Origin of the sequence: Homoserinibacter sp. YIM 151385 (assembly GCF_027912415.1) — a bacterium.
Lineage (GTDB): Bacteria > Actinomycetota > Actinomycetes > Actinomycetales > Microbacteriaceae > Schumannella.
In genome coordinates this window covers 2,472,637-2,529,817 of sequence record NZ_CP115175.1, presented here as the reverse complement: position 1 = coordinate 2,529,817, position 57,181 = coordinate 2,472,637, and the positions used below count along the sequence as shown (strand labels likewise).

Annotated in this window: 50 protein-coding genes (2 of these 50 running past the window's edge); 14 read left to right on the top strand and 36 right to left on the bottom strand. The window is 71.6% G+C overall.

Translation table 11 applies throughout. From position 1 onward, the window contains the following. From OF852_RS12240 to OF852_RS12215, 6 genes are all read right to left on the bottom strand, one after another. A protein-coding gene (locus OF852_RS12240; protein WP_271119440.1) for a formimidoylglutamate deiminase crosses the window boundary here: on the bottom strand, positions 1 to 1,083 show its 5' portion. Its footprint begins 270 nt before the window's first position; 1,083 of the gene's 1,353 nt are visible here — the first part of the coding sequence; it begins with the start codon at positions 1,081 to 1,083; the stop codon falls past the left edge of the window. After that, positions 1,080 to 2,327, bottom strand: a complete 1,248-nt coding sequence (locus OF852_RS12235) for an allantoate amidohydrolase (RefSeq protein ID WP_271119439.1) — start codon at positions 2,325 to 2,327, stop codon at positions 1,080 to 1,082. Before OF852_RS12235 ends, OF852_RS12240 begins: the two co-directional genes overlap by 4 nt. Continuing rightward, positions 2,327 to 3,991: a urocanate hydratase gene (hutU, locus tag OF852_RS12230; RefSeq protein WP_271119438.1), complete on the bottom strand. Its 1,665-nt coding sequence runs from the start codon at positions 3,989 to 3,991 to the stop codon at positions 2,327 to 2,329. Before hutU ends, OF852_RS12235 begins: the two co-directional genes overlap by 1 nt. Before the next feature lie 42 nt (positions 3,992 to 4,033). Then, positions 4,034 to 5,608 carry a histidine ammonia-lyase gene (hutH, locus tag OF852_RS12225; RefSeq protein ID WP_271119437.1) on the bottom strand — a complete coding sequence of 525 codons (1,575 nt, stop codon included), beginning with the start codon at positions 5,606 to 5,608 and terminating at the stop codon, positions 4,034 to 4,036. A 168-nt stretch (positions 5,609 to 5,776) separates the two neighbouring features. Beyond that, complete coding sequence (locus OF852_RS12220) at positions 5,777 to 6,202, bottom strand: hypothetical protein (RefSeq protein WP_271119436.1); 426 nt, start codon at positions 6,200 to 6,202, stop codon at positions 5,777 to 5,779. Between the two features lie 39 nt (positions 6,203 to 6,241). Then, a complete protein-coding gene (locus tag OF852_RS12215; RefSeq protein ID WP_271119435.1) occupies positions 6,242 to 6,718 on the bottom strand; it encodes a hypothetical protein in 477 nt (158 codons plus the stop codon). Between the two features lie 141 nt (positions 6,719 to 6,859). Here OF852_RS12215 and OF852_RS12210 point away from each other — a divergent pair, with 141 nt between their 5' ends. Together OF852_RS12210 and argG are read left to right on the top strand one after the other, a co-directional pair. Next, entirely contained in the window at positions 6,860 to 7,627 is a 768-nt protein-coding gene (locus tag OF852_RS12210; RefSeq protein ID WP_271119434.1) for an IclR family transcriptional regulator, read from the top strand. Between the two features lie 48 nt (positions 7,628 to 7,675). Next, the gene (gene argG, locus OF852_RS12205) at positions 7,676 to 9,091 is read left to right on the top strand and encodes an argininosuccinate synthase (protein WP_271119433.1); all 1,416 of its coding nucleotides are present in this window, start codon (positions 7,676 to 7,678) and stop codon (positions 9,089 to 9,091) included. 51 nt (positions 9,092 to 9,142) lie between these two features. Here the strand turns inward: argG and OF852_RS12200 are convergent, their stop codons facing one another. From OF852_RS12200 to OF852_RS12185, 4 genes are all read right to left on the bottom strand, one after another. Next, positions 9,143 to 9,946 carry an amino acid ABC transporter ATP-binding protein gene (locus tag OF852_RS12200; RefSeq protein WP_271119432.1) on the bottom strand — a complete coding sequence of 268 codons (804 nt, stop codon included), beginning with the start codon at positions 9,944 to 9,946 and terminating at the stop codon, positions 9,143 to 9,145. After that, positions 9,943 to 10,854 carry an amino acid ABC transporter permease gene (locus OF852_RS12195; protein WP_271119431.1) on the bottom strand — a complete coding sequence of 304 codons (912 nt, stop codon included), beginning with the start codon at positions 10,852 to 10,854 and terminating at the stop codon, positions 9,943 to 9,945. The genes OF852_RS12200 and OF852_RS12195 overlap by 4 nt, the downstream gene beginning before the upstream one ends. 70 nt (positions 10,855 to 10,924) lie before the next feature. After that, on the bottom strand, positions 10,925 to 11,866 hold the full coding sequence (locus tag OF852_RS12190; protein ID WP_271119430.1) for an ABC transporter substrate-binding protein: 942 nt from the start codon (positions 11,864 to 11,866) through the stop codon (positions 10,925 to 10,927). A gap of 269 nt (positions 11,867 to 12,135) precedes the next feature. Beyond that, positions 12,136 to 12,831 carry a YoaK family protein gene (locus tag OF852_RS12185; protein ID WP_271119429.1) on the bottom strand — a complete coding sequence of 232 codons (696 nt, stop codon included), beginning with the start codon at positions 12,829 to 12,831 and terminating at the stop codon, positions 12,136 to 12,138. A 109-nt stretch (positions 12,832 to 12,940) separates the two neighbouring features. Here OF852_RS12185 and OF852_RS12180 point away from each other — a divergent pair, with 109 nt between their 5' ends. After that, positions 12,941 to 13,375 carry a hypothetical protein gene (locus OF852_RS12180; RefSeq protein WP_271119428.1) on the top strand — a complete coding sequence of 145 codons (435 nt, stop codon included), beginning with the start codon at positions 12,941 to 12,943 and terminating at the stop codon, positions 13,373 to 13,375. A 50-nt stretch (positions 13,376 to 13,425) separates the two neighbouring features. Then, on the top strand, positions 13,426 to 13,584 hold the full coding sequence (locus OF852_RS12175; RefSeq protein WP_271119427.1) for a hypothetical protein: 159 nt from the start codon (positions 13,426 to 13,428) through the stop codon (positions 13,582 to 13,584). Here the strand turns inward: OF852_RS12175 and OF852_RS12170 are convergent. From OF852_RS12170 to OF852_RS12095, 16 genes are all read right to left on the bottom strand, one after another. Next, the gene (locus tag OF852_RS12170; protein WP_271119426.1) at positions 13,578 to 14,546 is read right to left on the bottom strand and encodes a DNA topoisomerase IB; all 969 of its coding nucleotides are present in this window, start codon (positions 14,544 to 14,546) and stop codon (positions 13,578 to 13,580) included. The two genes, OF852_RS12175 and OF852_RS12170, sit on opposite strands and share 7 nt — an antisense overlap. A 269-nt stretch (positions 14,547 to 14,815) precedes the next feature. Further along, positions 14,816 to 17,953 (bottom strand): zinc-dependent metalloprotease family protein, encoded by a 3,138-nt coding sequence (locus OF852_RS12165; protein WP_271119425.1) that lies wholly within the window; start codon positions 17,951 to 17,953, stop codon positions 14,816 to 14,818. Between the two features lie 207 nt (positions 17,954 to 18,160). Then, positions 18,161 to 19,354: an elongation factor Tu gene (gene tuf / locus OF852_RS12160; protein ID WP_271119424.1), complete on the bottom strand. Its 1,194-nt coding sequence runs from the start codon at positions 19,352 to 19,354 to the stop codon at positions 18,161 to 18,163. A gap of 108 nt (positions 19,355 to 19,462) precedes the next feature. Then, on the bottom strand, positions 19,463 to 21,577 hold the full coding sequence (fusA, locus tag OF852_RS12155; RefSeq protein ID WP_271119423.1) for an elongation factor G: 2,115 nt from the start codon (positions 21,575 to 21,577) through the stop codon (positions 19,463 to 19,465). A gap of 75 nt (positions 21,578 to 21,652) precedes the next feature. After that, a complete protein-coding gene (rpsG, locus tag OF852_RS12150) occupies positions 21,653 to 22,123 on the bottom strand; it encodes a 30S ribosomal protein S7 (RefSeq protein ID WP_271119422.1) in 471 nt (156 codons plus the stop codon). Next, a complete protein-coding gene (gene rpsL / locus OF852_RS12145; protein ID WP_152582702.1) occupies positions 22,123 to 22,497 on the bottom strand; it encodes a 30S ribosomal protein S12 in 375 nt (124 codons plus the stop codon). Before rpsL ends, rpsG begins: the two co-directional genes overlap by 1 nt. Positions 22,498 to 22,773: 276 nt before the next feature. Further along, a complete protein-coding gene (locus tag OF852_RS12140) occupies positions 22,774 to 23,520 on the bottom strand; it encodes a hypothetical protein (protein ID WP_271119421.1) in 747 nt (248 codons plus the stop codon). Beyond that, on the bottom strand, positions 23,517 to 24,317 hold the full coding sequence (locus OF852_RS12135) for a hypothetical protein (RefSeq protein ID WP_271119420.1): 801 nt from the start codon (positions 24,315 to 24,317) through the stop codon (positions 23,517 to 23,519). The genes OF852_RS12140 and OF852_RS12135 overlap by 4 nt, the downstream gene beginning before the upstream one ends. Continuing rightward, the gene (gene pilM, locus OF852_RS12130; RefSeq protein WP_271119419.1) at positions 24,314 to 25,360 is read right to left on the bottom strand and encodes a type IV pilus assembly protein PilM; all 1,047 of its coding nucleotides are present in this window, start codon (positions 25,358 to 25,360) and stop codon (positions 24,314 to 24,316) included. The genes OF852_RS12135 and pilM overlap by 4 nt, the downstream gene beginning before the upstream one ends. A 25-nt stretch (positions 25,361 to 25,385) precedes the next feature. Continuing rightward, a complete protein-coding gene (locus OF852_RS12125) occupies positions 25,386 to 26,219 on the bottom strand; it encodes a prepilin peptidase (RefSeq protein WP_271119418.1) in 834 nt (277 codons plus the stop codon). Further along, positions 26,216 to 28,060 carry a hypothetical protein gene (locus OF852_RS12120; RefSeq protein WP_271119417.1) on the bottom strand — a complete coding sequence of 615 codons (1,845 nt, stop codon included), beginning with the start codon at positions 28,058 to 28,060 and terminating at the stop codon, positions 26,216 to 26,218. Before OF852_RS12120 ends, OF852_RS12125 begins: the two co-directional genes overlap by 4 nt. Next, complete coding sequence (locus tag OF852_RS12115) at positions 28,057 to 28,749, bottom strand: hypothetical protein (RefSeq protein WP_271119416.1); 693 nt, start codon at positions 28,747 to 28,749, stop codon at positions 28,057 to 28,059. The genes OF852_RS12120 and OF852_RS12115 overlap by 4 nt, the downstream gene beginning before the upstream one ends. After that, positions 28,746 to 30,113 (bottom strand): type IV pilus modification PilV family protein, encoded by a 1,368-nt coding sequence (locus OF852_RS12110; RefSeq protein ID WP_271119415.1) that lies wholly within the window; start codon positions 30,111 to 30,113, stop codon positions 28,746 to 28,748. The genes OF852_RS12115 and OF852_RS12110 overlap by 4 nt, the downstream gene beginning before the upstream one ends. Positions 30,114 to 30,231: 118 nt before the next feature. Beyond that, positions 30,232 to 30,654, bottom strand: coding sequence for a prepilin-type N-terminal cleavage/methylation domain-containing protein (locus OF852_RS12105; protein ID WP_271119414.1), 423 nt, complete (start codon positions 30,652 to 30,654; stop codon positions 30,232 to 30,234). A gap of 156 nt (positions 30,655 to 30,810) precedes the next feature. Then, positions 30,811 to 32,064, bottom strand: coding sequence for a type II secretion system F family protein (locus tag OF852_RS12100; protein ID WP_271119413.1), 1,254 nt, complete (start codon positions 32,062 to 32,064; stop codon positions 30,811 to 30,813). Continuing rightward, complete coding sequence (locus tag OF852_RS12095) at positions 32,064 to 33,278, bottom strand: type IV pilus twitching motility protein PilT (protein WP_271119412.1); 1,215 nt, start codon at positions 33,276 to 33,278, stop codon at positions 32,064 to 32,066. The genes OF852_RS12100 and OF852_RS12095 overlap by 1 nt, the downstream gene beginning before the upstream one ends. Between OF852_RS12095 and OF852_RS12090 the strand changes: the two genes are divergently transcribed. Then, entirely contained in the window at positions 33,235 to 33,720 is a 486-nt protein-coding gene (locus tag OF852_RS12090; protein ID WP_271119411.1) for a hypothetical protein, read from the top strand. The genes OF852_RS12095 and OF852_RS12090 overlap by 44 nt on opposite strands. A gap of 127 nt (positions 33,721 to 33,847) precedes the next feature. On the opposite strand, the gene OF852_RS12085 is transcribed toward OF852_RS12090, so the two are convergent. The 4 genes from OF852_RS12085 to OF852_RS12070 form a co-directional block, all read right to left on the bottom strand. Continuing rightward, a complete protein-coding gene (locus tag OF852_RS12085; protein WP_271119410.1) occupies positions 33,848 to 35,518 on the bottom strand; it encodes a GspE/PulE family protein in 1,671 nt (556 codons plus the stop codon). 142 nt (positions 35,519 to 35,660) lie between these two features. Beyond that, positions 35,661 to 36,110: a hypothetical protein gene (locus OF852_RS12080; RefSeq protein WP_271119409.1), complete on the bottom strand. Its 450-nt coding sequence runs from the start codon at positions 36,108 to 36,110 to the stop codon at positions 35,661 to 35,663. Continuing rightward, positions 36,076 to 36,942: a hypothetical protein gene (locus OF852_RS12075; RefSeq protein ID WP_271119408.1), complete on the bottom strand. Its 867-nt coding sequence runs from the start codon at positions 36,940 to 36,942 to the stop codon at positions 36,076 to 36,078. The genes OF852_RS12080 and OF852_RS12075 overlap by 35 nt, the downstream gene beginning before the upstream one ends. Positions 36,943 to 37,060: 118 nt before the next feature. Next, positions 37,061 to 38,332 carry an RDD family protein gene (locus OF852_RS12070; protein WP_271119407.1) on the bottom strand — a complete coding sequence of 424 codons (1,272 nt, stop codon included), beginning with the start codon at positions 38,330 to 38,332 and terminating at the stop codon, positions 37,061 to 37,063. Between the two features lie 650 nt (positions 38,333 to 38,982). Here OF852_RS12070 and OF852_RS12065 point away from each other — a divergent pair. Next, a complete protein-coding gene (locus tag OF852_RS12065; protein ID WP_271119406.1) occupies positions 38,983 to 39,201 on the top strand; it encodes a hypothetical protein in 219 nt (72 codons plus the stop codon). 70 nt (positions 39,202 to 39,271) lie between these two features. Here OF852_RS12065 and rpoC read toward each other — a convergent pair whose 3' ends face one another. The 3 genes from rpoC to OF852_RS12050 form a co-directional block, all read right to left on the bottom strand. Further along, positions 39,272 to 43,153, bottom strand: a complete 3,882-nt coding sequence (gene rpoC / locus OF852_RS12060; RefSeq protein ID WP_271119405.1) for a DNA-directed RNA polymerase subunit beta' — start codon at positions 43,151 to 43,153, stop codon at positions 39,272 to 39,274. A gap of 48 nt (positions 43,154 to 43,201) precedes the next feature. Beyond that, a complete protein-coding gene (gene rpoB, locus OF852_RS12055; protein WP_271119404.1) occupies positions 43,202 to 46,693 on the bottom strand; it encodes a DNA-directed RNA polymerase subunit beta in 3,492 nt (1,163 codons plus the stop codon). Positions 46,694 to 47,002: 309 nt separating this feature from the next. Continuing rightward, a complete protein-coding gene (locus tag OF852_RS12050) occupies positions 47,003 to 48,625 on the bottom strand; it encodes a glucoamylase family protein (protein WP_271119403.1) in 1,623 nt (540 codons plus the stop codon). Between the two features lie 106 nt (positions 48,626 to 48,731). On the opposite strand from OF852_RS12050, the gene OF852_RS12045 reads away from it, so the two are divergent. From OF852_RS12045 to OF852_RS12030, 4 genes are all read left to right on the top strand, one after another. Then, positions 48,732 to 49,610, top strand: a complete 879-nt coding sequence (locus OF852_RS12045; RefSeq protein WP_271119402.1) for a spermidine synthase — start codon at positions 48,732 to 48,734, stop codon at positions 49,608 to 49,610. 185 nt (positions 49,611 to 49,795) lie between these two features. Further along, positions 49,796 to 50,926: a PQQ-dependent sugar dehydrogenase gene (locus OF852_RS12040; RefSeq protein WP_271119401.1), complete on the top strand. Its 1,131-nt coding sequence runs from the start codon at positions 49,796 to 49,798 to the stop codon at positions 50,924 to 50,926. Next, the gene (locus tag OF852_RS12035; RefSeq protein ID WP_271119400.1) at positions 50,926 to 51,417 is read left to right on the top strand and encodes a SprT-like domain-containing protein; all 492 of its coding nucleotides are present in this window, start codon (positions 50,926 to 50,928) and stop codon (positions 51,415 to 51,417) included. The genes OF852_RS12040 and OF852_RS12035 overlap by 1 nt, the downstream gene beginning before the upstream one ends. 126 nt (positions 51,418 to 51,543) lie before the next feature. Then, entirely contained in the window at positions 51,544 to 52,176 is a 633-nt protein-coding gene (locus OF852_RS12030; protein ID WP_271119399.1) for a CGNR zinc finger domain-containing protein, read from the top strand. A gap of 92 nt (positions 52,177 to 52,268) precedes the next feature. On the opposite strand, the gene OF852_RS12025 is transcribed toward OF852_RS12030, so the two are convergent. Then, positions 52,269 to 52,574 carry a DUF427 domain-containing protein gene (locus OF852_RS12025; RefSeq protein WP_271119398.1) on the bottom strand — a complete coding sequence of 102 codons (306 nt, stop codon included), beginning with the start codon at positions 52,572 to 52,574 and terminating at the stop codon, positions 52,269 to 52,271. Positions 52,575 to 52,631: 57 nt separating this feature from the next. Further along, the gene (locus OF852_RS12020; protein ID WP_271119397.1) at positions 52,632 to 53,141 is read right to left on the bottom strand and encodes a hypothetical protein; all 510 of its coding nucleotides are present in this window, start codon (positions 53,139 to 53,141) and stop codon (positions 52,632 to 52,634) included. 82 nt (positions 53,142 to 53,223) lie between these two features. Here OF852_RS12020 and OF852_RS12015 point away from each other — a divergent pair, with 82 nt between their 5' ends. The 3 genes from OF852_RS12015 (at position 53,224) to OF852_RS12005 (ending at position 56,113) form a co-directional block, all read left to right on the top strand. Then, positions 53,224 to 53,703: a hypothetical protein gene (locus OF852_RS12015; RefSeq protein ID WP_271119396.1), complete on the top strand. Its 480-nt coding sequence runs from the start codon at positions 53,224 to 53,226 to the stop codon at positions 53,701 to 53,703. Then, positions 53,700 to 54,335: a DUF1684 domain-containing protein gene (locus OF852_RS12010; RefSeq protein ID WP_271119395.1), complete on the top strand. Its 636-nt coding sequence runs from the start codon at positions 53,700 to 53,702 to the stop codon at positions 54,333 to 54,335. Before OF852_RS12015 ends, OF852_RS12010 begins: the two co-directional genes overlap by 4 nt. Before the next feature lie 209 nt (positions 54,336 to 54,544). Next, a complete protein-coding gene (locus tag OF852_RS12005) occupies positions 54,545 to 56,113 on the top strand; it encodes a DEAD/DEAH box helicase (RefSeq protein ID WP_271119394.1) in 1,569 nt (522 codons plus the stop codon). Between the two features lie 83 nt (positions 56,114 to 56,196). Here OF852_RS12005 and OF852_RS12000 read toward each other — a convergent pair whose 3' ends face one another. Further along, positions 56,197 to 56,772 (bottom strand): NUDIX hydrolase family protein, encoded by a 576-nt coding sequence (locus tag OF852_RS12000; RefSeq protein ID WP_271119393.1) that lies wholly within the window; start codon positions 56,770 to 56,772, stop codon positions 56,197 to 56,199. A 34-nt stretch (positions 56,773 to 56,806) separates the two neighbouring features. Between OF852_RS12000 and OF852_RS11995 the strand changes: the two genes are divergently transcribed. Further along, positions 56,807 to 57,181, top strand: the 5' portion of a protein-coding gene (locus OF852_RS11995) for an alpha/beta hydrolase (protein ID WP_333781462.1). Its footprint extends 270 nt past the window's final position; only the first 375 of its 645 coding nucleotides appear in the window; the start codon lies at positions 56,807 to 56,809; its stop codon lies beyond the right edge, outside the window.

Below are 57,181 nucleotides of genomic sequence, written 5' to 3'. Positions count from 1 at the left end.
GCCGCCCCGGCTCGCGATCCGCCGCAGCTCCTCCGGCCGGAAGCGGCCACGGCGGCCGCTCGCGGCGCGCGCGTCGAGCTCGAGCGCCTGCAGCTCCGCGAAGGGGTCGATGACGGCGTGCTGGTCGGACCCGAGCGAGAGCGGCACCCCGGCCGCGGCGAGCTCGGCGGCCGGGCCGACGCCGTCGGCGAGGTCGCGCTCGGTCGTCGGGCAGAGGCAGACCCCGGAGCCCGACTGGGCGAGCAGGCGGATGTCGCCCTCCGTCAGGTGGGTCGCGTGCACCGCCGTGAAGTCGGGACCGAGCACGCCCGCCTCGGCGAGCGCCGCGACGGGGGTGCGCCCCGTCTCGGCGAGCACCTGGGCGTTCTCGCGCGGCTGCTCGGAGACGTGGGCGTGGATCGGCACCGCGCCCGCCTCGGCGCCGAGGGCGCGGACGGCGGCCGCGAGCTCGCCCGCGGCGGGGGCGGGGACGCCGCGCAGCGAGTGCACCGCCGCGCCCAGCCGGACGGTTCCCCCCGAGCCGGCCCGCGCCGCGAGGCGCGCATGGCGGTCCGACCACGCGGCGACCGACCGGTCGAGGAATCGGCTCTGCACGGCATCCGCGGCGACCGGCCGGCCCTCGTCGTCGAGGCCGCCCCGGAGGTACAGCGTGTCGAGGAGGGTGAGCCGGATGCCGGCCGCCTCGGCGGCGTCGAGCACGGCCTCGTCCATGCCGCCCGGCGCGTGGAGGTAGTGGAACTCGCCGACGGCCGTCCAGCCCGCGAGCACCATCTCGGCGAAGACCGCGGTCGCGAGCTCCCGCAGGGAGTCCGGGTCGAGCGCGTCCGCGACCCGGTACATGTGGTGCCGCCAGGTCCAGAAGCTGCCGTCGTCGTGGTGGGTGCGACCGCGGAGCGCCCGGTGGAAGGCATGGGAGTGGGCGTTCGCGAAGCCCGCCATCGCGACGCCGGGCAGGCGCGCGTCGGCCCTGCTGGGATCGACGCCCTCGACGATCTCGGCGATCAGCCCGCCCCGCTCGACGAGGAGCACCCCCTCGGCGACCCGGTCGTCGAGGAGGGCGCGCTCGAGCCAGTACGCCCTCACGCGGCCCGCCCCCGCACGACCTCGGCGAGCGCCAGCACCCCGAGCTCGACGTCGGCGTCCTCCGCGGACTCGCCGGGTGCGTGCGACACCCCGGTCGGGTTGCGCACGAGGAGCATGGCGGTGGGGATGCCGGCGAGCGCGAGCACCCCCGCATCGTGGCCCGCGCCCGAGGGCAGCCGCGGCACGGCGGCGCCCGAGGCGAGGCCCGCGACGGGGGCGACGAGCTCCGCGACGGCGTCGGTGAGCTCGCGGTCGAACCGGGTCTCGGCCGTCCACGACTCCTCGACGGGCGGGAGTCCCGTGGCCCGGGCGAGGTCGCGGATGACCCGGCGGATGCGCGCCTCGTCGGCCCCCCGCGCGTCGACCCAGGCGCGGGCGGCCGCGGCGATCGCGTTGACCGCGCCGGGCTCGACCTCGACGCGCCCGATGGTGGCGAGGGCGTCATGCCGCTCGGCGGCGCCGCGGAGCTCGAGGACGGCGTTGGCGAGCGGCAGGAGCGGATCGCGTCGCGCGGCGAGCGGGGTGGTGCCGGCGTGATTGGCGGCGCCGGCGAACTCGAGCCGCCAGCGCCCGTGCGGCCAGATGGCGGTCGCGACCCCGAGCGGCGACGCCGCCTCGGCGAGCCCGGCGGCCGCTCCGCCCGCGACCGGTGCGTGCGCGTGCCCGCCGCCCGCCTCGACCGGGAGGTGCCCCTGCTCGATGTGGAGCTCGATCGCCTCCCCGATGAGCGCGAGTCGTGCCGGGTCGGCGCCGTAGCGGCGCGGGTCGAGCCCGACGGCCGATGCCGCCTCCCCGAGCGAGATGCCGTCCACGTCGCGCAGCGCGAGCGCCCGCTCGGCCGGGAGCGCGCCCGTGAGCAGCCGCGACCCGGCGCAGGCGATCCCGAAGCGTCCGCCCTCCTCGTCGGCGAAGGCGACGATCGCGACGGGTCGGCGCAGCGCGATCCCCGCCCCCTGCAGCCGCTCGAGCGCCGCGAACGCGGAGGCGACGCCGAGCGGCCCGTCGAAGGCGCCGCCGCCGCGCACGCTGTCGAGGTGCGAGCCGAGGAGGAGCGTGCCCGGCCCGGGCGGGCCCGCCCAGGCCCACAGGTTGCCGTTCCCGTCGGTCTCGGCGTCGAGCCCGAGCGCGGCGGCCCGGGCGAGGAACCACTCGCGCAGCTCGAGCTCCGCCGACGACAGCACGAGCCGCTCGTAGCCGCCCGTCCGCGCGTCCCGGCCGACGCCCGCCAGCTCGTCGAGCAGCATCAGCCGGCGTCGCCCTCGCGCATCGGCACGCGCACCCCGAGCCGCTCGGCCACGGCATCCGCCTCGGCGTAGCCGGCGTCGACGTGACGGATCACGCCCATGCCCGGGTCGTTCGAGAGCACGCGCGCGAGCTTCTCGGCGGCGAGCGCGGTGCCGTCGGCGACGCTGACCTGCCCGGCGTGGATGGAGCGGCCGATGCCGACCCCGCCGCCGTGGTGGATGGAGACCCAGGAGGCGCCGGAGGAGGTGTTGACGAGCGCGTTGAGCAGCGGCCAGTCGGCGATCGCGTCGGAGCCGTCCCTCATCGACTCCGTCTCCCGGTACGGGGATGCGACGGAGCCCGCGTCGAGGTGGTCGCGGCCGATCGCGAGCGGCGCCGACAGCTCCCCCGAGGCGACCATGTCGTTGAAGCGGAGCCCGGCGCGATCCCGCTCGCCGTAGCCGAGCCAGCAGATGCGCGCCGGCAGGCCCTGGAAGTGCACGCGCTCCCCCGCCATCCGGATCCAGCGCGCGAGCGACTCGTTCTCGGGGAACAGCTCGAGGATCGCGCGGTCGGTCGCCGCGATGTCGGCGGGGTCCCCCGAGAGCGCGGCCCAGCGGAACGGCCCCTTCCCCTCCGCGAAGAGCGGGCGGATGTAGGCGGGCACGAAGCCCGGGAAGTCGAAGGCGTCGGCGTAGCCCGCCGCGAGCGCCTCCGTGCGGATGTTGTTGCCGTAGTCGAAGACCTCGGCGCCAGCGCGCTGGAAGCCGACCATGGCCTCCACCTGGCGGGCCATCGACTGCCGAGCGGCCTCCGCGAAGCCGGCGGGGTCGCGCCGCCTGGCCGCATGCCAGTCGTCGACGTCGACGCCGACGGGGAGATAGGCGAGCGGGTCGTGCGCACTCGTCTGATCGGTGACGATGTCGATCTCGGCGCCGCGCGCGAGGAGCTCGGGGAACACCTCGGCCGCGTTGCCGAGGAGGCCGATCGAGCGCGGGCGGCGCGCATCCCTGGCCGCGGTCGCGAGCTCGAGCGCCTCGTCGACGCTCCGCGCCTCGACGTCGAGGTAGCGGTGCTCGATGCGCCTCGCGATGCGCGAGGGGTCGACGTCGACGCAGATCGCGACGCCATCGTTCATGGTGACGGCGAGCGGCTGCGCGCCGCCCATGCCGCCGAGCCCCGCGGTGAGGGTGATGGTGCCGGCGAGGGTCCCGGCGAACCTGGCGGCCGCGACGGCGGAGAAGGTCTCGTAGGTGCCCTGCAGGATCCCCTGCGTGCCGATGTAGATCCACGAGCCGGCGGTCATCTGCCCGTACATGGTGAGGCCGAGCTGCTCGAGCCGGCGGAACTCGTCCCAGTTCGCCCAGTCGCCGACGAGGTTCGAGTTCGCGAGCAGCACGCGCGGCGCCCACTCGTGCGTCTGCATGACGCCGACCGGCCGCCCCGACTGCACGAGCATCGTCTCGTCGCCGCGGAGCGTCTGCAGGGTGCGCACGAGCGCGTCGTAGCTCGCCCAGTCGCGCGCCGCCTTGCCGGTGCCGCCGTAGACGACGAGCTCGTCCGGGTGCTCGGCGACCTCCGGATCGAGGTTGTTCTGCAGCATCCGCAGCGCCGCCTCCTGCGGCCAGCCGAGGGTGCTGAGTCCGGTGCCGCGGGCGGCGCGGACGGGGCGGGGTCCGGTCATGGGGCGCTCCTTGGTGTTCTGGGGATGTCGGGATGCGGCGGCTCAGGCGAGCGGGCCGGCGGCGGCCTGCGCGGCGTCGAGGAGCTCGCCGCCCTCGACGAGCGCGACGGCGGCCGCGATCTCGGGCGCGAGGTAGCGGTCGATGCCGGGCGGCGGGACGACCTCGCGCAGCCGGGCGACGACCGCGCCGGTCGCGGGGGCGGGCTCGGCATCCCGCAGGTCGATGCCGCGCGCGGCGGTGAGGATCTCGATCGCGACGACCCGCGTGAGGCCGTCGACGGCGCGGCGCAGCTTGCGGGCGGCGCTCCAACCCATCGACACGTGGTCCTCCTGCATCGCGCTGGTGGGGATGGAGTCGACGGAGGCGGGGACGGCGAGCCGCTTCAGCTCGGAGACGATGCCGGCCTGGGTGTACTGGGCGATCATGTGGCCCGAGTCGACGCCGGGGTCGTCGGCGAGGAAAGGGGTGAGGCCGCCCGAGCGGGAGGCGTCGAGGAAGCGGTCGGTCCGCCGCTCCGACATCGAGGCGAGGTCGGCGGCGGCGATCGCGAGGAAGTCGAGCACGTAGCCGACGGGCGCGCCGTGGAAGTTGCCGTTCGACTCGAGCCGCCCGTCGAGGGTGACGACGGGGTTGTCGATCGCGCTCGCGAGCTCGCGGCCGGCGACGAGCTCCGCGTGGGCGAGCGTGTCGCGGACGGCGCCGTGCACCTGCGGCGCGCAGCGCAGCGAGTAGGCGTCCTGCACGCGGGTGAAGCCGGTCTCGCGGTGGGCGCCGATGAGCGGCGAGCCGGCGAGGACGGCGCGCAGGTTCGCGGCGCTCGCCGACTGCCCGGGGTGGGGGCGGAGCGCCTGCAGATCCTCCGCGAAGACCGCGTCGGTGCCGCGCAGGCCCTCGACGCTGAGCGCCGCGGCGAGGTCGGCCGTCGTGATGAGCCGGCGCAGGTCGACGATCGCGAGCGCGAGCATCCCGAGCATCCCGTCGGTGCCGTTGATGAGGGCGAGGCCCTCCTTCTCGTGCAGGACGACGGGCTCGATGCCGGCCGCCGCGAGCGCCATGGACGCGCTCGCGAGCTCGCCGTCCGCATCCCGCACCTCGCCCTCGCCCATGACGGCGAGCGCGCAGTGGGCGAGCGGGGCGAGGTCGCCGGAGCAGCCGAGCGAGCCGTACTCGCCGACGACGGGCGTGATGCCGGCGTTCAACAGGGCGGCGTAGGTCTCGGCGACGACCGGGCGGACGCCGGTGCGGCCGGTCGCGAGGGTCGAGAGGCGCAGCGTCATGAGGGCGCGCACGACCTCCCGCTCCACCTCGGCGCCGGAGCTGGCGGCGTGGCTGCGCACGAGGGAGCGCTGGAGCTGGGCCCGCGACTCGAAGGGGATGTGCTTCGTGGCGAGCGCGCCGAAGCCGGTGCTGACCCCGTAGTGCGGCCGGGTGTCGTCGGCGAGCTGCTCGATGACGGCACGGCTGGCCGCCATGGCCTCGAGCGACGCGGGCGCCAGCTGGACGCGCGCACCGTGGCGGGCGATCGCGACGACGTCCTCGATGCTCGGCGCGCCCCGATCGATCTCGACGGCGGCGGGGGTCTCGCGGCCGAGCGGGGCGGTGGCGGATGCGGTCATGTCGCTCCTTCTGCGGGTGGGGCGCGTGGCACCAAGTGAACGCGCCGTCGGGGCCGGCCGGGAGTGGGCGCGGCGAGAAACGGTCTGGGATCTCAGACCGGGAGAGTGGAGGCGGTCCTCCCCGGGGCGACCGCAGGGCCGCGGCACCCGAGGAGGACCGCCGGTCGGTCAGGCCGCGATCGCGAGCTCGACGATCTGGCCCTGCTGGAGCCAGTTCTTCATGCCGGCGAGCGCGAGCTCGAGCTCGCCCTCGACGACCTCGCCGATGTAGCTGATCTTGAGCGGCTCGTCGGCCAGGTCGTCGCCGTAGACGACGCAGAACTGCTGGCGCGGGTTGTACCAGCACACCGAGCCGCGGGCGTAGCCCTTCTCGGCCCGGCGCATGGCCCCGACCTCCTCGGTGAGGTAGACGTTCTCCCACGGGGCGACGATCGGCATGGTCCAGAAGACCATCTCGCCGACGATCTTGCCGTGCTGGAGGACGCTCTTCTGCGGCAGGTTCTCCTTGAGGGCCTCCACGATGCCGGGCACGAGCTCCTCGAAGACCTTGATCTTGCAGGTCTCGACGCCGTCGACGGACATGATGAGGTGCATAGCTTCTTCTCTCTTCGTCTCGTTGTTCGCGGGGCGGGCCTAGGCCTCGACGCGCTTGAATCCGTTGGCGACGCCCCACGGGAAGACGGCGTCGACCCACATGTGGACCTTGTTGACGTAGCTGATGGCGGCCCGGGTGAGCTCGAGGAACTCCTCGATCGAGGTCGCCGCGTTCGATGCCTCCACGTAGCGGGCGACGAAGCCGCCCGCCTCGGGCATGCCGACGAAGTCGAAGAACGCGGCCTTGTAGCCGACGATCTGGTTGATGAGCAGCTGCACGGTGCGCAGGTCGAGGGTCTCCGTCTCGGAGACCTCGATGATCCCCCAGAGCACCTCGTCGGACAGCGTGCGCGCCTCCGACTCCGCGAACATGAGGGTCGACAGGTACTGCCCGTGGCTGCCGGTGCGGCGGGGGATGATCCCGCGCCCCATGTTCGTGATCTCCTCGGGGCATTCGAGCCAGATCCGCTCGCGCTCCGCGTCCAGCTCCGCGATGACGTCGGTGACGATGCTCAACGTCGCTCCTTTCCTCGGTGGTTCGGTCTGTCCCCATCAGACCGTCCGGGCCGGGCTCCGCGGCGGGGCTCAGCGGCTATGGTGTCTGAGATCGCAGACAGTGGCGACGGTCGTTTCGGCCGTGTTTCGGGAGGAGGACGGATGAGCGACATCCCGGCCGCGCGGAACGCGCTCCGCGTGCTCAAGTTCGTCGCCGCGCAGAGCGGACCCGTCCGCGCGACGACCCTCAGCCGCGAGCTCGACATCCCGCGCTCCTCGACCTACCAGCTCATCAAGGTCATGCAGGACGAGGGGTTCCTCGTGCACTTCCCCGAGGAGCGGGCGTACGGCCTCTCCCCCCTCGTGAGCGAGGTGGGCTCCGCCTCCATGCGCGCCGGGCGGCTCGAGCGGCTCGCCCGTCCGCTGCTCGTCAAGCTCGTCAAGCGCACGGGACTCCCCGTCGTGGGGCACGTCAGCGTGCTGCAGGGCACGGATGTCGTCTACGTCGCGAAGGAGGCCGCGCAGCGGGCGCCGACGCTCGTCACCGACATCGGGGTGCACCTTCCGGCGCACCTCACCGCGACCGGCCGCTCGATCCTCGCCCACTTCTCGCCGAAGCAGGTGCGGGCCCTCTACCCCGCGCGCGACTCGCTCTTCCACCGCGCCGAGGCGGGTCCCAGCACCCTGCGCGAGCTCGACGCCCTCCTCGAGGAGACGCGGAGCCGGGGCTGGGCCGTCGAGAGCGGCGAGATCACGAAGGACCACGCCTCGGTGGCGGTCGCCGCCCTCGACCACAACGGCTACCCGGCCGCCTCGATCGGCCTCACGTTCCGGGTGACGGCCGTCGACATCCACCTCTGGCGACAGCTCGGCGCCGCCGCCGCGATCACCGCCGGCGCCCTGAGCATGCGGCTGCGCGGCAGGATCTGATCCCCGGCCCGTCCTCGCACGGTCGCCCGCGCCGCTAGCCTGGTCACCATGTCCAACGTGCTCTCCTCCCTCCCCGTCGGCGAGCGCATCGGCATCGCCTTCTCCGGAGGTCTCGACACCTCCGTGGCGGTCGCCTGGATGCGCGACAAGGGCGGCATCCCCTGCACCTACACCGCGGACATCGGCCAGCCCGACGAGCCCGACATCGACGCCGTCCCCGGTCGCGCCCTCGAGTACGGCGCCGAGATCGCGCGCCTGGTCGACGCGCGGCGCCTCCTCGTCGAGGAGGGCCTGGTCGCCCTGCAGTGCGGCGCCTTCCACATCCGCTCCGGCGGCAAGACGTACTTCAACACCACCCCCCTCGGCCGCGCCGTCACGGGGACCATGCTCGTGCGCGCCATGAAGGAGGACGGCGTCGACATCTGGGGCGACGGCTCCACCTACAAGGGCAACGACATCGAGCGCTTCTACCGCTACGGCCTCATGGCGAATCCGCGCCTGCGCATCTACAAGCCGTGGCTCGACCGCGACTTCGTGACGCAGCTCGGCGGCCGCAAGGAGATGTCGGAGTGGCTCGTCGAGCACGGCTTCCCCTACCGCGACTCCACCGAGAAGGCGTACTCGACCGACGCGAACATCTGGGGTGCCACCCACGAGGCCAAGCAGCTCGAGTACCTGGACGCCGGCGTCACGATCGTCGAGCCGATCATGGGCGTCGCCCCGTGGGACGAGTCGATCGAGATCGCGACCGAGGATGTCGTGGTCGAGTTCGAGGCGGGTCGCCCGGTCGCGCTGAACGGCACCCGCTACGACGACCCGGTCGCGCTCGTCGAGGAGGCGAACCGCATCGGCGGCCGCCACGGGCTCGGCATCTCGGACCAGATCGAGAACCGCATCATCGAGGCGAAGAGCCGCGGCATCTACGAGGCGCCGGGCATGGCGCTCCTCCACATCGCCTACGAGCGCCTGCTCAACGCGATCCACAACGAGGACACCGTGGCGACGTACCACTCGGAGGGCCGCCGCCTCGGGCGCCTCATGTACGAGGGCCGCTGGCTCGACCCGCAGTCGCTCATGCTGCGCGAGTCGATCGTGCGCTGGGTGGCGTCCGCTGTCACCGGCTCCGTCGCCCTGCGCCTGCGCCGCGGCGACGACTACTCGATCCTCGACACCGCGGGCCCGGCGCTGAGCTACAGCCCCGAGAAGCTCTCGATGGAGCGGGTCGGCCAGGCCGCCTTCGGGCCCGACGACCGCATCGGGCAGCTCACGATGCGCAACCTCGACATCGCCGACTCGCGCTCGCGGCTCGAGCAGTACGCGGCGCAGGGCCTCGTGACGGGCGAGACGGCGGAGCTGATCGGCGAGCTGGAGGCCGGCGGCGCGGAGGCGATCACGGCCGACGCGCAGCCCGTCGAGCTCGACGAGCTCAACAACCGCGCCGCCTTCGACGCCGGGACCGACTGACCGCGCGCGGGCCGACGGCCGCGACCGCACGCGACCCGTCGGCCCGGCCGCTCAGGCCGCCAGGTGCGAGAGGAAGCGCTGGAGGCGGGGCGAGGCGGGCGCGCCGAGCACCTGCTCGGCCGAGCCCAGCTCCGCGACGACCCCGCCGTCCATGAAGGCGACGCGGTCCGCGACCTGCCGGGCGAAGCGCATCTCGTGCGTGACGACTATCATCGTCATGCCGTCCTCAGCGATCTGCCGCATGACCTGCAGCACCTCGCCGACGAGCTCGGGGTCGAGGGCCGAGGTCGGCTCGTCGAAGAGCATGAGCTTCGGGCGCATGGCGAGCGAGCGGGCGATCGCGACCCGCTGCTGCTGCCCGCCGGAGAGCTGGGAGGGGTACGAGTCGGCCTTCGCCGCGAGCCCCACCCGGTCGAGCTCGACGCGCGCGCGCTCGACCGCCTCGGCCTTCGGCATCCGGAGCACCTCGCGCAGCCCGGCCGTCACGTTCTCCCGTGCCGTGAGATGGGGGAACAGGTTGAAGTGCTGGAAGGCCATGCCGATCTGCCGGCGGTACGCGGCCGTGTCCCGCTCCCCCGCCTCGTGGAGGCGGCCCCGGCGCACCACCGCGCCGGCGTAGGCGCCCGCGACCTGGACGACCCCCGCATCCACGGGCTGGAGGGCGTTGACGGTGCGCAGGAGCGTCGACTTGCCGGAGCCGGAGGCGCCGATCAGGCAGAGCACCTCCCCCTCGGCGACGTCGAGGTCGACGCCGCGGAGGACCTGCGTCGCGCCGAAGCTCACGTGGACGCCGCGGATTCGGACGAGCGGTGCGGCGGCGGCTCCCGGGTCGGGCCGGTCCTGGATGGCGGTCATCGGGCGTCCTCCTCGACTGCGGCTGCGGCGGCCTTCGCGGGCCGACCGGCGACCCCGCGCGCCATGCGGCGCTCGAGGAGGTGCTGACCCCCGGATGCGAGGAGGACGAGCACGAGGTACCAGAACGACACGACGATGAGCAGCGGGATCACCTGGAAGTTCTGGCCGTAGATGCGCTGCGCGACGGTCAGCAGCTCGCCGCCGCCGATGACGGCGACCATCGCGCTCGCCTTGAGGAGCATGATGAACTGGTTGCCCGTCGCGGGCACGATCACGCGGATCGCCTGCGGCGCGACGATGCGGAGCACGGCGCGGCGCCGGCGCATCCCCAGGCTCTGCGCGGCCTCGAGCTGCCCGGCCGGCACGGCGAGGAAGCCGCCGCGGATGATCTCCGCCATGAAGGCGGACTCGTGGAGCGCGAGGCCGATGATGGAGGCCGTGAAGCCCGAGATCACCGAGTTGGTGTCGAGCGCGACGCCGAAGGCCGGCGGGAAGCCGATGACGATCTCCGGCGCGAAGAGCGCGAGGTTGAAGGTGACGAGCAGCAGCACGAGCAGCGGGAGCCCGCGGAAGAACCCGACGTAGACGCGGGCGACGCCGCGCAGGACCGGGTTCTCGGAGCGGCTCAGCATCGCCATGAGGAAGCCCACGACGATCGCGATCGCGATGGACAGCAGCGAGAGCTGGATGGTGACGAGGAGGCCGTCGAGGATGCGCGGCGAGAACAGGTACTGCGCCACCGTGGCCCACTGCAGCTTCTCGTTGCGCGCCAGCCCCCACGCGATCCAGGCGACGGCCGCCGCCGCGAGCAGGCCGGTGATCCAGCGCTCGTGACGGGGCCGGCGGATGACGGGCAGGGACTCGTCGACGGGCGGGGCCGCCGTGGCGGCCGGGGCGGTCGTGCTCATGGGACCTCCGGGCGGTGCGATGGTGCTGGGGGATCGGGGGCGGCCCCGTCGGAGCCGCCCCCGGGGTCGGTCAGTCGAGGCCGCAGGCGCCGCAGGCGGTCGGCTCCTCGATGGGCCGCTCGGTGGCGAGGTTGATGCCGGGCTCCAGGAGGACCTGGGACTCGAGGCCCCACTCGGCCATGATCTCCTCGTAGGTCCCGTCGGCGATGATCGCCTCGAGGGCGCCGAGCAGCGCCTGCGCGAGGTCCTCGCTCTCGTGGGCGACGATGATCCCGTTGTAGACCTTCGACATGAGCGGGCTGGGGAACACCGTCACCGCGCCGTCCGTCTGGAGGTTCTGGTAGGCGCCGGTGGCGAGGTTGGTGAAGCTCGCCTCCACGCGGCCGGACTGGAGCGCCGTCGTCACCTCCGTGGCGCTGGGGAACTCGATCGCGTCGAGCGCCTCGAGGCCCTCCTGCTCGCAGTTCTCGCTGAAGAGCGCCTCGTCGGCGACGTAGTCGGTGCCGGTCTGGATGCCGACGCTGACGCCGCAGAGGCTCAGCGGGTTCTCGCTGACGCCGGCCGGGTTGTCGGCGAGGGTGAGCACGCCCGAGGTCGCGTAGGCGTTGTCGATGAAGGTGACCTGCTCCTGACGCTCGAGCCGATCGCTGATGCACTCCATCGCGGCTGGGTACTTGCCGCCCTGGACGCCGGGGATGAGGCCGTCGAAGGCGATCGACTCCTGCGTGATGGTGATGCCGAGCTTCTCGGCCATCGCCATGAGGAGGTCGTGGTTGAAGCCGTCGATGTCGCCCTCCTCGTTCACGAAGTCGCAGGGCGGGTAGTTGGCGTCGGTCGCGACGATCATCTCGCCGGCGTCCTGGATGTCCTCGGGCAGGAGCGCGAAGAGCTCGGGGTCGCCCGAGGCGGCGGGGTCGGTCGGGGCCTCGGGGGTGCTGCAGGCGCTGAGGGCGAGCGCGGCGACGAGCGCGATGCCCGTGACGGCGGCGGCCCGCTGAGTCGTGGTTCTCATCTGGTACCTCTCAAGTGCGGCTGGGATCGGGTCCTCGCCGGGGCCCTCGGCGCGGTGGGCGGCTGCCCCGTCCGGCGCTCGGGGTGCCGGATTGCGGTCCATGCTAGGGACGCGTCGCGCGCCGCCGATCGGGTCGATCCATGCGCTTCGTCCGAGATACCAGACTTACCCGCGCTCGATTACCGGGATGTTTCCCCGCTGTTGCCGGGAATGCCGACAGGTGTCCGGGAGCTGACCTGGGCTCGCCTCGACGGGCCGACCGCGGCCGCTCAGGCGGACGGCACCGCGGCGCCCCGCCGGGCGGCGATCTCGAGCACCACGACGGCCGCCGCGAAGACGAGCGCGCCCGCGAGGAGCGCCGCCTGCCCCGACCAGAGCCGGATGGCGCCCGCGCCGACCGCGGCGCCCGCGAACATGCAGAGCACGGCGAGCAGGCGGGTGAGCCAGCGCTGGCCGGTGCCGCCGCCGAGCCGGCTGTCGCGCGCGAGGTTCGCGATCGTGTTCGTGACGACGATCGTCGTGATGTCGCTGTTGCCGATGGGCTTCACCGCCGACACCTGCGCCCCCATGACGGCCGCGAGGAGCACCGTCACGAGCAGGAGCCACCGCTCCTCGAGCGCGCCGAGCAGCGCCCAGAGGCCGGCGAGCGCGAAGAACACGAGCCCGCCGCCGATGAGGACGCCGAGGCTCCGGCGCGGCCAGCTCGATGCGGGGTGCCCGCGGCCGACGATCCGCCCGCCGATGATCGAGCCGGCCGCGAAGCCGGCGAGGGCCAGCACGTTGTTGAGGAGCGGGATGCCGCCGACCCCGACGAGCGCGAAGCCGATGAAGAGCACGTTGCCGGTCATGTTGCCGGTGAAGACGCGGTCGAGCGCCAGGTAGCTGACGGCGTCCACGACGCCCGTGGATGCGGTGAGCAGCAGGAGCCCGGCCGTCGCGAGGCGGGGGTGGACGGTCGCGGTCATCGCCTCAACGCTACTCCGCGCGCGGGCCCGTCCCGATCCGCTCCGGGGCGCCGGGACATGCGCGACAGGTGAGGTTCCCTTTCGTGTTCAACTTATATAAGTTCTCCGCATGTTCAGAACCCTGCTCGCATCCACAGTGGCCCTCGCCACCGCCATCGCCCTCACGGCCGGAGCCGCGCCGCCCCCGGCAGCCGCCCCATCCGCGATCCCGATCTCCGCCGCGAGCGGCCCCCACGCCGCGGTGCTCCCCGCCAAGAAGGTCGGGCCGCTCCGGTGCGACCGCCACTTCTGCACGGTCATGACGACGAAGACGTACACCAAGTACATCGTCGAGCTCGGCCCCGGCGCGGCCTCGGTGGCCTGCAGCGCGATCGTGCTGTCCGTCCCGCGCGGCAGCCGCCCCTACGCGGCCGTCGCCTGCGGCGCACTCGGCTTCATCATCTACGCGCAGGCCATCGTCGCGCGCAGCCGCGGCGAGTGCCTCGGGGTCCGCTTCACCACCCGCTTCGAACTCGCCCACACCGTGATCGGACGCTGCGCATGACCGGGTCGGCGCCCGGGAGCACGGGCTGGTCCTCTCGCCCGCTCCGTCGCGTGGCGTGGGGCGTCATCGTCGTCGGGCTCGTCGCCACAGTCGTCGGCTTCGCGACGGGCGACCCGGTCGCGATCGCCCTCAACCAGGTCACGGGAGTCGGCATCATCGCGGTTCTCGCGTGGATGGCCCTGAGCGACGGGCGCGACCGCGATCAGTAGAGCAGCGCCCGCAGCTCCGACTCCGCGGAGGCCAGCCGCTCGGGATCGATCGTCGTGCCCGAGCGGTAGAGGTCGAGGATGCGGGGATCGACATAGCTCGCACGCGCGATCGCCGGGGTGTTGCCGAGCACCTCGGAGGCCTCCCGGATCGCGGCGGCGACCGTCCGCGTGCGGGCGGTCGCCGTCGCCGCCGGTCCGGCCTTCGCGAGGGCGACGGCCGCCGCGACCGTGCCGTGGAGGGTGCGGAAGTCCTTCGCGGTGAAGTCGCCGCCGGTCCGCTCGCGCACGTCGGCGTTCACCTCGGCAGCCGTGAGCGGACGCCAGCCCCGCTCGTCGCGCCAGGCGAGGAGCCGGGCGTTGGCGCCGCGGCGCTTGAGCCCGCGCACGACGGAGGCGAGGTCCGCATCCCGGATGTCGGACTCCCACTCCTGCCCGCTCTTCGCCGGGAACTCGAGGTGCACCGTGTCGCCGCCGACGATGCTCGCGTGCGCGCAGCGCAGGGTCGTCAGGCCGAAGCTGCCGTGCTCGCTCGCGTACTGCTCGCTGCCGACGCGGAGGCTCCCCGTGTCGAGCATGCGGAACGCGGCGGCGAGCGCCCGCTCGCGGCTCGGCTCCTCGCCGCGGAGGTCGATCGTGACGCCGCGGCGCGCGACCGGCAGGCTCTCGGCGAGCGCGAGCGCGCGGTCGTACTTCACGCGGTCCTGCCGCTCCCGCCAGCTCGGGTGGTAGAGGTACTGCCGCCGCCCGGCCGCGTCGATGCCGGTCGCCTGGATGTGGCCGTTCGGGTGGGGTGCGATCCACACCTCGGTCCACGCGGGCGGGATCGCGAGCTCCTCGATGCGCTGCCGGAGCACGGCATCCCGCACGGTCGTGCCGTCGGCATCCCGGTAGGTGAAGCCGCGCCCGGATCGCACGCGTCGGATGCCGGGGCCGGATGCGTCGCTGCGGCGGAGTCGGGGCACGCTCCGACGCTAGCCCGGAGCACGCGCGCCCCGAATCGCTCATCAGCCGATCCGAAGCCGCGCGCGCACGGCGGCACGCGTGTCGGGGCAGGGCGACCGCATTCGCGCTCCGGACCGACGACACCCACCGCGGCGCGGACGCCCGCACGACGCAGCAGATCTCCTCGCCGGCCACGGAGTCCGGCACGTCGAAGGCTTTCCGTCGGAGGACAGGAATGAGACAGAGCCGCGAAGCGGCTGCTCCGCGGCCCTGTCTCTGGCGCTCCGGCTCAGGGAGCCGGGATGTACTCGACCGTCCACGCCCTCGTCGTGTAGGCCTTCTTCGAAAGCGTCACCTTGACCTTGACGCCCACGGGGGTCGAGGTCGTGTAGGTGCTCTTCGTGGCGCCCTTGATCGCCTTCGTGCCGCGGTACCACTGGTAGGCCGCCTTGACGGCAGTCTCCGCGCTGTACGAGGCCTGCAGGCGCGTGCCGTCGTAGATCACGGTCGGGGTCTCGGCGGGGATGCTGCCGCGGCCGACCTTCGCCGTCCCGCTCGTCGACTTGACGTAGCTCAGCCGACCGGTGGCCCGGGCCGTGACCTTGGCCGTGATCGTCTTGCCGTAGTCCGAGGCGGTCAGCGTGTAGCTGGGAGAGGTCGCACCCGAGATCGCGGTGCCGCTGCGATACCAGCGGTAGGCCGGGTAGCCCTCGGCGAGGTCGGCGTTCCAGTCTGGCTGCGTCGCGGTGAGCGTCTCGCCGACCTTCGCGATGCCCGAGATGACGATCTTCTCCGAGGGGTAGATCGAGTAGTCGATCTTCTCCGAGTACATCCGGACGGTGCTGTACGCGGTCTTCGAGACGGTGACGCGCACGGAGACCGTGTGGCCGTAGTCCGAGCCCGTCATCGTGTAGCTCGACGAGGTGGCCTTGCTGATCGCCGAGGAGTCCCGGTACCACTGGTAGCTCAGCTTGACGGAGGGCGTCGTGATGGATCCCGGCACCAGCGCGGCCGTCAGCTTCGTGCTCGACTGCGTCACGATCGGAAGCGCGCGTGAGCCCTCGAGGACGCCGGCGGCGACCTTGGCGGTGTACGGGCTGTAGACCGCCAGCGGCGCGCGGCCCGGTGCCGTGTGCAGCGCCCGGACGCGCAGCGTGAAGCCGTAGTCGGAGCTCGTGGGCATGTAGGTCGACGCCGTCGCACCCGAGATCGCCTTCGAGCCGCGGTACCACTGGTACTTCGGCGTCGAGGCAGGCGTCGTCACGACGCTCGAGGAGGCGGTCAGCGTCGAGCCGACCCGGACGTCTCCCGAGATCGCCGCGGCGCCGGTTCCGACCTTCGTCAGCGAGAAGTCGCCGTAGGCGGAGTAGGCGCTGATCGAGGTGTAGCCGGACTTCGAGGCGGTCACGCGGACGCGCAGTCGCGCACCTCCGGCGTCTTTCGTCGAAGGCGTGTAGGTCGACGAGGTGGCGCCCGAGATCGCCTCGCCGCTGCGGTACCACTGGTACATGAAGCTCTCGCCTCCCGTGCGCCAGCCTTCGAGTACGGCCTTGAGCGGTGTCTCGCTCGCGTCGATCGAGACGTACCCGCGCTCGACGACACCCGCCGAGATCGGTCCGTAGCCCGCGTACTGCGTGCCGGGGTGGGAGACGGAGGGCGCGCCGGCGACGCTGGCGACGACGCTGATGTAGCGGCCGAGGTCGGAGGTCGTGAGCTTGTAGCTCCGGCCCGTGGCGCCCGCGATCGCGACCTTGGTGCTGCTCGTCGCGCGGTACCACTGGAAGCTCGGGCTCGCGCCACGCCAGCTGTCGCCGAGGATCGCGGTCCAGGTGTCGCCGACGCGCATCTTCCCGTCATAGCTCGCGGTCGGCTGGATGTAGACCTCGTCATTGCGCGGGATCAGGCTGGGCGCCGTGACCGAGACGGTCGCCGTCGCGCCGCTCACCGCGGTCACGTTGACCGAGACGCCCTGAGTCGCGAAGGTCTCGCCCGCGACGTAGTTCGTGCGCACCTGGAGGCCCTGCGACGGCACCGGACGGCGGCCGATGAGGTAGCTGTCGTCGCCCGGGAAGCCCTTCACGTCCGAGGGCGCGACCCGCAGCACGCGGATGCCGTCCGTGGCGGGCGCGGTGCAGTGGAGCTCGGGCTCGGTCTGGTCGGGGCAGTCGTAGCCGGCCGCGAGCGGCGCGTCCTCGTCGGTGCGGTTGCGGTACTCGACGAAGTACTCGACGCCATCCGCCGCCTGCACGACGACGGCGCGCTTGCCGGTGTTCGAGCTGACCGAGTTGAGCGTGTGGCTCGTGGTCGAGCCCGGCGAGGTGACGGCGTAGTCGGCTGCGTTCCAGAGGTTCGCGCGGATGGCGCTGGGGCTCGAGAGCGCTCCGCCCGTGGTCTCGGTGAGCCCATAGCCCATGACGTCCGAGACGTCGCCGTAGTGCTTCACCTGGCAGAAGGAGCCGGTGGCCGCGACGCCGGGCTGGGGCGCGGTCGCCGCGCAGTCCAGCCAGCTGGCGTGGCCGAAGGAGAGGTTGTGGCCGAGCTCGTGGGCGAGCGTCGCCTGCTCGATGAGCGCGTCCGTGCCGATCGTCCAGGTCAGGCCGCCCGTGTTGATCCCCCAGCCGATCGTGCCGAGGCCGATCGCGCCGCCGCAGTCGGCGGCCGAGGGGAAGAACAGCGCGAGGTGCGCGTTCTGCGCGTCCTGGTAGCCCAGCTCGGCGGTCGCCTTCTTCGCGGCCTCCGCCCAGATCCGGTCGGCGTTGACCTCGACGTCGACATCGCAGCTGTAGGCGCTGTTGTAGAGCGGCACCGTGCCGACGAGGTCGAAGCCGACCTTGCCGCCGGACTGCTGCATCCAGTACTCGTCGGAGTGCGCGACCGAGGCCTTGACCGCAGCGACCGTCTGGTCGGCGGGCGAGCGCGTCTGGTCGACGTTCTTCGGCGTGACGAGCACCGCGTACACCTTGTGCCGCGCGGCCGCGGCCGGCGTCTGGTTGACGAGGCCCTTCGTCTTCAGGCCCGACTCGGCGATGTCGACGACCTTCACCGGGGTGTCGAAGCTCGCCGCGGCGAGGGCCTCGAAGCGCGCGTCCGCATCGTCGATCGCGGCGACCGTCGCGGGCGCGGCGAGGCCGAGCGTGAGCTTGCCGGCTGCACCGGCGCCGAGCTCGACACCCGAGACGTCGACGCGCAGGTAGCCCTTGCCGACGACGCGGAAGAGCGGCGTCTCGCCGAGCTCGCGATCGTGCCCGTGCACGTGCTCCGAGGTGCGGGTCAGGTAGCCCGTCACCTCCAGGTTCGCCGGCTGCGCCGCAGCGGCGCTCGCGCGCTCGGACGCCGCGGACGCGGAGGCGACGGGGATCAGGACGGATGCCGCGACGGCTGCCGCAGTCAGCAGGGCCGCGAGGCGGCCGGGCATGGAAGTCGTCACGACGGTGCTCTCGGTGAAGGAGTCGGATGCCCGCAGAACGCGAGCATTGCCCGAAGTATCACCCCGCGCCGAAGCTGCGAACAACCTCGGAGCGCCCCCCAGTTCGGGGGCGGAACGCGAGCGACGGCGCGAGATGCGGAGAGGGGGCCGGGCCCGAAGGCCCGACCCCCTCTCCGGGAGTTCGTCAGGACGAGGTCCTGATGGGAACTACTTGTTGATCTTCGTCACCTTGCCGGCGCCGACGGTGCGCCCGCCCTCGCGGATCGCGAAGCCGAGGCCCTCCTCCATGGCGATCGGCTGGATGAGCTCGACCGACATGTCGGTGGTGTCGCCGGGCATGACCATCTCGGTGCCCTCGGGCAGCGTGATGACGCCGGTGACGTCCGTGGTGCGGAAGTAGAACTGCGGACGGTAGTTCGCGTAGAACGGGTTGTGACGGCCGCCCTCGTCCTTCGAGAGGATGTACGCGGTGCCCTCGAAGTTCGTGTGAGGGGTGACCGAGCCCGGCTTCACGACGACCTGGCCGCGCTCGACGTCCTCGCGCTTGGTGCCGCGGAGGAGCAGACCGCAGTTCTCGCCGGCCCAGGCCTCGTCGAGCTGCTTGTGGAACATCTCGATACCGGTGACCGTGGTCTTCTGCGTCGGGCGGATGCCGACGATCTCGACCTCGGAGTTGATCGCGAGGGTGCCGCGCTCGGCACGACCCGTGACGACGGTGCCACGACCGGTGATCGTGAAGACGTCCTCGACGGGCATGAGGAAGGGCTTGTCCTTGTCGCGCACCGGGTCCGGCACGTTGTCGTCCACGGCCTCCATGAGGTCGAGGATCGACTGCGTCCACTGGGCGTCGCCCTCGAGCGCCTTGAGGCCCGAGACGCGCACGACGGGGGCGTTGTCGCCGTCGAAGTCCTGCGAGGAGAGGAGCTCGCGCACCTCGAGCTCGACGAGCTCCAGGATCTCCTCGTCGTCGACCATGTCCGACTTGTTGAGCGCGACGAGCAGGTACGGCACGCCGACCTGCTTCGCGAGCAGCACGTGCTCGCGGGTCTGCGCCATGGGGCCGTCGGTCGCCGCGACCACGAGGATCGCGCCGTCCATCTGGGCCGCACCGGTGATCATGTTCTTGATGTAGTCGGCGTGACCCGGGGCGTCGACGTGCGCGTAGTGGCGCTTCGGCGTCTCGTACTCGACGTGCGAGATGTTGATCGTGATGCCGCGCTGGCGCTCCTCGGGAGCCGAGTCGATCGACGCGAAGTCGCGAAGGACGTTGACGTCCGACGGGTACTTCTCCGCGAGCGTCTTCGAGATCGCGGCGGTGAGCGTCGTCTTGCCGTGGTCGACGTGACCGATCGTTCCGATGTTCACGTGCGGCTTGGTCCGCTCGAACTTGGCCTTAGCCACTGTGGGTCCTCCTCAGGACTCGATTGCGTTTCTACTTTGAGTTGTCAGGCTGTGAGGCCCTGGGTCGCCGACTGCGATAACTGACTCAGCCGACAAGTATTGCAGGCGTTACTCGCCCTTGCTCTTCTGGACGATCTCGTCCGCCACGGCCCTGGGGACCTCAGCGTAGCTGTCGAAGGTCATCGAGTACACGGCGCGGCCCGAGGTCTTCGAGCGCAGGTCGCCGACGTAGCCGAACATCTCCGACAGCGGGACCTTCGCCGAGACGACCTTGACGCCGGTGGCGTCCTCCATCGACTGGATCTGGCCGCGACGGGAGTTGATGTCGCCGATCACATCGCCCATGTACTCCTCGGGCGTGCGGACCTCGACGGCCATGAGCGGCTCGAGCAGCACGGGGTCCGCACGGCGCGCGGCCTCCTTGTACGCGATCGATCCGGCGATCTTGAACGCCATCTCCGAGGAGTCGACGTCGTGCGAGGCGCCGTCGACGAGGGTCGCCTTGACGCCCACCGTCGGGTAGCCGGCGAGGACGCCGACCTGCATGGCGTCCACGATGCCGTGGTCGACCGAGGGGATGTACTCGCGGGGCACGCGACCGCCGGTGACGGCGTTCACGAACTCGTAGGACGTCTCCGGGGTGACCTCCATCGGCTCGATGGTGATCTGGACCTTCGCGAACTGACCCGATCCACCCGTCTGCTTCTTGTGGGTGTAGTCGTACTTCTCGACCGTCTTGCGGATGGTCTCGCGGTACGCGACCTGGGGCTTGCCGACGTTCGCCTCGACGTTGAACTCGCGCTTCATGCGGTCGACGAGGATGTCGAGGTGGAGCTCGCCCATGCCCTTGATGATGGTCTGGCCGGTCTCCTGGTTCTGCTCGGTGCGGAACGTCGGGTCCTCTTCCGCGAGCTTCTGGATCGCGGTGCCCAGCTTCTCCTGGTCGGCCTTCGTCTTGGGCTCGATCGCGACCTCGATGACGGGCTCCGGGAAGGTCATCGACTCGAGGATGACCTGGTTCGCCGAGTCGGAGAGGGTGTCGCCCGTGGTCGTGTCCTTGAGGCCGATGACCGCGTAGATGTGCCCCGCGGTCACCGAGGGGACCGGGTTCTCCTTGTTGGCGTGCATCTGGAAGATCTTCCCGATGCGCTCCTTCTTGCCCTTCGTGGAGTTCACGATCTGGCCGCCCGACTCGAGCTGGCCCGAGTACACGCGGATGTAGGTGAGGCGCCCGAAGAACGGGTGCGTCATGATCTTGAACGCGAGCGCGGCGAAGGGCTCCGAGGAGTCCGCCTTGCGCTCGATGACCTTCTCCTCGTCGCGGACGTCGTGGCCCTCGACCGCCGGCACGTCGAGCGGCGACGGGAGGTAGTCGACGACCGCGTCGAGCATCGGCTGCACGCCGCGGTTCTTGAACGCGGAGCCGCAGAAGACGGGGTAGATCTCGGAGGCGATGACCATCTTGCGGACGGCGCCCTTGATCTCCTCGGGGGTGAGCTCCTCGCCGCCGAAGAACTTCTCGAGCAGCGCGTCGTCCGACTCGGCGACGGTCTCGAGGAGCTTCTGGCGGTACTCCTCCGCCTTCTCCTGGAGGTCGGCCGGGATGGGCTCGATCTCGTACTTGGCGCCCATCGCCACATCGCCCTTGGCGTCGCCGCGCCAGGTGAGCGCGCGCATGTAGACGAGGTCGACGACGCCCTCGAAGCTCGACTCGGCGCCGATCGGGATCTGCATCACGAGCGGCTTCGCGCCGAGGCGCTTGATGATCGTGTCGACGGTGAAGTAGAAGTCCGCGCCGAGCTTGTCCATCTTGTTGACGAAGCAGATGCGGGGGACGTCGTACTTGTCGGCCTGACGCCAGACGGTCTCGGACTGGGGCTCGACGCCCTCCTTGCCGTCGAAGACGGCGACCGCGCCGTCGAGGACGCGCAGGTTGCGCTCGACCTCGACCGTGAAGTCGACGTGGCCGGGCGTGTCGATGATGTTGAGCTGGATGCCCTCCCAGAAGCAGGTGGTGGCAGCCGAGGTGATCGTGATCCCTCGCTCCTGCTCCTGCGCCATCCAGTCCATCGTCGCGGCGCCGTCGTGCACCTCGCCGATCTTGTGGTTGATGCCCGTGTAGAACAGGATGCGCTCGGTCGTGGTGGTCTTGCCGGCATCGATGTGGGCCATGATGCCGAAGTTGCGGACCTTCGAGAGGTCGGTGAGCACGTCCTGTGCCACGGGGTTCCTTTCGGGAAGTGCGGCTTCAGAGGGCGCGGCGGTTCTCGCCGCGCCCTCCGAGCAGCGGAGTGGTGGTTACCAGCGGTAGTGAGCGAACGCGCGGTTCGACTCGGCCATCTTGTGGGTGTCCTCGCGGCGCTTCACGGCGGCGCCGAGGCCGTTGGAGGCGTCGAGGATCTCGTTCGTGAGGCGCTCGGTCATGGTCTTCTCGCGACGCGACTTGGCGTAGGAGGTGAGCCAGCGCAGTGCGAGCGTGTTCGCGCGGTGCGGCTTGACCTCAACCGGGACCTGGTAGGTCGAGCCGCCGACGCGGCGGCTCTTGACCTCGAGGGTGGGGCGCACGTTGTCGAGCGCCTTCTTGAGCACGACGACGGCATCCTGGCCGGACTTCGTCGCGACGGTCTCGAGGGCGCCGTAGACGATGCGCTCGGCGATGGCCTTCTTGCCGTCGACGAGGATCTTGTTCACGAGCTGCGAGACGATGGGTGCGCCGTAGACCGGGTCGGCGACCACGGGGCGCTTCGGGGCGGGTCCCTTGCGAGGCATTACTTCTTGTCCTTCTTCGCGCCGTAGCGGCTGCGGGCCTGCTGACGGTTCTTCACGGCCTGGGTGTCGAGCGCGCCGCGCACGATCTTGTAGCGGACGCCGGGGAGGTCCTTCACACGACCGCCGCGGACGAGCACCATCGAGTGCTCCTGGAGGTTGTGACCCTCGCCCGGGATGTACGCGGTCACCTCGGTGCCGTTGGAGAGCTTCACACGGGCGACCTTGCGAAGCGCCGAGTTCGGCTTCTTCGGGGTCGTGGTGTAGACGCGGGTGCAGACGCCGCGCTGCTGCGGGTTGGCCTTGAGGGCCGGCGCCTTGGTCTTGACGACCTTCGGCGAGCGGCCCTTGCGGACCAGCTGCTGGATGGTGGGCACTACTGAATCTCCTCTGCTGCACGGTGACAGCGTTTGATGGGTGATGTTTTCCATCGGAATCCGCCCGGCCGTGCCGGCGGATATGCCGTGGGGGCCCGGCCGCGAGGCCGGAATCCCGCCCGCGCGAGAACGCACAGACACACCGATGTTACTCCGTGCGACGCCAGGCGTGCAAGGCGGCGGGGATGGGACGACGCCCGGACGGCAGGGCCGTCCGGGCGTCGTGGTGAGGAGCGCCCGCAAGGGGGGCGCGGGCGCTCCCGTCTGTCGCGGCCGCTATCCGGCGGCCTGCTCGACCGCGGGCGCGGCCGCGGCCGTCGTGTCGCGGAAGGCGTACATGAGCCCGGTCGCCGCGACCGAGTAGGCACCGACGCTGCCGCCCTCGCCCGCCGAGTCCTGATTCCCGTAGTTGAACTTCGTGACGAGCACGAGGCGCTCGCCCTCCTGGAGGCGCGAGAGGAAGTCGCGCACCTTGCCCTGGTCGCCCTCCACGCGGAGCTCGACCTGCACGACGAGGAAGCTCTCGGAGGTGACGAGCGGGTCCGTCAGCGGGATCGGGCCCGCCGGCGCCACGCCGGCGGCCGCAGCGCCCGCGACGGGACCGGACGCGGCCTCCTCCGACTCCTCGCCCTCGGCGGGAGCCTCGGGCTCGGTCGACGGCGGCGGGCCGGGCGGCACGTAGGGCGCCGGCTCGCCGATCGCGATCGAGGTGAGCGTCACGTCGGCCTTGTCGGCCAGCTCGTTCACCTCCGCGATGAAGGACGAGCCGGAGACGCCCGCGGGGATGGCGGTGCGGAGGTCCTCGAGCTCCCCCTCGAGGGTCGGCATGGTGCCCTCGACGCTCTCGAGCTCGGTGAGCTGCGCACGGAGGTCGTCGTTCTGGGCGACCGTGTCCTCGCGCTCGAGGTCGGCCGCCGCCGCGACGGCGAGGCTCGGCGCGACGCCGATGAACCAGCCGCCCGCGAGCAGGCCGACGCTGAGGATCGCGGTGATCAGGATCCAGAGACGGTTGTCGAGTCTCACTGCTCGCTCCCCTCGGGCTTCGGCGCGAACCGGGAAGAGTACGCCTCGGTGTTGATGTGCATGGTGACGGTGGCGGTGTAGACGCCGTCGGCGAGGTCGACGCTGCCGGGCGAGGCGTCGGCGAAGCCGTCGAGGCTCGAGAGCTCGTCGATCCAGTCCGGGATCTGCGGGAGCTTGCTCGAGGTCGCCGTGAAGACGAGGGTCGCGATGCGCTCCCCCTCCAGCGGCACCGTCGACTGGACGTACGGCGTCTGGATGTCGGCCTGATCGACGACCACCTGGGTGAGCTCGACGTCCTTCGGCAGCTTCCCCTCGAGGTCCGCGAGGTAGGAGGCCCAGTCGATGTCGGTCGAGCCGCCCACGCGGATGCCGGCCTCGCGGCGCGCGATGTCGTCGACGGTCGCGCGGACCTCGGCCTTGTCGAGGAGCGCGAGCTGCAGGTCGTCGGTCTCGAGCACGGCGTCGCCCAGCGCGGTGACCTTGGTCGTCGCGAAGTACCAGGACGCGCCGCTCACGAGCAGGACGATCGCGAGCACCCCGACGACGAGCATGCGCAGCGATCGGCGCACGCCGCGGCTGCGGGCGTTCTGCGCGACCTCAGGCGGGAGCAGGTTCGCGCGCGGCTCGGGCGGCCCACCCTGCGTGCGCCCCTTGGCGGGCGCGGTGCGCGGCGGCTTGGCGGGCTTGGCCGCCTTCGGAGCCTTCGCGCCCTTCGGCGCCTTCGCGCCCTTCGCGGGAGCGGCCGGCGCCGCGGTCGCGGGCGCCTCGGCGGGCTGCCCGGGGGCGATGGCGGTCATGCTCGGCTCCCGATCGCGAGGCCCGCGGCGACGGGCAGTCCGGTGGCGTCCGCCCGGTGGCGCTCGTCGACGCTGCGCGCGACGGAGAACCGGGAGAACACGTCGGGCGCGCCGACCGGGATCCGGGTCAGCTCGGCGAGCGCCTGGGCGAAGCCCGGCATCTGCGCGCCGCCACCCGAGACGAGGATCCGGTCGATCTGCACCCCCTGGCGGGTGTTGATGTAGAAGCTCAGCGTGTTGCGGACGTTGTCGAAGAGGTCCCCGGTCACGCGCGACATGATCTGCGAGGCCTGCTGCCACTCGGGCCGCAGGCCGTTCGTGATGAGGCCGAGCCCGCGCTTGTAGCGCTCCGCCTCCTCGGGCTCGATGCCCGCCTCGGCGGTGAGGGCCGCGTTGACGTCGTCGCTGCCGTTCGAGATCACGCGGACGAAGCGCGGGATGCCGTCGGCGGCGAGCACGACGCTCGTGCTCTGCGCGCCGACGTGGACCAGCGCGACGGTGCCCCGAGCCCCCTCGCCGACGAGGAGCGCCCGCGCGAGCGCGAACTGCGTGAGATCCACCTCGACCGGGTCGAGGCCGGCCGCCTGCACCGCGGAGACGGTCGTGAGCACGACCTCCTTGACCGCCGCGATGAGCAGGCCGTTGACCATCTCGCCGCTCTCGCCCGTCGAGGCGGAGGTCGGGTAGAAGTCGAGGAGCGCGTCGCCGACCGGGACCGGGAGGAGCTCCTGGACCTGGAACGGGAGCGACTCGCGGATCTGCGTGATCGGCGCCTTCGGCACCGAGAGGTCGCGGACGAGCACGCGCTGGTTGCCGACGCCGAGGACGACCTTCTTGGACTTGAAGCCGGCCTGCGACCAGAGCTGCTTGAGCGCCGAGGTGAAGGTGTCCTTCTCGATCACCTCCCCGCGTGCGACCGCGCCCTTCGGCAGCGCCATCGAGTGGTAGCGGACCAGCGTCGGCCTGGGCTTCAGCGCGTCGGCGACTTCCGCCGCGCGCAGCACCCCGTTCCCGATGTCGAGCCCGACGATCGTCGAAGCCATGTTTCCCCCCTTGTGTTCGCCGTCGTCAGCCGAGGCCGACGATCGACAGGTATGCGCCGGCGATCTGCTCGCCGGAGATGATCCCGATCCAGGCGCCCGCGAGCATCCACGGGCCGAACGGGATCCCGCCGCCGCGCTCGGCGCGGCGGACGATGATGAGCGCGATCGCGACGAGGCCGCCGAGCAGGAAGGCGGCGGCCGTCCCGACGACGGACTGCGCGAGTCCCGCGTAGCCGAGGTGCAGTCCGAGCACCCCGGCGAGCTTGATGTCCCCGAAGCCCATGCCGCCGGGGCGGATGAAGGCGATGAGGAAGTAGAACGCGAACAGCGCCGCGCCGCCGATGAGCGCGCCGAGCAGGAGCTCGGGGCGTCCCGCGAGGAGCCCCGCCGCGGCGAGCAGCACGCCGCTCACGAGGTAGGCGGGCAGCACGATCGCATCGGGCAGTCGGTGCACGTCGAGGTCGATGGCCGAGAGGGCGATCGAGATGGCGGCGAGGTAGAGCAGCGCGACGAGGTGGACGGCGGCGCCCGCGGAGGCGAGCGGCGTCTCGGCGGTCCAGATCGCGGGGGCGAAGACGAGCGCCACGACGACGAACGCGAGCCCCGTGAGGGCCTCGATGGCCGGGTAGCGCGCCGAGATCCGCATGCGGCAGTCGCGGCAGCGCCCGCCGAGCAGCAGCCAGCCGAGTACGGGCACGTTGTCGCGGCTCCGGATCCCGGCGCCGCAGCCGGGGCACGAGGATGCCGGGCGCACGACCGAGAGCCCCGCGGGCACCCGGTAGGCGACGACGTTGAGGAAGGAGCCGATGGCGAGCCCGAGGGCGCCGACGACCGGCGCGACGACGGCGAGCGCGGTCATCGGCCCGTCGAGCTTCCGTCGGCGTTCCAGGCGGAGGGCGTGGAGGCGGTCTGGGTGACGCCGTAGGTCGTCGAGGTGGGCGTCAGGAACTTCGGCGGCGCGGTGTTGAGGAAGCGAGCGTCGTAGTTGTAGTTCTTCGTGTAGCCCGAGGGCGCCGTGGTGCCGGTCGGGCCGCGGTACTTCTGCGCCATCGATCCGGTGATCTTGAGCGTGCCCCGCTGACCGCGGGTGTAGTTCTGGACCTGGATCGTGTGCTGCACCGACATGAGCGCGGCATCGATCGTGCGGTTCGTCGACGACTCCGCGAGGAAGCTCCACGTGGTCTCGGTCGCGGTGCAGTTGCCGTTGCGATCGGTGCGCGTGCAGGTCTCCGTCCCGCGGACGGGGTTGCGGATGATGACGCCGTTGTTGCCGACGACGCCCGTCATCGCCTCCGCGACGCCCGTCGGGTTCGTGAGGTCGCCCGTGATGTAGGCGTAGTTCTCGGCCGACATGGTGACGGCGCTGCCGACGACGCCCTGCGTGAAGAGGTCGCCCTTGCGGCAGCCGTAGGCGACGGCATCGGCCGCGGCGCCCTCGGGCGCCGACTCGTTGGCGCTCGGGTAGCCGTGCGAGCCGAAGGTCCAGCCGCCCATCGCGGGATTCGAGCCGCAGGTCACCTGGGTCGTGGTGCCGCTGACCGTCCAGCGCGGGGTGGTCCCCGTCGCCCAGCCGTTGACGTTGTTCGTATCGGTCGGGACATCCTGGATGAAGATGAGGTTCTCGTGGAGCGCGTCGACCTCCGCCCCCGCCGAGGTGTGCATCTGGTTGACGTTGCCGCAGCGCGCGTTCGAGGTGCCGGTCCGCTCGCCCGGGTACGGGTTCGTGGCCTTGGTCCACGGCGAGATGATCGTCATCTTGGGCGTCGAGCCGACGAGGCGCCAGGTGATCTTGGTCGGCCCCGTGTACAGGCAGCCGGGGCGCGTGATGTCGGGGTCGTTCGCGTAGGTCTGGCGGCGGTCGCTCGCGTTGGTCGCGGGGAAGCCGATCTCCTTCGCCCAGCTGACCGAGGCGGGACCGGTGGTGCCGGCGCTGCCGGTGCACCCCGAGACCCGGTAGGCGCGGGTCGGGGTCGCCGAGGAGGTGACGCCGCGGTTGAAGGCGGCGTTGCAGATCGCGAGCGAGTCGTTCGAGTGGACGGGGCCGTTGAAGGTGTCGATGGTCGAGTTCGAGCCGAACTGGATCTGCGCGCAGCCGGACGGGCGCGGGCTGGAGCCCCAGGAGTACTTGTCGCCGCACTGGTCCTGACCGGAGAACTGCGGATCCTGGATCTCGTAGCGGGTCAGGTAGAGGAAGTTGATGAAGCCGTCCTGCTTGAGGTCGGCCACGATGCTCCGGATCGCGCTACCGACCTTGCCGGTGGAGCGCAGCTGCAGGCGCCCCTGCGACTGGAAGGAGTCGGTGTTGATCTCGTAGCGGAACTGCGCCCGGCCGTCCGTGCCCTCCATCGTGGCCCAGGCGCCGTTGATGCCGAACGCCGGGTTCGCCTGCGAGGCGGGCGGCGCGACGATGTCCGTGGCGTTGTCGGCGCCCTTCGTGAACTTCGACTGCGGGTTGCCGAAGCGCGTGTAGGTGTTGTCGTTCGCGAGCCGGCTCTGGTACTCCTGCACGCCGGCGCGGGCGGCGTTGAGGGCCGCGTTCCAGTCCTCGTCCTGGTCGGTGCGCTGCAGGCCGCTGGTCGCGACCGTCATCGAGCTCGCGACGAGCACGAGCATGATCATGCCGAGGCCGAAGACGCTCGGCAGCGCGATGCCGTGGTCGCTGCGGCGCAGACGGGCCAGCTGCCGGATGCGGGTCATCATGGGCACACCACCTGGGACTTGATGTTGGCGAGGTAGAGGGGGCTCGTGAGGTACAGGGCGGAGCGATCCGGGGTCCCGATCGTCTTGGCCTTGACGGAGACGTCGATCCGCTGGATCTTCGCGAGATCGGCCGAGGCGACGGTGCCCGAGGCGTTGCCGAGCTGCGCGCCGCAGCGGTTCCAGTACGTGAACAGCCGCTTCTCGGAGCCGCTGGGGTTGACGAGCGGGAGGTCGTCGAAGGTGCGCGTCGTGACGTCGGCGGCATTCGTGCAGGGGTAGCTCCAGATGCCGCCGCTCGAGGTGCCCTTGCAGGTCTGCACCGTCACGATGTTCGAGGCCGAGACGGTCACGGTGACGCGCGACATCCGCATGTCGATGGCGTCGGTGTCGGACCACGCGTAGAAGACGAGCCGCCGCGCCTCCGCGGTGGTGACGCCCGCGGTGACGGCGCCCGTGAGCGTCGTCTCGCTCGCGACCCGCACGCGCCCGGTCAGCTCGTTCTGCATGTTCGTGACGTCGCCGATGGTGACGCGCGTCTGGTTGGAGGCCGAAGTGACCTGCGCGGTCTGGATGAAGAAGGAGCCCACCATGGCGAGCAGGATCATCGACACCATCATCGTGACGACGAGCTCGGCGATCGAGATGCCGGCGTCCCGTTCCCCCTCGAGGACTCGGCGGAGGCGGCTCACGAGCCGTTCTCCCGCGGGTCGAGCGTGAGGATGCTGCCGATCACGGCGCCGGCATCGCTCGAGACGCTGAGGCGGGATCCGGGCAGCGCGGTCGAGTAGCTGCTTCCGCCGTAGCCGAAGGTCCACGAGCCGTACGGAAGCGCGATCTGGTTGTCCCGGTCGGCGGTCAGGCCGGTGAAGGTGTACTCCATCGTGATCGAGCACCCGGGGTCCCCCGGGTAGGTGACCGAGGCCGGCGCCGCGGTCCTCGCCCGGACCGCTGTGACGCCCGCCGGGGGCTTCACCGTGACGATGCCCATCGGCACGTCGATGCGGCCGTTCGTGCCCGGGGCGGATGCCGTGGCGGCCGCGGCGACGCCGGCCCGCTTCGGCGTGCCGTCGACGGGGCCGGCGGCCCACGATGCCGGGTTCGTGTTCGTGCAGCCGCGGGTGTCCGTCTCGTCCGGGCGCTTGTACTTGCCGGCGATCGCGGTGTACCCCTCGGCGAAGGGGTGGAGGTCGCGCTGTGCGGCGATCGAGGAGTAGGAGTAGATGCGGCCGGCGGCGAAGAAGGTGGTGTCCATCGCGGACGGGAGCCGCGCCGAGGTGCGGTTGGTCCGGTACGCGGTGTCGAGGCGGACCCGGCTGTCGTACTGGAACTTGACGGCGGTCGTCTGGCCGGCCGTGACCGTCTCGGTCTTCGTCGGGTTGGCGGCCTGCGAGTCGTCGACGAAGCCGGCCTTCGAGATCGCGATGTTGTACTCGCCGGGGACCACCTGGAGCGCGTAGCTGCAGCCGTCGGCGCTGGTCGGGCGCTGCACCGGGATGGCGGCGCCGGTGCCGCCCGCCTTCGGCGTGATGGCGACGGCGATGTCGGCGGCGCCCGCGCCGCGCTCGCCGGTCACGGAGATGAGGATCGTGCCGAGACCGGGGCTGTTGAGCCGGTCGACCGGGGCGATGAAGGTGTCCGCGCGGACGTCGTTCTTGATCATCAGCATGTCGTCCCACGTCACGGAGACGTTGACGATCTTGTAGAGCAGGTTGCCGCCCGAGGTGCCGCAGGCGGAGCGGTCGCCGTCGCGGTCGGTCTCCCACGTGACCTCGCGGGTGATCGTGTAGCGGGTGCCGCCGACGGTCTGCGTGTCGACGCGGCGGTTGACGTCGAAGGCGTTGCCGACGCCGATCGAGGAGTCGATCTCGCCGGCCGCGAGGTTGGTCGCGGTGGCGCGGCGCTGGGTGTCGTAGGTGAGCTGCTGGATCGTCATGATCGAGTACGACATCCCGACGGCGATCAGGCTGAAGACCATCATCGCGACGAGCACCTCGGTGAGCGAGATGCCGGCGTCGCCGCTGCGGCGCATGCGGTCACGGATGCTGCGGATCACAGCGATCACCCCCTTCAGGCCGTGCAGTGCGGTGCGGTCCCGGAGCCCCCTGCTCCGGAACCGGTGATGCGGGGCGGCGCGAACGCCGCCCCGCATCGCGGTGTCAGTCGGAGCTGGTTCAGCAGCCGCCCGAGGCGACGCTGCCGCGCTCCTCCGTGTGGAAGACCGTCGTGGTCTGGTCGGCGCGGGTGGCCGAGATGCAGAAGTCGGTCTGCGAGACGACGCCGGTGAAGTTGACCTCGGACACGCCGTCGCTCTTCGAGTAGCCGTTCGCCGCGAGCTGGTCGGCGGTCGCGCCGAACGAGGTGGCGCCGGGGTTCTGCGTGTACCACGCGACGATGGCGGTCTTGGCGTTGCGGAGGTCGGACTGGACGGCCGAGTTCTTCGCGTTGTCCTGCACGCCGATGTAGACCGGGATCGCGATGGCGGCGAGGATGCCGATCACGAGCACGACGACGAGGAGCTCGATGAGCGTGAAGCCCTTGTCGCCGTTCTTGATGCGGTCCATACGGGCCGCGAGCATGTCCTGAATGCGGGTCATTGTCTTGTTCCTTCTTGTTTGATGGAGTGCGAGCCGTTTCCCCCAGAACGGTGACGACCCGACATGACGACGCTATTGAGCGTGTCGATTGAGCAGAATCCCGCGTCCGGGGGTGATTTCCGCTACCCTGCACCCCCGTCCGGGGGCAGGGCGGCGCTACTGCCCGCCGACCGCCGAGGCGATGCTGAAGATCGGCATGTAGAGGGCGACGATCATGCCGCCCACGACGACGCCGAGGAAGGCGATGAGCAGCGGCTCGATGAGCGAGGTGAGCGCCTTCGTGGTGGCGTCGACCTCCGTGTCGTAGAAGTCGGAGACCTTGCCGAGCATGGTCTCGAGCGCACCCGAGTCCTCGCCGACGGCGACCATCTGCACCACCATGGGCGGGAACACCTTGTGCTCGGCCATGGGACCGGCGATCGACTTGCCCTGCCGCACCGAGTCGCTGACGGCCTTGGAGGCCGCCTCGATGACGTAGTTGCCGGAGGTCTCGCCGACGACCACGAGCGCCTGCAGGATGGGCACGCCGGCCGTGATCATGTTCGCCAGGTTCCGCGTGAAGCGCGCGATCGCGATCTTCTTCAACAGCATCCCGAACACCGGGAGCCTGAGCTTGAGCGGGTCGATCCTCGCCCGCACCGACTCCTTGTTCTTGTTGACCCGCCACCAGGCCATGCCGCCGAAGACGAGCACGATGATGAGCGGCGCCGCCCAGACCATGTTCTGCGAGAGCGCGACGAGGATGAGCGTCGGCGCCGGCAGCTCGCTGCCGAGCCCGTCGAACATCTTCTGGAAGATCGGCACGATGAAGATGAGCATGCCGAGCACCGCGACGAAGGCCATGATGAGCACCATGACCGGGTAGGTCATCGCCGACTTCACGGTCGCGCGGAGCTTGGCCTCTTTCTCGAAGTTCGTCGCGATCGACTCGAGCGCACCCTCGAGGAAGCCGCCCGTCTCGCCGGCGCGGACCATGTTGATCATGAGCGGCGGGAACTCGACCGGGTGCTTCGCGAGGGCCTCCGAGAGCGAGAGGCCCGTCTCGACGTCGCGCGAGACGACGCCGAGGATCTGCTTGAGCTTCTTGTTCTCGGTCTGCTCGGCGAGGATGCTGAGCGTCTTGAGGAGCGAGAGGCCGGCCGCGATCATGGTCGCCATCTGGCGCATGAGGATCGAGAGCGACTTGAGGTCGACTCCCCCGCCGAGCCCCGGGATGCTGATGTCGCGGTTGAGCCCCTGCCCCGCCAGCGTCTCCTTGACCTCCGTCGGCGAGAGTCCGAGGGTCCGGAGCTTGTCGACGACGGCCCCCTCGCTGGAGGCCTCCATCCGCCCCTTGACGAGCTTGCCCTCGCCGTTGCGCGCGCGGTACTCGAAGTGCTTGACGGCGCCCGACACGATCGTGCCGGCCATCAGTGCCGCCCTGCCTGCGGCGCGTGCGCGTCGAAGTCGTGCGAGAACTGGTTGAGGTTCGTGCCGCCCTGCATGTCGACGCGCGTGATGAGCCGCTCGAGCGTCTCCGGATCCTGCGACTTCTCGACCGCGGCGCTCCGCGTGATCTGGCCCTCGTTGACGAGGTGCGCGAGCGACTGGTCCATGGTGTGCATGCCGTGCTGCGAGCCGGCCTGCATGACCGAGGCCACCTGGTAGGTCTTGCCCTCGCGGATGAGGTTCGAGATCGCGGGGGTCGTGAACATGACCTCGGTCGCGACCGCGCGGCCCGATCCCGAGGCCTTCTTCACGAGCGTCTGGCAGACGACGCCCTGGAGCGTCGCCGCGAGCTGCGTGCGCACCTGGTCCTGCTGGTGCGGCGGGTAGACGTCGATGACGCGGTCGATCGTGGAGCCGGCCGACTGCGTGTGCAGCGTCGCGAAGACGAGGTGGCCGGTCTCGGCCGCGGTGAGCGCGATCGAGATCGTCTCGAGGTCGCGGAGCTCGCCGATGAGGATCACGTCGGGGTCCTGGCGCAGCACGTGCTTGAGCGCGTTGCCGAAGCTGTGCGTGTCGCGGCCGACCTCGCGCTGGTTCACGAGCGACTTCTTGTTGCGGTGCATGAACTCGATCGGGTCCTCGACCGTCACGATGTGGTCGGCCCGCGAGTCGTTCACGAGGTCGACGAGCGCGGCGAGCGTCGTCGACTTGCCGGAGCCCGTGGGTCCGGTGACGAGGACGAGTCCGCGCGGGAGGCCCGCGAACTGGCCGACCTCCTTGGGGATGCCGAGCTCGTGCAGCTGCTTGATCTGCGTCGGGATGATGCGGAAGGCCGCGCCCATCGAGCCGCGGTCCTGGTAGAAGTTCACGCGGAAGCGGGCGTTGGCGCTGAGCGTGTACGCGAAGTCGAGCTCGAGCACCTCCTCGAAGCGGTCCCGGAGCTGGTCCGAGAGCAGCGAGTACAGCGCGCTCTTCACCTTCGCGCGGTCCCAGACCCCGATGTCGGGGATCGGGTGCAGGCCGCCGTCGACGCGCAGCCGCGGGGCGGAGCCCGAGGAGACGTGGAGGTCGGAGGCGCCGCGCAGGAGGACCTGCTGGAGGGCGCTGATGAGGTCGGGGTCGGCCGGCTCGCTCGAGGGGTTGAGCCCCGCGATGTCCTCGGTCTGGATCTCGACGGTCGGCGTCGCCGCCGTCATCGGGCGGGTCGGCGTCGGAGCCTGGGCGGCGGCGGCCGGCGCCGTCTGCGCGGGCGCCGAGGGCGCGGGCATGGCGGTCGAGGCCGGCGTCGCAGTGGGCGCCGGCATCGCCGAGGCCGGCGGTGCGGCCGGCGCCGCGGGCGCGGCGGGCGCCGAGACCGGGACCGCCTGCATCGGCGGCGAGGTCGAGGCCGCGGGACGCGCCGCGGAGGGCACGATCGTCGGCGCGGACGCCGCGAAGGCGCCGGTCGACGAGGGCGGCGGGACCGCCGCCGAGGCGGGTGCCGGCGGCGGGGTGGTCATCCCCGGCGCCGGGGCGCTGGAGAAGACCGTCTCGGGTGCGGGCGCAGGCGGCGCGCTGAACGCGGCGGAGGGGTTGCCCGGCGCTGCCGCACCCGAGACGGGACTGCCGTCGGGCATCATCGTCGGCGGGGCCGACTGATAGGTGCTCGACGCGGGCGGTGTCGACGCCACAGGCGTCTGGAACGGGACTCCCGGCGAATCCGTCACCGGGATCTCGTAGATCGGCTTGCTGCTCAATGTTCCCCCCCAGGACTCATCCGCCGTCGCTACGCGACGACTCGCAGGATCTCTTCGATGGATGTCAGGCCCATCTGCGCCTTCGCCCATCCGTCGTGGCGCAGGGTCGTCATGCCCTGGCTCACGGCGACGTGCATGATCTCGGCGCTCGAGGCGCGCGCCACGGCGAGGCGCTCGATCTCCTCCGTGACCGTCATGACCTCGTGGAGCGCGAGACGCCCGCGGTACCCCGTGTTCGAGCACGAGGAGCAGCCGACCGGCATCCACAGCTCCGGCGGCGGCATCGACGGGTCGTAGCCGACGCGGAGGTTCGCGAGGTCGACCGGGTCGTGCGCGTACGGCGCCTTGCAGCGGTCGCAGAGCCGGCGCGCGAGACGCTGCGCGACGACCGAGTCGAGCGCCGAGCCCACGAGGAAGGGCTCGATGTCCATCTCGGTGAGCCGTGTGATCGCGCTCGGCGCGTCGTTGGTGTGGAGCGTCGAGAGGACCAGGTGGCCCGTGAGCGAGGCCTCGATCGCGATCTGCGCCGTCTCCTGGTCCCGGATCTCGCCGATCAGGACCACATCCGGGTCGGATCGCAGGATCGAGCGGAGCGCGCTCGCGAAGGTGAGGCCCGCCTTCGGGTTGACCTGCACCTGGTTGATGCCCGGCATCCGGTACTCGACCGGGTCCTCGACCGTGATGACGTTGATCTCGGGGCGGACCACCGAGTTGAGCGTCGTGTAGAGCGTGGTCGACTTGCCGGAGCCCGTGGGACCCGTCACGAGGATCATGCCGTAGGGCTTCGTGTACGACGCGCGGTAGGCCTCGGCGTTCTGGGGGGTGAGGCCCAGCTGCTCGATCGACAGCGCCGTGTTCGAGTTGTCGAGGATTCGCATGACGACCTTCTCGCCCCACACGGTGGGGAGGGTCGCCACGCGGAGGTCGATCTGGCGGCCGCCGTGGCGCACCGAGAGGCGGCCGTCCTGAGGCTTGCGGCGCTCGGCGATGTCGATGTCGCTCATGATCTTCAGGCGCGAGATGACGCCGTTCTGGATGTTCTTGGGCGCCCGCTGCATGATGTGCAGCACGCCGTCGATCCGGTAGCGGACGATGAGCTCGTACTCGCCCGGCTCGATGTGGATGTCGGAGGCGTGGTCCTGGATGCCCTGGCTGATGAGCAGGTTCACGAAGCGCACGATGGGCGCGTCGTCCTCGAAGCCGTCCGCGATCGCGACCTCGTTCGACTCCGAGGGGCCGTTCTCCTCCTCGAGGACCGAGGTCAGCTCGTCCATCTCGCCGTCGGCGCGGTGGAAGCGGTCGACCGCCGTCATGAGGTCGCCGCGCTCCGCCACGACCGCCTTGACGCGCATCCGGCTCGCCGCGCGCACGTCGTCGAGTGCGAGCACGTTGCCCGGATCCGTCATGGCGAGCGTCAGCTGGTCGCCGGAGACCCCGATCGGCAGCACCTCGTAGCGACGGCAGATGGCCGCCGGCACGAGCGCGACCGCGGCCGAGTCCACCGGGTAGTCGAGCAGCTCGACGAACGCGAGACCGAGCTGGGCGGCTCGGGCCGAGGCGACCTGCGCCGGCGTGAGGATGCCGCCCTCGAGGAGATCGCGCACGAGCGCCTCCTCGCCGGCAGGACCTTCGCCCAGCGTGTCGAGACTCGTGATGGGCATGAGCCCGCGGATGATGAGGATCTCAGCAAGAGAGGTCATGTCACCCCCCTCAGAATGACCGTGCTCCGCACACGCAACCCCCCAGTCGCGTGCAGTAGGAGGAGTTCGGGTCCCCCCTACGACACGCAACGCTACTTGCGCGTGTCCTTCGCGACCATTCCCCTGATCGGGGGTAGCGTCGTCACTTCGCCCAGCGCCGGATCCCGGCCCAGGCGCCCACCGCGGCGAGGCCCGCGAGCACCGCGTCGGCCAGCACGAACGGGCTCGACGCCTGCTCCACGAGCGAGGGCAGCCCGAGCAGCGCCGCGAATCCCGTCATCACCAGGTAGACACCGCCGAGCGCCGCGAGCGCCGGCATCCACGGGGTCCGGCTCACCGCCGAACGGGCCGCAGCGAGCCACACCACGACGCCCGCGAGCGCGAAGGACACGAGGCCCGTGAAGGGCGCCACCTCCGCCTCGACCGGGTCCCGGTCCAGGACGACCGCGAGGATGCCGGAGACGGCGAACGCGACCGCCCCCCAGGTGATCGCGACGAAGAGGGCGACGAGGTACGCGGGCCGGGGGCGGGGCGCCGCCGGATCCCCGGTGCGGCGGTCAGGCCCGCGCGTAGGCGCGCTCCTGCTCGGCACGGCGCTCCGCCTGCTCGCGGTCGAAGGCGGCACGCGCCTCGACGTTCCGGGCGACGACCCGCCGACCGCGCGCGGCGACGCCGAGCCCCACCCACATCGCGACCTCGCGGGCGACGAGCGCCGCGACGATCACGAAGGGATAGCGCGCGAAGCTGAGGAAGGCGGTCTGCGCCTGGGCGGGGGTCATCGACACGACACCGCCGATGAGGAGCCCGATCCCGATCGTCATGAAGTAGACGAGCAGCGCGAGCACGAGGCTCACGAGCACGTGCACCCACCACCTCGCGCGGTTCACGAGGAGCGCGAGCAGGATCGCGGCGATCGAGAACACCATGATCGGCACCCAGTACACGGCCTCCTGCACGAAGCGCTCGATGGTGGGGATGCCGGGGGTGGCGCCGATGATGATCGCCGCGACCGCGAGGTAGACGAGCGCGAAGATCACCGTGCCGACGATCGCCATGAGCACGCCGAAGAGGCGATTGCTCCGAGGGCGGGGCGGCTGCGGGGCGTCGACGTAGACGACCTGCGGCTGCGGCGCGGGCGTGTACGGCTCGGCGTAGCCGCCGCCCGCGACGCCCGTCGCGCCCGTCGAGGCGTGACCGCCGAGCGCGGAGACGGGTGCGGGCGCCGGGTCGTCGATCCCGTCGGACTCCTCGTCGTACGCGGCGCGCTCCTCGAGGGCCTGCCGCTCGGCGACGAGCTCGTCGGCGGGCGCGTCCTGGGCGGCGGGTGCGGCGGCCGGCGCCGCGGGCGCCGCGGGCGCCTCGGGCTCGACGAGCGGCTCCGGCTCGACCGGGGAGTCGGGTCGGGATGCGGGGGAATCGGACATCGCGCGCTCCTTCGGGACGGTGCCGCAAGTCTATCGAGCGGGCACCCGCGGGCAGGCCGCTCCCAGCCCGCGCGCGGTCAGCCGGCCGGGGGCGCCGCCGCCGGTCGGCCGGTCCCGGTCAGCCGCGGACGATCGTGAAGCGCCGGTCGCCGAGTCGGATCGTCTGGTCCCAGGCGAGCCTCGTGCGCTGCTCGGGCGTGAGGAGCGTGCGCGGCCGGCCCGGCTCATCGACGCTCGTGCCGTTGCTCGAGCCGCGATCCACGATCCACGGGCCCTCGGCGTCGATGCCGACGAGCGCGTGCGACTTCGACAGCGAGAGGGTGGGGTCCTCGAGGGCGTGCACCGCGACCACCGGCTCGCCCGGGCGCAGCGCCGGGTTCCGCCCCACGAGGACGACCGGGTCGACGGGGATGCGGGCGCCGTCGTCGGCGACGAGGGTCCCGCGAGTGGGCGCGGGCTCGGGCGCGGCCGGCGGCGGCGCGGCGGGAGCCTGGGTCTCCCACGGCGGCGGCGCGATCGGCGGGCCGGCGGCGGGCGGGGCCGCGGGCTCCGCGACCGGGACGGGAGGCCGCGGCTCGGCCGCCGACGGGGTCTCGGCGGGCGCGGCCGGCGCGGCGGGTGCCGGCGCGACCGCGCCGGGTGCCGGGGCGACGCGCGCCGTCGGCGCCTGGTGCAGCGTCTCCTCCCCGATCAGGATCGTCTCCGGATCGTCGGCGGGCGACAGCTGCGGCGGCGCGGGAGCCGCCGGCGGGGGCGGGGGCGCGACCTCCGCGCGGGCCTCGACGACCGCGTGGGCGACCCGCATCGCATCCTCGTCATAGGGGTCGGGCCCGCGGCGGACGTCCACCATCCAGATGCCGCCGATGCGATCGAGCCAGCTGCGGTTGCGACCCGAGCCGTCCCACAGGACGGAGGCGAGCAGAACCGCCTGCCCGAGGGGCACCGCGCCGGCCGCCCAGAGCACGAGCCCGCGCAGCAGCACCGGCCCGAAGCCCGGCTGGCCGAGGGTCTCGAGCCGGACGGAGCGGATGCCGAGCAGCCACTTGCCGAGGGTCACGCCCTTGATGCCGTGCAGCAGCAGCTGCATGAGCGCGAAGACGAGGGCGAGCACGCTCGTGACCACGAGCGCGGCGATGCCGACGCCGATGTTCGGGATCTCGCCCGGGTCGACCGCGCCGGAGGCGATGTTCGCGGTGCCCTGTGCGATGACGACCGCGTAGACGATCCAGCCGATCGAGAGCAGCACGGCGACGATCGCGACCTCGATCGCGAACGCGAGCGCACGGCGCCCGAGCGGCGCCGGCACGAGGCCGAGCGCGGCGGCGAGCGCGCCGTGGTCGGGTGCGGGTGCCGCGGCACCCTGGATCTGCGGCTCCCCCGGATCGGTCACGCGCATCCCTCATCTCTCTTGCGGCCCCGGCCAGCCTAGCCCCGCCCCGCGATGTGGGTTTCTCCGCGTCCGCGCCGAAGATCCTCGGTGCGGATGCGGAGAAACGCGCATCGAGCAGCGCTCGGCGTACACAGACTCGGAGAAATCGGCCGAACGGCGCCGTCGGGGAGCAGATCGCCTCAAGTCTCCGAGTTCCGATACACCCCGCTCGTCGAGGAGCGCGCGACGCAGGAGCACGCGTCCCGCACGACGCTCGCGGGCAGCGCTGCGCGGGATCTCGAGACGCGTTCGCGCAGCTGGCGCTCCCCGACCGGCGGTGCACGGTCGCGATGTCGGAGAATCCGGTCGCGCGGCCTGATCCCGGTGCAGACCGCCGCGGCTCTCCGACACGAGGTCGTCGTGCTCCTCGACCGGCGAGTCGGGCCGAGACCGCGAAGGGCCCCGCAACGAGCGGTGCGGGGCCCTCGCGGCGGCTGCCTCGTGCGAGGTGTCGGGGCGGACCCCACCCCGATCCACGGGTCACGCCGCGCAATCCTCCACAGGCGAGATGATCTCCTTGCCTCGACAACCTATATCGGTCATCCTGCTCTGGGCGAGGGAGGTCCCCTGCCGATCGCCACATCGATCGCCTGAGAGACGAGGGGGAGCACGTGAGACGAACGCCCCAGGGTGAGAACCGGGAGCCCAGGCGGACGGGGCGGGGGAAGCTCGCGGCTGCCGCGATCCTGGCGATCGTCGGGCTGGCCTGGATGTCGGGTCTCGTCCGGAGCAGCGAGGACCGGCTCGTGCCGCTCCTGGGTCTGCTCTACCTCGCCGTGGCCACGACGCTGGCGATCTGGGGGCTGCTCGAGCGGCGGCGGCCACGCTGATCCGGGCACGCCGCCGGAACCACGAGAGGCCCCGCACCGAACGGTGCGGGGCCTCCGGTCGCGCCAGGACCTAGTTGTAGGTGCCCGGGGTGAAGTCGTCCGAGCTGAAGCTGTCGAAGTCGACGAAGCTCAGGTCGGACTCGGAGAACACGGAGTCGTCGGTGAAGATGCGGTTCGGGTAGCGCTCCGCCTTCGCCTCCTCCGTCGCCTCGACGTTCACGTCGCGGTAGCGGTTCAGGCCGGTGCCGGCCGGGATCAGCTGACCGATGATGACGTTCTCCTTGAGGCCGACGAGCGGGTCGGACTTGCCCTCCATGGCGGCCTGCGTGAGCACGCGGGTCGTCTCCTGGAAGGACGCGGCCGACAGCCACGACTCCGTCGCGAGCGACGCCTTCGTGATGCCCATGACCTCCTGGCGGGCCGACGCGGGCTTCTTGCCCTCGACGATCGCGCCGCGGTTGATCTCCGTGTACCGCGAGCGGTCCACGAGCTCGCCCGGGAGGAGCTCGGTGTCGCCGTGCTCGACGACGGTCACCTTGCGCAGCATCTGGCGGACGATGACCTCGATGTGCTTGTCGTGGATCGGCACGCCCTGCGAGCGGTAGACGCCCTGCACGCCGTCGACGAGGTGCTGCTGCACGGCGCGGACGCCCTGCACGCGCAGCACCTCCTTCGGGTCCAGGTTGCCGACCACGAACTGCTGGCCGAGCTCGACGTGCTGCCCGTCCTCGACGAGGAGGGTGGCGCGCTTGAGCACCGGGTAGATGTGCGGCTCGTCGCCGTTGTCGGGCGTGAGCACGATCCGGCGCTGCTTCTCGGTGTCCTCGATCGCGATGCGACCGGCCGACTCGGCGATGGGCGAGGCGCCCTTCGGGGTGCGGGCCTCGAAGAGCTCCGTCACGCGGGGCAGACCCTGCGTGATGTCGTCCGCGCCCGCGGTGCCGCCCTGGTGGAAGGTGCGCATCGTGAGCTGCGTGCCGGGCTCGCCGATCGACTGGGCCGCGATGATGCCGACGGCCTCGCCGATGTCCACGAGCTTGCCGGTCGCGAGCGAGCGTCCGTAGCAGGCGGCGCAGACGCCGACGCCCGACTCGCAGGTCAGGACCGAGCGGACCTTGATCGTCTCGATGCCGGCCGCGACGAGGGTCTCGATCGCGACGTCGCCGACGTCCGACCCGGCCTCGAGCACGACGGTGCCCTTCGCGTCGACCGCGTCCTCGGCGAGGGTGCGGGCGTACGAGGAGTTCTCGACGTTCTCGTGGCGGACGAGCGTGCCCTCGGCGTCGGTGACGGCGACGACGAGCTCGAGACCGCGCGAGGTGCCGCAGTCGTCCTCGCGGATGATGACATCCTGCGAGACGTCCACGAGACGACGGGTCAGGTAGCCCGAGTCCGCGGTGCGCAGCGCCGTGTCCGCGAGGCCCTTGCGGGCGCCGTGGGTCGCGATGAAGTACTCCGCCACCGACAGGCCCTCGCGGTACGAGGAGATGATCGGACGCGGGATCGTCTCGCCCTTCGGGTTCGCGACGAGACCGCGGATGCCCGCGATGTTGCGGACCTGCAGCCAGTTGCCTCGAGCGCCCGAGGAGACCATCCGGAAGATGTTGTTGTCCTTCGGGAACGACGCCTGCATCGCCTTCGCGATCTCGTCGGTCGCCTCGCTCCAGACGTCGATGAGCTCCTTGCGGCGCGAGGGCTCGTCGATCAGGCCCTTGTCGAACTCGGACTGGATCTTCGCGGCCTGCTTCTCGTGCTTCGCCACGATGTCCGCCTTGCCCGAGGGCGTGAGGACATCGGAGAGGGCGACGGTGACACCCGAGCGCGTGGCCCAGTGGAAGCCGGCGTCCTTGACGCGGTCGAGGGTCGCGGCGACCTCCACCTTCGGGTAGCGCTCGGCGAGGTCGTTGACGATCGCCGAGATCTTGCCCTTGTCCGCGACGGCCTCCACATAGGGGTAGTCCGCCGGGAGCGCCTCGTTGAAGAGGGCGCGGCCGAGGGTCGTCTCGATGAGGCGCGTCGAGCCCTGCTCGAAGCCCTCCGGCGCGTCGGCCTCGTCGAGGTGGAGGTTCTCCACCCGGATGCGGACCTTCGCGTTGAGGTGCAGCGAGCCCTGGTCCTTCGCGAGGATCGCCTCGGAGACCGAGGAGAACGCGCGGCCCTCGCCCACGGCGCCCTCGGTGAGGGTCGTGAGGTGGTGGAGGCCGATGATCATGTCCTGCGTGGGCAGGGTGACCGGGCGGCCGTCCGAGGGCTTGAGGATGTTGTTCGAGGCGAGCATGAGCACGCGCGCCTCGGCCTGGGCCTCGACCGACAGCGGCAGGTGGACGGCCATCTGGTCGCCGTCGAAGTCCGCGTTGAAGGCGGCGCAGACGAGCGGGTGCAGCTGGATCGCCTTGCCCTCGACGAGCTGGGGCTCGAAGGCCTGGATGCCGAGGCGGTGCAGCGTGGGCGCGCGGTTGAGGAGCACCGGGCGCTCGCGGATGATCTCCTCGAGCACGTCCCAGACCTGCGGACGCGAGCGCTCGACCATGCGCTTGGCCGACTTGATGTTCTGCGCGTGCGACAGGTCGATGAGGCGCTTGATGACGAAGGGCTTGAACAGCTCGAGCGCCATCTGCTTCGGGAGGCCGCACTGGTGGAGCTTGAGCTGCGGGCCCACGATGATGACCGATCGGCCCGAGTAGTCCACGCGCTTGCCGAGCAGGTTCTGGCGGAACCGGCCCTGCTTGCCCTTGAGCATGTCGGAGAGCGACTTGAGGGCGCGGTTGCCGGTGCCCGTGACGGGGCGGCCGCGGCGGCCGTTGTCGAACAGCGCGTCGACGGCCTCCTGGAGCATGCGCTTCTCGTTGTTGACGATGATCTCCGGCGCGCCGAGGTCGAGGAGACGACGGAGGCGGTTGTTGCGGTTGATCACGCGACGGTACAGGTCGTTGAGGTCGGAGGTCGCGAAGCGGCCGCCGTCGAGCTGGACCATGGGGCGCAGCTCCGGCGGGATGACCGGGACCACGTCGAGGACCATCGCGGCCGGCGAGTTGCCGGTCGCGAGGAACGACGACACGACGCGCAGGCGCTTGATCGCGCGGATCTTCTTCTGACCCTTGCCGTTCGCGATCTGGTCGTGGAGGAGCTCGGCCTCGGCCTGGAGGTCGAAGGACTCGAGGCGCTTCTGGATCGCCTCGGCGCCCATGTACGCCTCGAAGTAGAGGCCGAAGCGGTCCTGCAGCTCGTGGAAGACCGAGTCCTCCGGCTTGAGGTCGCCGACCTTGAGGGTGCGGAACGAATCCCAGACCTGCTCGAGCTGGTTGATCTGCTCGTCGAAGCCCTTGCGGGTGAGCGTCATCTCCTTCTCGGCGGCGTCCTTGACCTTGCGCTTCTGGTCGGCCTTGGCGCCCTCCTCCTCGAGGGAGGCGAGCTCCTCCTCGAGGGTCTGGAGGCGCGCGGCGATGCGGGAGTCGCGGCCCTGCTCGAGCTGCTTCACCTCGAGGCGCAGCTCGTTCTCGAGCCCGGGGAGGTCGTTGTGACGACCCTCCTCGTCGACCGAGATGACCATGTAGGCGGCGAAGTAGATGACCTTCTCGAGGTCCTTCGGCGCCATGTCGAGCAGGTACCCGAGGCGCGAGGGCACGCCCTTGAAGTACCAGATGTGGGTCACGGGCGCGGCGAGCTCGATGTGGCCCATGCGCTCGCGGCGGACGGAGGACTTGGTGACCTCCACGCCGCAGCGCTCGCACACGATCCCCTTGAAGCGGACGCGCTTGTACTTGCCGCAGGAGCACTCCCAGTCGCGGCTGGGCCCGAAGATCTGCTCGCCGAAGAGGCCGTCCTTCTCGGGCTTGAGCGTGCGGTAGTTGATGGTCTCCGGCTTCTTGACCTCGCCGTACGACCAGGCGCGGATGTCCGCCGAGGTCGCGAGGCCGATCCGGAGCTGATCGAAGCTAGTTGCGTCGAGCACTTGTCTTCTTTCTGTTTACGTCGTGAGAAATCAGTGGATGGCCGCGGGTCAGATGTCGTCGATGGACGACGACTCGAACCGGGTGGAGATGTTGATGCCGAGCTCCTCGGCGGCGCGGAAGACCTCGTCGTCCGTGTCCTTGAGGCTGACCGCCTGGCCGTCGGCCGAGAGCACCTCGACGTTCAGGCAGAGCGACTGCATCTCCTTGATGAGGACCTTGAAGGACTCGGGGATGCCGGGCTCCTGGATGTTCTCGCCCTTGACGATCGCCTCGTAGACCTTGACGCGGCCGAGGATGTCGTCGGACTTGATCGTGAGGAGCTCCTGCAGCGCGTAGGCCGCGCCGTACGCCTCGAGGGCCCACACCTCCATCTCGCCGAAGCGCTGGCCGCCGAACTGCGCCTTCCCACCCAGCGGCTGCTGCGTGATCATCGAGTACGGGCCGGTGCTGCGCGCGTGGATCTTGTCGTCCACGAGGTGGTGCAGCTTGAGGATGTACATGTAGCCGACCGACACCGGGTCCGGGAACGGCTCGCCCGAGCGGCCGTCGAACAGGCGGGTCTTGCCCGACGAGTCGATGAGGCGCTCGCCGTCGCGCGTCGGGGTCGTCGAGTCGAGGAGGCCCTCGATCTCGGACTCCAGTGCGCCGTCGAACACGGGGGTCGCGACCTTCGTGTTCGGGGCGGCCTCGCGCGCGGCCTCGGGGAGGCTCTTCGCCCACTCCGGCTTGCCCTCGACCTTCCAGCCCTGCTTCGCGATCCACCCGAGGTGGGTCTCGAGGACCTGGCCGAAGTTCATGCGGCCGGGGATGCCGAGCGGGTTGAGGATGACGTCGACCGGGGTGCCGTCCGCGAGGAAGGGCATGTCCTCGACGGGGAGGATCTTCGAGATGACGCCCTTGTTGCCGTGGCGGCCCGCGAGCTTGTCGCCCGCGGTGATCTTGCGCTTCTGGGCGATGTAGACGACCACGCGCTGGTTGACGCCCGAGCCGAGCTCGTCGTCGCCGTCCTGCGCGTCGAAGACCTTGACGCCGATGATCGTGCCCTCCTCGCCGTGGGGCACCTTGAGGGACGTGTCGCGCACCTCGCGGCTCTTCTCGTTGAAGATCGCGCGGAGCAGGCGCTCCTCGGCGCTGAGCTCGGTCTCGCCCTTCGGCGTGACCTTGCCGACGAGGATGTCGCCGGGGCGGACCTCGGCGCCGATGCGGATGATGCCGCGCTCGTCGAGGTCGGCCAGGAGGTCCGGGCTGACGTTCGGGAGGTCGCGGGTGATCTCCTCCTTGCCGAGCTTGGTGTCGCGGGCGTCGACCTCGTACTCCTCGATGTGGATCGAGGAGAGGACGTCGTCCTTCACCAGGTTCTGGCTGAGGATGATCGCGTCCTCGAAGTTGTGGCCCTCCCACGGCATGAACGCGACGAGCAGGTTCTTGCCGAGCGCGAGCTCGCCGTTCTCGGTGGCGGGGCCGTCCGCGAGGACCTGGCCGACCTCCACGCGCTCGCCGGAGTCGACGATGACGCGGTGGTTGTAGCTCGTGCCCTGGTTCGAGCGGTCGAACTTGCGGAGGTAGTACTCCTGCGTGCCGCCCTCGTCGAGCTGGACGACGACGTGGTCGGCGCTCACCTCGGCGACGACACCGGCCTTGAGCGCGGTGACGACGTCGCCGGCGTCGATCGCGGCGTAGCCCTCCATGCCGGTGCCGACGAGCGGCGAGTCGGAGCGGAGGAGGGGCACGGCCTGGCGCTGCATGTTCGCGCCCATGAGCGCGCGGTTCGCGTCGTCGTGCTCGAGGAACGGGATGAGCGAGGTGCCCACCGAGACCATCTGGCGCGGCGAGACGTCCATGTAGTCGACCTGGTCGGCATCCACGAGCTCGACCTCGCCGCCCTTCTTGCGGACGAGGACCTTGGAGTCGGCGAACTTCATGCTCGAGGTGAGGGGCGCGTTCGCCTGGGCGACGACGAAGTCGTCCTCCTCCGAGGCGGTCAGGTAGTCGATCGTCGTCGACACCGTGCCCTTCTCGACCCGGCGGTACGGCGTCTCGATGAAGCCGAAGGAGTTGATGCGCGCGAAGGACGCGAGCGAGCCGATGAGGCCGATGTTCGGGCCTTCCGGGGTCTCGATCGGGCACATGCGGCCGTAGTGCGAGGGGTGGACGTCGCGGACCTCGACGCCGGCGCGCTCGCGGCTCAGACCACCCGGGCCGAGCGCCGAGAGGCGGCGCTTGTGGGTGAGACCCGCGAGCGGGTTGTTCTGGTCCATGAACTGCGAGAGCTGCGAGGTGCCGAAGAACTCCTTGATCGCGGCCACGACGGGGCGCACGTTGATCAGGGTCTGCGGCGTGATCGCCTCGATATCCTGCGTGGTCATGCGCTCGCGGACGACGCGCTCCATGCGGCTCAGGCCCGTGCGGACCTGGTTCTGGATGAGCTCGCCGACGGCGCGGATGCGGCGGTTGCCGAAGTGGTCGATGTCGTCCACGTCGAGGCGGAGGTCGACCGTCTTGCCGTCGCGCTTGCCCGCGATCGTCGTCTGCTCGGCGTGCAGCGCGACGAGGTACTTGATCGTCGCGATGATGTCCTCGACCGTCAGGACGGAGTCCTTGAGCGAGGCCTCGAGGCCGAGCTTGCGGTTGATCTTGTAGCGGCCGACCTTCGCGAGGTCGTAGCGCTTCGGGTTGAAGTAGAAGTTGTCGAGGAGCGCGCGGGCGGCCTCGGCGGCGACCTGCTCGCCCGGACGGAGCTTGCGGTAGATGTCCTTGAGCGCCTCCTCCTTCGTGAGGATGGCGTCCTTCTCGAGCGTGGAGGCGATCGACTCGTAGCCCGCGAAGTGCTCGAGGATCTCCTCGCTCGTGAGGCCGAGGGCCTTGAGGAAGACGGTGACCGACTGCTTGCGCTTGCGGTCGATGCGGACGCCGACCTGGTCGCGCTTGTCGATCTCGAACTCGAGCCAGGCGCCGCGGCTCGGGATGACGCGGGCGGAGTAGATGTCCTTGTCGGAGGTCTTCTCCTGCTGGCGCTCGAAGTAGACGCCCGGCGAGCGGACGAGCTGCGAGACGACGACGCGCTCGGTGCCGTTGATGATGAAGGTGCCGCGCTCGGTCATGAGCGGGAAGTCGCCCATGAAGACCGTCTGGGTCTTGATCTCGCCCGTCATGTGGTTCATGAACTCGGCGTTGACGTAGAGCGGGGCGGCGTAGGTCTTGCCGCGCTCCTTGCACTCCTCGATGGAGTACTTCGGCTCCTCGAGCTCCGGGTTCGCGAACGAGAGCTGCATGGTCTCGCCGAGGTCCTCGATCGGGCTGATCTCCTCGAAGATCTCGTCGAGGCCCGTCGTCTCCGGGACGGAGTCGTTGCCGGCGGCCTTGGCCTCGGCGATGCGGGCCTTCCAGCCCTCGTTGCCGACGAGCCAGTCGAAGCTCTCCGTCTGGAGAGCCAGCAGGTCGGGGACCGTCAGGGTGTCGGTGATCTTCGCGAACGAGAGTCGCGATGCGTCACGGCCGTTCTTAGGAGCAGTACTGGATGCGGGGCGCGCAGCAGCCAAGGAAAACAACCTCCGTGAGGCCCGTCGGCCTCAGTTGTCAGTCGGTGGGTGAGAGAGGGACTCGCCAGGAAGATCGTGCCGCCCCGCCGCTATTCTCGGGGCGCACCAGCCGACCGCAATATGAGGGCTTGGTTGTCTGGGAGCGCAAGGGACAAGCATAGACCCGATCGACGCGCCGCGTCCAGTCGTTTCTTGACTTGCCTCCGGCTTCGGCGTATAACCCGCGCGGCACCGCCGGATCCCGGCCGCATCCTCGCCCGCCGCCCCGAGCGCGGCGGGCGAGCGAGCCCCGATCCCCCCGGTCCTCCGCTAGCGCAGCCGCGTGCCGAAGCGCTGCTGCGCGACGAGCGGGCGCACCGTCCTCTCGAAGGCGCGGTCGACGAAGTAGCCCTTGAGCGCGTCGCGCGAGAGCTCGTTCGAGATGGCCGCCATGATCATCGACTGGTCGAGCGAGAGGTGCACCTGGGCGAGCTGGCCCGAGGAGGTCGTCGCGGCATCCAGGAACCCGCCCTTCCCGTAGGCGCCGAGCTCCGTCTCGATCCTCCGGAGGTTGTCGATCGCGGCGCGCTTCTCGTAGGGCAGCGCGAGGAAGGCGGCGTGCGGCGTGACGACGCCGTCGCCGAAGTCCGGCTCGGGGTTCGCGGCCTCGCGGCAGCCCTCGTAGCCGAGGTCGACATCCGTCTTCTCGACGTCCGAGCCGTAGCCGTCGGAGGAGATGCCGATCGACTCGACGCCGTACTCGCGGTAGCCGCCCTCCGGGTTCGAGGAGGGCGAGAAGCCCCAGTAGCCGTAGCCGGCCTCGTCGAGCCCGTGGTGGATCTGCGCCCGCACGGTGGCCTCGTGGTTCGCCGCCCAGGAGCGCTTCCCCCAGTCGGCCTCGGGCACGAGCAGGTCGGGCATGAGCGCCTCGAACATGCTGCCGCCCCAGGCGGGCACGAGCCGCATGCCGTCGTAGGCGTAGGTGCCCTCGTAGGTCTCCACAGTCTCCCCGCGGCCGGTCCGGTAGGTGCGGGTCTCGCCCTCGGGCTTCTGCTCCTGCCACCCGAAGTCGCAGCCCTGATCGGGCATGGTGCGGTACGTCGTGTAGTACGCCGAGGCGGGGATCTGGCCGTTCGCGATGCCGATGTAGGTCGCGATGCGCGCCTCGCTCACGGTCGTGTCGTACCAGTGGCAGGTGTAGTAGACGTCCGGCCCGTCGTCGCCGTAGTTGCCGGGCTCGGCGCAGGTCTCGCCGGGCTGCTCGACCCAGAAGCCGCCGCGGTTGAGGTTCTTGCCCTCCCGGCCCTCGAGGTCGTGGAACCAGGAGAAGTCCATCGAGCGGTAGAGCCCGGTCGCCTGGCGCTCGAGCTTCCGGTCGGCGGCGGCGACGATGCGGAGGGATGCCGCGAGCCAGCCGTTGTCGACGGTCGAGAGGAAGGGATGCAGCGGGTCGCCCGATCCCGGCCACTCGGTGAGCTTCTCGCGCGTCGTCGGCGAATACCAGTTGTAGAACTGCCCACTCGGCTCGTGGCGCTCCATGACCTCGAGGGAGTCGAGGGTCGCACGCATGCGCTCGCGCGCCTCCCGCGTCGAGATGATGCCGGCGTCGCGCGCGGCGACGGTCGACCAGAGGTAGCCGCCGATGTTCGTCGGGCTCGTGTACTCGCTCGGGGTCTCGAGCCCGGCGTCGATGTGGTCGGCCGCGAGCCCGGTGCGGGGATCGGTCATGGCGTCGAGCGAGGCCCAGGTGTCGGCGGCCCAGCGCGTCAGGTCGCGGGTGTCGGCCCTGCCCGTGCCGGGGTCGTGGCCGCGATCGCCGCCGCGGCCGCGGTCGTGGTCGCCGCCGGCCTGGGACGCGGGGGATGCCGTGGCCGCGCTCGCGGCGGCGGGCGGGACGGCGAGCGCGAGGCTCGCGACGGCCGCGCCGAGGAGGAGGGGGATGCGCCGGTGCATGGATGAACTCCCTTGTTCGTCGTGGCACCAGTGAACCTCGAATCCCTATCGGATGCAAGGTTTTGATGCGCGTCACCTGTCGGTGCGGGCTGACTAGGGTGGTGCCGTGAGCGGACGGCGAGACGAGGCGGCGCGCCCCACGGCGACCCTCTCGAGCGGGTACCTCGCCGAGATCCGCCCCGACCGCTTCCGCGACGGCGCCTACGAGCTCGTCGTCGACGGCACGCCCCAGTCGCACGTCGACCTCGACGACCCCTCGCACCTCTTCTTCGAGTACATCCGCCGCATGGGGCACGTCATCGACCAGCTCCCCGAGGGCCCCGTCACCGCCGTCCACCTCGGCGCCGGCGCCCTCACCATCCCGCGCTACATCGAGGCCACGCGCCCCGGCTCCCGCCAGCAGGTCGTCGAGCTCGAGCCCGCGCTCGTCGAGCTCGTGCGCACCGCGCTCCCGCTCCCCCGCTCGGGCTCCATCCGCATCCGCTACGGCGACGCGCGCGAGGTCCTCGCGAAGCTGCCCGAGGGGATGCGGGGGCAGGTCGACGTCCTCGTCGTCGACGTCTTCGGGGGCGACACCATCCCCGCCCACGTCACGAGCGCCGAGTTCTACGCGGAGTGCGCCGACTGGCTCTCGCCGGCCGGCATCCTGCTCGTCAACATCGCCGACGGCACCGGACTCCGCTTCGCGCGCGGCCAGGCGGCCACGATCGGGCACGTGCTGCGCGACGTCGCGGCGCTCGCCGACACCCAGCTGCTCAAGGGGCGGCGCTTCGGCAACGTCGTCTTCGCCGCCTCCCGCGGCGAGCTCCCGCTCGAGTGGATGCCGCGCCTGCTCGCGGGCGGACCGCACCCCGCGAAGGTCGTGCACGGCCGCGAGCTCGAGGACTGGATCGCGGGCGCGCCGATCGCGACCGACCAGACCGCGATCCCCTCGCCGCCGCCCGCGCGGAGCATCTTCCAGACCCGCCCCGGCTCGGGCGGCTGAGCGCGCGGGCCGCGGTCGTCCGCTCCGTGAGGGGTCCCAGATGACCACTCCAGCCCCGCGGAATCCGTCATATGGGACCCCTCACCGCGGCGTGGCGCGCGCGGGCCACGCGAGGACCGGGTCCCGGGATGCGGCGCGGACGCGGCTCCCGGCCGGAGCGCGGGATCGTCGGCGAGAATGACGGCATGAGGCGCACGACGGCACGGATCGCGATCGCGGGCGCCGCGGCGCTCGCGCTCGGCGCGCTCGCCGGCTGCAGTCCGAGCACGGCCGAGCTCCCGCCGGACTCCGACAGCCGCGTCCCGGTCGGCGAGGTCGTCGAGCTCACCGACGGCCTCACGACGCCGTGGTCCTTCGAGCTGCTCGACGACGGCACGACGATCCTCTCCGAGCGCGACACCGCGCTCGTGAAGCACCTCGACGCGGAGGGCCGGGAGACCGTCCTCGGCGAGGTGCCGGGCGTCGAGCCCGGCGGCGAGGGCGGCCTGCTCGGCATCGCCCGCTGGACGGACGAGGCCGAGCAGACCACCTGGCTCTACGCCTTCACCACGAGCGCCGAGGACAACCGGATCATCCGGATGCCGCTCGAGCTCGGCGACGGCGACGCGGCGAGCGCCCCGGAGCTCGACACGGCCGCCGCCGAGGTGGTCCTCGACGGCATCCGCAAGGCCGGCAACCACAACGGCGGCCGCATCGCCTTCGGGCCCGACGGCATGCTGTACGCGACGACGGGCGACGCCTCCGACACCGCGCTCTCGCAGGATCCGGCATCCCTCAACGGCAAGATCCTCCGCCTGACGCCGCAGGGCGGCGTGCCCGAGGACAACCCCGACCCAGGCTCGCCCGTCTACACGATGGGGCACCGGAACCCGCAGGGCCTCGCCTGGGACGACCGGGGCCGGATGTGGGCGGCCGAGTTCGGGCAGGACACCTGGGATGAGCTCAACCTGATCGAGCCGGGCGGCGACTACGGCTGGCCCGTCGTCGAGGGCGAGGCCGGCGACGAGCGCTTCATCGACCCCGTGCACCAGTGGTCGACCGCGGAGGCGAGCCCGAGCGGGCTGACGGCGGTGCGCGGCACCCTCTTCCTCGCGGCGCTCCGCGGCGAGCGCGTCTGGGCGCTGTCCCCGAGCGAGGATGCGTCGAGCGTCTCCGCCGTCGCCTGGTTCGAGGGCGAGTTCGGGCGCATCCGGCACGTGCAGCCGGGGCCGGACGGCGAGACGCTCCGCTTCATCACGAGCAACGGAGACCGCGGCGGCGAGCCCGGCGCCGACCGCCTCCTCGAGGTGCGGCTCGACGCGCCGAGGGAGGGCTGATGGCAGAGCTGGACCGCGTGCGGCACTGGGCGGAGGCGCTCATCAGGCTGCACCTCGACCCCGCTGTCTGGACCTTCGCCTTCGACGCCGCGAAGACGCGCGCCGGCCAGTGCGACTACGGGCGCAAGCGGATCACGGTCTCGCGGCACCTCGCGGGGCGCTTCGACGACGACGAGATCCACCAGGTGCTGCTGCACGAGGTCGCGCACGCGATCGCGGGGCCGCGCGCCGGGCACGGCACCCGCTGGAAGCAGACGGCGGCGGAGCTCGGCTACGTCGGCTCCCGCCTCCACGACGGGGCGATCGCGAGCGAGCTCGCGACCTGGATCGGCGAGTGCCCGAACGGCCACGAGCACTACCGCTACCGGAAGCCGACGCGCGTGCTCAGCTGCGCGAAGTGCTCGCGGCGCTTCGATCCGGCGCTCGCGATCGAGTGGCGTCGACGCGACGCCTCCCGCTCGTCGGAGGGCGGCTCGACGCTGATCGCATGACGACGACCGAGCCCGGATCGGGGCCCGTCGGCACGATGTGGACGCAGACCGTGCGCCGCGCGGCGACTCCCGGCTGGGGTCCTGGGCGACTCCTGACGTCGCGATGTAACTGACTACATTGGTTACATGCGACATCCCTCCGACGGCCCCGGCCAGTGGATCATCTCGGGCGACGGCCGGCGCTGGCGCTTCGACGCGGGCGCGCCGAGCCTCGACTTCGCCTATACAGGCGACCGGGGTCTGGGCGTCGACGCCTGGGAGCGCCTCCGCGAGCCGCGCGACCTCGGCGCCTGGCTCGCCGAGCGCGAGCCGCGCCTCGCGGCCGAGGATGCGGGCCCGCGCGAGCTCCTCGACGCGCTCGCGCTGCGCGGCGCGATCTCCCGCCTCGCGACCGCCGTCGTGGACGGCGAGGAGCCGGCGCCCGACGACGTCGACACGCTCAACCTCTACGCCGCGATGCCCGACATCCCGCCCGCGCTCCCGGGCGGCGCACGTCAGGCGGGCGCCGGCCGCCTTCGCGTCGCACAGGCGCTCTCGAGCCTCGCGCGGGATGCGATCGCGGTGCTCGGCGAGGACGAGGGGCGGCTGCGGCGCTGCGAGGCGGACGACTGCCGTCTGGTGTTCCGCGACGAGTCGCGCACGCGCAACCGCCGCTGGTGCTCGATGCAGCGCTGCGGCAACCGCGCGAAGGTGCGGGCACACCGCGAGCGCGCCGCTGCGGCGCGCGCCGCCCGCGTCATATCCCGTCCCGAGATGTGAGTTTTTCCGCATTCGCACCGAGGATCCTCGGTGCGAATGCGGAAAAACTCACATCTGGGCGAGCGTGGCGGGACGGGTGAGAGGAGGGCAGGTCAGTCGGTGACCTGCACCTCCTTCCAGAACACGATGTAGCCGGCGAAGTCGCCGCCGACGCGCTCGACCGCGCCGTCGTAGAGATCCGGGTAGGCGAAGGCGCGGTCCTGCAGCCAGGTGCCGCCGTCGTCCACCGAGTAGTACTGGCAGGCGCCCTTCCAGGGGCAGGTGTAGGGGGTCGGGCTCTCCTTGAGGAGCTCGGTCTTCACGCTCGACGGCGGGAAGTAGACGTTCCCCTCGATGTGGAAGACCTCCGACTCGGGCGCCTCCGCGATGACGACTCCGTTGATGACGGCCTTGGGCATGACGACCTCCGTGCTCGGTGAGGGCGGCGCCGGTGCGCTCGCCGGATTCTCATCCGATCACGCCGGGGCGGACTCCCGCAGGACGGTGACCGCATCCACAGGATCGAGGTCGAGCCGGATGCCGCCCGCCGCCCGCGCGGTGACGGACGCCGAGAGCAGATGGCGGGTCGCCCGGCGGAGCCCCGTGTGCGCCGAGGCGGCCGCCGCGGCCTCGGGCGACTGGTGGTCGATGCCGAGGGCGGCGATCTCCTCGATGACCGCGCCCGCCGCGAGGAGGTCCTCGACCGCGAATCGGAGACTGCCGTCGGCGCGCGGCTCCCCCGCCGCGACGACCGCGATGCGGAAGCGGCCGCCGAGGGCCTCCTGCCGCGCGAGCGACCAGGCGCCGATCGCGGCGCTCGACTGGATCGTGCCGTGCACGACGGCGACGCCCGCGGGCGCCTCGGGGGCGGGCTGCTCGCCGAGCTGGTCGACCCAGACGAGGACGTCGGCATCCTGCGCCACCTGCGCCGCCCCCGCCGCGCCCCACTCGAACCGGACCTGGTAGTCGCCCTGCGCCTCGCTCACGCTGACGAGGCTAGCGGCGCCCCGGACTGGGTGCGGGCCGCGAGGTCATGCGGCGTCACGGCGGCTGGCGCAGACTGGGGGCATGCGCGTGACCCTGCGACTCGAGCTCGACTGCACCGCCGACGAGGCCTGGGAGCTCCTCCACGAGAGCGCCGGGATGCGGTACTGCCTCGGCCCCTGGCTGCGGGCGCGGATGCTCGACGGCTCGCGGATGCCGGCGCGCTGGGAGGAGGGCCCCGGCTACCCGATCGAGCTCCGCCTCCTCGGGCTCCTCCCGGTCGGGGAGGCGCGCGTCGAGCTCGGCAGCGAGACGCGCGGCGAGACGCGCATCCTCACCGACGACGGCGGCCCGGTCGCGGGGCTCCTCGGCACGGTCGGCGACTGGCGCCACCGCATGGCGGTCACCCCGGCGCCCTCGGGCCGCACCCTCTACCGCGACCGCCTCGACACGCGCGGTCCGATCGCGATCGCGATGTGGCCGATGTACTGGGCGATGTGGCAGTGGCGGGGGATGCGGATCCAGCGCCTCGCGGCCCGTCGCGGCCGGAAGGCGGCGGCATGAGCCCCGCGATCCGCACCGCGGTCGACGTCGCCGACTGGCGCCGTCGCGTGTTCTCGATGTACGAGCGGGTGCGCGCCGAGGCCGACCCCGCCGCGGCCCACGCCCGCTGGGTCGCCGAGCGCGACGAGCTGCTGCGCTCGCATCCCGCGACCCCCATCCCCGACGCCGAGCGCGCCGACTTCGCCGGCGTGCCCGTGCCGGGCTACGACCCCGCCTGGCGCTTCGAGCTGCCCGTGATCGCGGCGGAGGAGCCGCGGAGGATCGAGGTCGAGACGGGCACCGACGGCCGGGTCCCGTTCGAGCTGCTGGGCCGCGTGGAGATCCCGGGGGCCGGATCGCTCGACCTCTGGCGGCTCGCCTCCTACGGCGGCGGGCTGTTCCTGCCCGTCAAGGACGCGCTCGCGGGGCGCCCGGGCGGCACCTACGGCGCCGGGCGCTACCTCCTCGACACCGTGAAGGGCGCCGATCTCGGCCCCGGCCGGCCGCCCGAGACGCTCGTCGTCGACCTCAACTTCGCCTACAACCCCTCGTGCGCCTACGACCCCGCCTGGGCGTGCCCGCTCGCGCAGCCGGGCAACCGGCTGGAGGTCGAGGTGCCTGTCGGGGAGCGGATGCGGGCGGTCTCCGGCTAGACTCGGTTCACCTGCAGCGCGATGATCGCGCTCTCGCGTCGTAGAACGCTCCCTCGCCGCCACGATCGCCCCGACCTCGGACCCGCTCCGGATCGCGGCCCGATCCGCCCGGCTGACATCTTCTCCGGCGAACTTCGATGCCGACGGCATCGTCGCCAGATCCGGTCGCGCGCGCCTGCGCGCCGCCGGCACCCGACAGAAAGCACCACGTGTCCGACACGACCTTCAGAACGCTCGGCGTGCCCGCCCCGATCGTCGCCGCCCTCGCCGCGGACGGCAAGACGGCGCCCTTCCCCATCCAGGCCGACACCCTCCCCGACACGCTCGCCGGACGCGACGTGCTCGGCCGCGGCCGCACCGGCTCCGGCAAGACCCTCGCCTTCTCGATCCCCATGGTCGCCCGCCTCGGCGGCGCCCTCGGGGGCGGCTCGCGCCGCGCCGGCCGCCCGCTCGGCCTCGTGCTCGCGCCGACCCGCGAGCTCGCGACCCAGATCGCCGCGACCCTCGCACCGCTCGCCGAGGCCTACGGCCTGAAGACGACCACCATCTACGGCGGCGTGAGCCAGAACCGCCAGGTGCAGGCCCTCCAGGCCGGCGTCGACATCATCGTCGCCTGCCCGGGCCGCCTCGAGGACCTCATGCAGCAGAAGCACGTGCGCCTCGACGCGATCGAGATCACGGTGCTCGACGAGGCCGACCACATGGCCGACCTGGGCTTCCTGCCCGGGGTGACCCGCATCCTCGACGCCACCCCCGCCGACGGCCAGCGCCTGCTCTTCAGCGCGACGCTCGACAACGGCGTCGACAAGCTCGTGCGCCGGTTCCTGCGCGACGAGGTGCTCCACTCCGTCGACGAGGCGACCTCGCCCGTCGAGGCCATGAGCCACACGGTCTTCGAGGTGGAGTCGGTCGACGCGAAGAAGGAACTCGTGCGCACCCTCGCCTCGGGCACCGGCCGCCGCATCCTCTTCATGCGCACGAAGCACCACGCGAAGCGTCTCGCGCAGCAGCTCACCGCCTCCGGCATCCCCGCGGTCGACCTGCACGGCAACCTCAGCCAGCCGCAGCGCGACCGCAACCTCGCCGCCTTCGGCGAGGGCTCGGTCCGCGTCATGGTGGCGACGGATGTCGCGGCGCGGGGCGTGCACGTCGACGACGTCGAGCTCGTCGTCCACGTCGACCCGCCCATGGAGCACAAGGCGTACCTGCACCGATCGGGCCGCACCGCCCGCGCGGGCGCCGAGGGCGCGGTCGTGACGATCTCGCTCCCCGAGCAGCGCGGCGACCTCGCGAAGCTGCTCCGCAAGGCGGCGATCGCGGTCGAGCCGCAGCGCGTCTCCGCCGAGTCCCCGGCGGTGTCGGAGCTCGTCGGCGACGTCGCGCCGTACGTCGCGCCGAAGCCCGTCCAGCGGGTGCAGCAGGGCGGCGGCGGGCGCTCGACGGGCGCGAACGCCCGCCGCAAGCAGGACCAGCGGGATGCCGGCACGCGCGGCGGCGCGGGCGGGCGCGGCGGGCGCGGGCAGGGCTCCGGTCGCGGCGGCGCGCAGGGCGACGGCCGCGGCGCGCGCGACACGGCGCAGGGCGAGGCGCGCGTCGGCCAGCCCCGACGCGACCGCTCGGGCCGCCCCGAGGGCGTCAAGACGGGCGAGACCCCGAAGTCGAACGGCCGTCGCACCGGCCGCCGTGCCGGCGCCGCGCAGGGCGGCGGCTCGGGCAAGCTCATGGTGGGCTCGGTCGTGCGGCAGAACGGCGGCGGGCGCCGCCAGGGCGGGCGCTGAACGCGAGCCATGCACAGGAGGCCGCTCCCGCGCGACGCCGGGGCGGCCTCCGGCGCGTCGGATCGGCGCGCCGGAGCCGAGCGCTAGCCGAGCACGCCGACCGAGGCGAGGGCCGCGCGGAGCAGGGTGCCGCGCCCGCCCTCCATCTCGGCGTGGACGGCGGCGCTCGAGGCCTCGGCGGGCGTCATCCAGGTGAGCTCGAGGGCATCCTGGCGCGGCTCGCAGGTGCCCGTGACCGGCACGACGTAGGCGAGCGAGACGGCGTGCTGCCGCTCGTCGATATAGGCGCTGAGCCCCGGGATCGGGAAGTACTCGGCGACCGAGAACGGCACCGGCGACGGCGGCAGCTGCGGGAACGCCATGGGCCCGAGATCCTTCTCCAGGTGGCGGAAGAGCGCATCGCGCAGCGTCTCGCCGAACATGACGCGGCCGCTCACGAGCGTGCGCGTGATGGAGCCCTGCGCGTTCGCGCGGAGCAGGATGCCGACGCTCGTCACGACGCCCATCCCGTCGACCCGCACCGGCACCGCCTCGACGTAGAGCAGCGGGAGGCGGCGGCGCACGTCCTCGAGCTCGGCGTCGCTCAGCCACGAGGAGCTCGCGTCGGGACGCGGCGGCTCGGGGATCGGATCAGGGTCAGGGGTGCCGACGGAGGCCATGCTCCATTCTTACCGGTCGGCTACCGTCGTGCGCGTGATCGATTCCGACGCCGTCATCTGGTCGACCCCGGAGGCCGAGCGCCCCGGTCGGCCGCTCCTCGTGCTGCTGCACGGCTACGGCAGCCACGAGGGCGACCTCTTCGGGCTCTCGCCGCAGCTCCCGCTCGAGCTCACGATCGCCTCCCTCCGCGCGCCGCGGCGCGAGGGTCCCGGCTACGCCTGGTTCTCGCTCGACGGCGCTGTGCCGGGCGCGCCCGTGCCGGAGCGGGTCGACCCCGCCGCGGATGCCGTGCTGGCGTGGGTGGCGGCGAACCGCGGCGAGGCCTCGAGCGTCGGGCTCCTCGGCTTCTCGCAGGGCGGCGCGATCGCCCTCGAGGCGCTCCGCCGGGATCCCGACGCGATCGACTAC

Excerpts from the sequence above, each read along its gene's own strand:
- OF852_RS12090 (WP_271119411.1), top strand. The coding sequence starts at position 33,235 with ATGTCCTCGGTCTGGATCTCGACGGTCGGCGTCGCCGCCGTCATCGGG.
- argG (WP_271119433.1), top strand. The coding sequence starts at position 7,676 with ATGTCCAACGTGCTCTCCTCCCTCCCCGTCGGCGAGCGCATCGGCATC.
- OF852_RS12025 (WP_271119398.1), bottom strand. The coding sequence starts at position 52,574 with ATGCCCAAGGCCGTCATCAACGGAGTCGTCATCGCGGAGGCGCCCGAG.
- OF852_RS12075 (WP_271119408.1), bottom strand. The coding sequence starts at position 36,942 with ATGTCCGATTCCCCCGCATCCCGACCCGACTCCCCGGTCGAGCCGGAG.
- OF852_RS12120 (WP_271119417.1), bottom strand. The coding sequence starts at position 28,060 with ATGATGACCCGCATCCGGCAGCTGGCCCGTCTGCGCCGCAGCGACCAC.
- hutU (WP_271119438.1), bottom strand. The coding sequence starts at position 3,991 with ATGACCGGACCCCGCCCCGTCCGCGCCGCCCGCGGCACCGGACTCAGC.
- rpsG (WP_271119422.1), bottom strand. The coding sequence starts at position 22,123 with ATGCCTCGCAAGGGACCCGCCCCGAAGCGCCCCGTGGTCGCCGACCCG.
- OF852_RS12015 (WP_271119396.1), top strand. The coding sequence starts at position 53,224 with ATGCGCGTGACCCTGCGACTCGAGCTCGACTGCACCGCCGACGAGGCC.
- OF852_RS12235 (WP_271119439.1), bottom strand. The coding sequence starts at position 2,327 with ATGCTGCTCGACGAGCTGGCGGGCGTCGGCCGGGACGCGCGGACGGGC.
- OF852_RS12210 (WP_271119434.1), top strand. The coding sequence starts at position 6,860 with ATGAGCGACATCCCGGCCGCGCGGAACGCGCTCCGCGTGCTCAAGTTC.
- OF852_RS12095 (WP_271119412.1), bottom strand. The coding sequence starts at position 33,278 with ATGACGGCGGCGACGCCGACCGTCGAGATCCAGACCGAGGACATCGCG.
- OF852_RS12200 (WP_271119432.1), bottom strand. The coding sequence starts at position 9,946 with ATGACCGCCATCCAGGACCGGCCCGACCCGGGAGCCGCCGCCGCACCG.
- OF852_RS12135 (WP_271119420.1), bottom strand. The coding sequence starts at position 24,317 with ATGACCGCCATCGCCCCCGGGCAGCCCGCCGAGGCGCCCGCGACCGCG.
- OF852_RS12035 (WP_271119400.1), top strand. The coding sequence starts at position 50,926 with ATGGCAGAGCTGGACCGCGTGCGGCACTGGGCGGAGGCGCTCATCAGG.
- OF852_RS12085 (WP_271119410.1), bottom strand. The coding sequence starts at position 35,518 with ATGACCTCTCTTGCTGAGATCCTCATCATCCGCGGGCTCATGCCCATC.
- OF852_RS12100 (WP_271119413.1), bottom strand. The coding sequence starts at position 32,064 with ATGGCCGGCACGATCGTGTCGGGCGCCGTCAAGCACTTCGAGTACCGC.
- OF852_RS12190 (WP_271119430.1), bottom strand. The coding sequence starts at position 11,866 with ATGAGAACCACGACTCAGCGGGCCGCCGCCGTCACGGGCATCGCGCTC.
- OF852_RS12185 (WP_271119429.1), bottom strand. The coding sequence starts at position 12,831 with ATGACCGCGACCGTCCACCCCCGCCTCGCGACGGCCGGGCTCCTGCTG.
- OF852_RS12180 (WP_271119428.1), top strand. The coding sequence starts at position 12,941 with ATGTTCAGAACCCTGCTCGCATCCACAGTGGCCCTCGCCACCGCCATC.
- OF852_RS12195 (WP_271119431.1), bottom strand. The coding sequence starts at position 10,854 with ATGAGCACGACCGCCCCGGCCGCCACGGCGGCCCCGCCCGTCGACGAG.
- pilM (WP_271119419.1), bottom strand. The coding sequence starts at position 25,360 with ATGGCTTCGACGATCGTCGGGCTCGACATCGGGAACGGGGTGCTGCGC.
- OF852_RS12125 (WP_271119418.1), bottom strand. The coding sequence starts at position 26,219 with ATGACCGCGCTCGCCGTCGTCGCGCCGGTCGTCGGCGCCCTCGGGCTC.
- OF852_RS12105 (WP_271119414.1), bottom strand. The coding sequence starts at position 30,654 with ATGACCCGCATTCAGGACATGCTCGCGGCCCGTATGGACCGCATCAAG.
- OF852_RS12220 (WP_271119436.1), bottom strand. The coding sequence starts at position 6,202 with ATGCACCTCATCATGTCCGTCGACGGCGTCGAGACCTGCAAGATCAAG.
- OF852_RS12030 (WP_271119399.1), top strand. The coding sequence starts at position 51,544 with ATGCGACATCCCTCCGACGGCCCCGGCCAGTGGATCATCTCGGGCGAC.
- OF852_RS12040 (WP_271119401.1), top strand. The coding sequence starts at position 49,796 with ATGAGGCGCACGACGGCACGGATCGCGATCGCGGGCGCCGCGGCGCTC.
- OF852_RS12010 (WP_271119395.1), top strand. The coding sequence starts at position 53,700 with ATGAGCCCCGCGATCCGCACCGCGGTCGACGTCGCCGACTGGCGCCGT.
- hutH (WP_271119437.1), bottom strand. The coding sequence starts at position 5,608 with ATGACCGCATCCGCCACCGCCCCGCTCGGCCGCGAGACCCCCGCCGCC.
- OF852_RS12050 (WP_271119403.1), bottom strand. The coding sequence starts at position 48,625 with ATGCACCGGCGCATCCCCCTCCTCCTCGGCGCGGCCGTCGCGAGCCTC.
- OF852_RS12000 (WP_271119393.1), bottom strand. The coding sequence starts at position 56,772 with ATGGCCTCCGTCGGCACCCCTGACCCTGATCCGATCCCCGAGCCGCCG.